The sequence below is a fragment of the Hyalangium sp. genome, from assembly GCF_045802625.1.
GTDB lineage: Bacteria > Myxococcota > Myxococcia > Myxococcales > Myxococcaceae > Hyalangium.
Genome location: NZ_JBJMQP010000001.1, coordinates 1 through 47,354, shown reverse-complemented (window position 1 = coordinate 47,354; position 47,354 = coordinate 1). Strand labels below are relative to the sequence as shown.

At 68.9% G+C, this 47,354-nt stretch carries 43 protein-coding genes; 8 read left to right on the top strand and 35 right to left on the bottom strand.

Annotation, left to right across the window (positions count from 1 at the left end):
- Positions 1 to 208: 208 nt before the first annotated feature.
- Positions 209 to 427 (bottom strand): hypothetical protein, encoded by a 219-nt coding sequence (locus ACJ8AT_RS00215; protein WP_407735466.1) that lies wholly within the window; start codon positions 425 to 427, stop codon positions 209 to 211.
- A gap of 583 nt (positions 428 to 1,010) precedes the next feature.
- Between ACJ8AT_RS00215 and ACJ8AT_RS00210 the strand changes: the two genes are divergently transcribed.
- Positions 1,011 to 2,222 (top strand): hypothetical protein, encoded by a 1,212-nt coding sequence (locus ACJ8AT_RS00210; protein WP_407735465.1) that lies wholly within the window; start codon positions 1,011 to 1,013, stop codon positions 2,220 to 2,222.
- A 125-nt stretch (positions 2,223 to 2,347) separates the two neighbouring features.
- Here the strand turns inward: ACJ8AT_RS00210 and ACJ8AT_RS00205 are convergent, their stop codons facing one another.
- Entirely contained in the window at positions 2,348 to 3,796 is a 1,449-nt protein-coding gene (locus tag ACJ8AT_RS00205) for a serine/threonine protein kinase (protein ID WP_407735464.1), read from the bottom strand.
- Positions 3,797 to 4,042: 246 nt separating this feature from the next.
- On the opposite strand from ACJ8AT_RS00205, the gene ACJ8AT_RS00200 reads away from it, so the two are divergent.
- Complete coding sequence (locus tag ACJ8AT_RS00200; RefSeq protein WP_407735463.1) at positions 4,043 to 4,567, top strand: glycine cleavage system protein R; 525 nt, start codon at positions 4,043 to 4,045, stop codon at positions 4,565 to 4,567.
- Positions 4,568 to 4,583: 16 nt separating this feature from the next.
- Here the strand turns inward: ACJ8AT_RS00200 and ACJ8AT_RS00195 are convergent, their stop codons facing one another.
- The 3 genes from ACJ8AT_RS00195 to ACJ8AT_RS00185 are packed head-to-tail and all read right to left on the bottom strand — an operon-like array spanning position 4,584 to position 7,683.
- Positions 4,584 to 5,663: an Ig domain-containing protein gene (locus ACJ8AT_RS00195; protein ID WP_407735462.1), complete on the bottom strand. Its 1,080-nt coding sequence runs from the start codon at positions 5,661 to 5,663 to the stop codon at positions 4,584 to 4,586.
- Positions 5,660 to 6,403 carry a hypothetical protein gene (locus ACJ8AT_RS00190; protein ID WP_407735470.1) on the bottom strand — a complete coding sequence of 248 codons (744 nt, stop codon included), beginning with the start codon at positions 6,401 to 6,403 and terminating at the stop codon, positions 5,660 to 5,662. Before ACJ8AT_RS00190 ends, ACJ8AT_RS00195 begins: the two co-directional genes overlap by 4 nt.
- A complete protein-coding gene (locus ACJ8AT_RS00185; RefSeq protein ID WP_407735461.1) occupies positions 6,403 to 7,683 on the bottom strand; it encodes a hypothetical protein in 1,281 nt (426 codons plus the stop codon). Before ACJ8AT_RS00185 ends, ACJ8AT_RS00190 begins: the two co-directional genes overlap by 1 nt.
- A gap of 128 nt (positions 7,684 to 7,811) precedes the next feature.
- On the opposite strand from ACJ8AT_RS00185, the gene ACJ8AT_RS00180 reads away from it, so the two are divergent.
- Together ACJ8AT_RS00180 and ACJ8AT_RS00175 are read left to right on the top strand one after the other, a co-directional pair.
- On the top strand, positions 7,812 to 8,471 hold the full coding sequence (locus tag ACJ8AT_RS00180; RefSeq protein WP_407735460.1) for an RNA polymerase sigma factor: 660 nt from the start codon (positions 7,812 to 7,814) through the stop codon (positions 8,469 to 8,471).
- Positions 8,468 to 9,214 carry an anti-sigma factor family protein gene (locus ACJ8AT_RS00175; protein WP_407735459.1) on the top strand — a complete coding sequence of 249 codons (747 nt, stop codon included), beginning with the start codon at positions 8,468 to 8,470 and terminating at the stop codon, positions 9,212 to 9,214. Before ACJ8AT_RS00180 ends, ACJ8AT_RS00175 begins: the two co-directional genes overlap by 4 nt.
- A gap of 33 nt (positions 9,215 to 9,247) precedes the next feature.
- Here ACJ8AT_RS00175 and ACJ8AT_RS00170 read toward each other — a convergent pair whose 3' ends face one another.
- From ACJ8AT_RS00170 to ACJ8AT_RS00160, 3 genes are read right to left on the bottom strand one after another with little or no spacing between them, the layout of a single operon-like run.
- Positions 9,248 to 9,718: a hypothetical protein gene (locus tag ACJ8AT_RS00170; protein ID WP_407735458.1), complete on the bottom strand. Its 471-nt coding sequence runs from the start codon at positions 9,716 to 9,718 to the stop codon at positions 9,248 to 9,250.
- 29 nt (positions 9,719 to 9,747) lie between these two features.
- Positions 9,748 to 10,359, bottom strand: coding sequence for a hypothetical protein (locus ACJ8AT_RS00165; protein WP_407735457.1), 612 nt, complete (start codon positions 10,357 to 10,359; stop codon positions 9,748 to 9,750).
- 11 nt (positions 10,360 to 10,370) lie between these two features.
- Positions 10,371 to 11,858, bottom strand: coding sequence for a hypothetical protein (locus ACJ8AT_RS00160; protein ID WP_407735456.1), 1,488 nt, complete (start codon positions 11,856 to 11,858; stop codon positions 10,371 to 10,373).
- A gap of 1,132 nt (positions 11,859 to 12,990) precedes the next feature.
- Between ACJ8AT_RS00160 and ACJ8AT_RS00155 the strand changes: the two genes are divergently transcribed.
- Positions 12,991 to 13,599 (top strand): hypothetical protein, encoded by a 609-nt coding sequence (locus ACJ8AT_RS00155; protein ID WP_407735455.1) that lies wholly within the window; start codon positions 12,991 to 12,993, stop codon positions 13,597 to 13,599.
- Here ACJ8AT_RS00155 and ACJ8AT_RS00150 read toward each other — a convergent pair.
- The 20 genes from ACJ8AT_RS00150 to ACJ8AT_RS00055 form a co-directional block, all read right to left on the bottom strand.
- Positions 13,587 to 14,570: a hydrolase gene (locus tag ACJ8AT_RS00150; RefSeq protein WP_407735454.1), complete on the bottom strand. Its 984-nt coding sequence runs from the start codon at positions 14,568 to 14,570 to the stop codon at positions 13,587 to 13,589. The genes ACJ8AT_RS00155 and ACJ8AT_RS00150 overlap by 13 nt on opposite strands.
- 75 nt (positions 14,571 to 14,645) lie before the next feature.
- Positions 14,646 to 14,939 carry a YkgJ family cysteine cluster protein gene (locus ACJ8AT_RS00145; RefSeq protein WP_407735453.1) on the bottom strand — a complete coding sequence of 98 codons (294 nt, stop codon included), beginning with the start codon at positions 14,937 to 14,939 and terminating at the stop codon, positions 14,646 to 14,648.
- Positions 14,940 to 14,972: 33 nt separating this feature from the next.
- Positions 14,973 to 16,124 (bottom strand): hypothetical protein, encoded by a 1,152-nt coding sequence (locus ACJ8AT_RS00140; protein ID WP_407735452.1) that lies wholly within the window; start codon positions 16,122 to 16,124, stop codon positions 14,973 to 14,975.
- Positions 16,125 to 16,210: 86 nt separating this feature from the next.
- Positions 16,211 to 16,666 carry a cytochrome C oxidase subunit IV family protein gene (locus ACJ8AT_RS00135; RefSeq protein ID WP_407735451.1) on the bottom strand — a complete coding sequence of 152 codons (456 nt, stop codon included), beginning with the start codon at positions 16,664 to 16,666 and terminating at the stop codon, positions 16,211 to 16,213.
- Between the two features lie 18 nt (positions 16,667 to 16,684).
- Entirely contained in the window at positions 16,685 to 17,350 is a 666-nt protein-coding gene (locus tag ACJ8AT_RS00130; protein WP_407735450.1) for a cytochrome c oxidase subunit 3 family protein, read from the bottom strand.
- Complete coding sequence (locus ACJ8AT_RS00125) at positions 17,340 to 19,028, bottom strand: cbb3-type cytochrome c oxidase subunit I (protein WP_407735449.1); 1,689 nt, start codon at positions 19,026 to 19,028, stop codon at positions 17,340 to 17,342. Before ACJ8AT_RS00125 ends, ACJ8AT_RS00130 begins: the two co-directional genes overlap by 11 nt.
- Positions 19,009 to 20,058 carry a cytochrome c oxidase subunit II gene (gene coxB, locus ACJ8AT_RS00120; RefSeq protein WP_407735448.1) on the bottom strand — a complete coding sequence of 350 codons (1,050 nt, stop codon included), beginning with the start codon at positions 20,056 to 20,058 and terminating at the stop codon, positions 19,009 to 19,011. The genes ACJ8AT_RS00125 and coxB overlap by 20 nt, the downstream gene beginning before the upstream one ends.
- The gene (locus ACJ8AT_RS00115) at positions 20,055 to 20,930 is read right to left on the bottom strand and encodes an SCO family protein (RefSeq protein WP_407735469.1); all 876 of its coding nucleotides are present in this window, start codon (positions 20,928 to 20,930) and stop codon (positions 20,055 to 20,057) included. Before ACJ8AT_RS00115 ends, coxB begins: the two co-directional genes overlap by 4 nt.
- Positions 20,931 to 20,946: 16 nt before the next feature.
- Positions 20,947 to 21,555: a hypothetical protein gene (locus ACJ8AT_RS00110; RefSeq protein ID WP_407735447.1), complete on the bottom strand. Its 609-nt coding sequence runs from the start codon at positions 21,553 to 21,555 to the stop codon at positions 20,947 to 20,949.
- A complete protein-coding gene (locus ACJ8AT_RS00105) occupies positions 21,552 to 22,748 on the bottom strand; it encodes a hypothetical protein (protein ID WP_407735446.1) in 1,197 nt (398 codons plus the stop codon). Before ACJ8AT_RS00105 ends, ACJ8AT_RS00110 begins: the two co-directional genes overlap by 4 nt.
- Positions 22,745 to 23,308, bottom strand: coding sequence for a c-type cytochrome (locus tag ACJ8AT_RS00100; protein ID WP_407735445.1), 564 nt, complete (start codon positions 23,306 to 23,308; stop codon positions 22,745 to 22,747). Before ACJ8AT_RS00100 ends, ACJ8AT_RS00105 begins: the two co-directional genes overlap by 4 nt.
- Entirely contained in the window at positions 23,305 to 23,850 is a 546-nt protein-coding gene (locus ACJ8AT_RS00095) for a DUF3341 domain-containing protein (protein WP_407735444.1), read from the bottom strand. Before ACJ8AT_RS00095 ends, ACJ8AT_RS00100 begins: the two co-directional genes overlap by 4 nt.
- Positions 23,851 to 23,854: 4 nt before the next feature.
- Positions 23,855 to 25,300, bottom strand: a complete 1,446-nt coding sequence (gene nrfD, locus ACJ8AT_RS00090) for an NrfD/PsrC family molybdoenzyme membrane anchor subunit (protein WP_407735443.1) — start codon at positions 25,298 to 25,300, stop codon at positions 23,855 to 23,857.
- Between the two features lie 2 nt (positions 25,301 to 25,302).
- The gene (locus ACJ8AT_RS00085; protein WP_407735468.1) at positions 25,303 to 28,599 is read right to left on the bottom strand and encodes a TAT-variant-translocated molybdopterin oxidoreductase; all 3,297 of its coding nucleotides are present in this window, start codon (positions 28,597 to 28,599) and stop codon (positions 25,303 to 25,305) included.
- A complete protein-coding gene (locus tag ACJ8AT_RS00080; protein ID WP_407735442.1) occupies positions 28,596 to 29,258 on the bottom strand; it encodes a cytochrome c3 family protein in 663 nt (220 codons plus the stop codon). The genes ACJ8AT_RS00085 and ACJ8AT_RS00080 overlap by 4 nt, the downstream gene beginning before the upstream one ends.
- Positions 29,259 to 29,731: 473 nt before the next feature.
- A complete protein-coding gene (locus ACJ8AT_RS00075) occupies positions 29,732 to 30,097 on the bottom strand; it encodes an HNH endonuclease (RefSeq protein WP_407735441.1) in 366 nt (121 codons plus the stop codon).
- The gene (gene pdeM, locus ACJ8AT_RS00070; protein ID WP_407735440.1) at positions 30,094 to 30,753 is read right to left on the bottom strand and encodes a ligase-associated DNA damage response endonuclease PdeM; all 660 of its coding nucleotides are present in this window, start codon (positions 30,751 to 30,753) and stop codon (positions 30,094 to 30,096) included. The genes ACJ8AT_RS00075 and pdeM overlap by 4 nt, the downstream gene beginning before the upstream one ends.
- A complete protein-coding gene (locus ACJ8AT_RS00065) occupies positions 30,723 to 33,242 on the bottom strand; it encodes a ligase-associated DNA damage response DEXH box helicase (protein ID WP_407735439.1) in 2,520 nt (839 codons plus the stop codon). Before ACJ8AT_RS00065 ends, pdeM begins: the two co-directional genes overlap by 31 nt.
- Entirely contained in the window at positions 33,229 to 34,824 is a 1,596-nt protein-coding gene (locus ACJ8AT_RS00060; RefSeq protein WP_407735438.1) for an ATP-dependent DNA ligase, read from the bottom strand. Before ACJ8AT_RS00060 ends, ACJ8AT_RS00065 begins: the two co-directional genes overlap by 14 nt.
- Before the next feature lies 1 nt (position 34,825).
- Complete coding sequence (locus ACJ8AT_RS00055; RefSeq protein WP_407735437.1) at positions 34,826 to 35,848, bottom strand: ligase-associated DNA damage response exonuclease; 1,023 nt, start codon at positions 35,846 to 35,848, stop codon at positions 34,826 to 34,828.
- Between the two features lie 186 nt (positions 35,849 to 36,034).
- Here ACJ8AT_RS00055 and ACJ8AT_RS00050 point away from each other — a divergent pair, with 186 nt between their 5' ends.
- From ACJ8AT_RS00050 to ACJ8AT_RS00040, 3 genes are all read left to right on the top strand, one after another.
- Complete coding sequence (locus tag ACJ8AT_RS00050) at positions 36,035 to 36,886, top strand: SH3 domain-containing protein (protein ID WP_407735436.1); 852 nt, start codon at positions 36,035 to 36,037, stop codon at positions 36,884 to 36,886.
- 177 nt (positions 36,887 to 37,063) lie between these two features.
- Positions 37,064 to 38,557 carry an anthranilate synthase component I family protein gene (locus ACJ8AT_RS00045; protein WP_407735467.1) on the top strand — a complete coding sequence of 498 codons (1,494 nt, stop codon included), beginning with the start codon at positions 37,064 to 37,066 and terminating at the stop codon, positions 38,555 to 38,557.
- Complete coding sequence (locus ACJ8AT_RS00040) at positions 38,554 to 39,117, top strand: anthranilate synthase component II (RefSeq protein ID WP_407735435.1); 564 nt, start codon at positions 38,554 to 38,556, stop codon at positions 39,115 to 39,117. The genes ACJ8AT_RS00045 and ACJ8AT_RS00040 overlap by 4 nt, the downstream gene beginning before the upstream one ends.
- 1 nt (position 39,118) lies before the next feature.
- On the opposite strand, the gene ACJ8AT_RS00035 is transcribed toward ACJ8AT_RS00040, so the two are convergent.
- From ACJ8AT_RS00035 to ACJ8AT_RS00005, 7 genes are all read right to left on the bottom strand, one after another.
- Positions 39,119 to 40,165 (bottom strand): hypothetical protein, encoded by a 1,047-nt coding sequence (locus ACJ8AT_RS00035; RefSeq protein WP_407735434.1) that lies wholly within the window; start codon positions 40,163 to 40,165, stop codon positions 39,119 to 39,121.
- On the bottom strand, positions 40,162 to 41,844 hold the full coding sequence (locus tag ACJ8AT_RS00030; protein ID WP_407735433.1) for a DEAD/DEAH box helicase: 1,683 nt from the start codon (positions 41,842 to 41,844) through the stop codon (positions 40,162 to 40,164). The genes ACJ8AT_RS00035 and ACJ8AT_RS00030 overlap by 4 nt, the downstream gene beginning before the upstream one ends.
- A gap of 591 nt (positions 41,845 to 42,435) precedes the next feature.
- Entirely contained in the window at positions 42,436 to 43,158 is a 723-nt protein-coding gene (locus ACJ8AT_RS00025; protein WP_407735432.1) for an immunity 52 family protein, read from the bottom strand.
- 14 nt (positions 43,159 to 43,172) lie between these two features.
- Entirely contained in the window at positions 43,173 to 44,531 is a 1,359-nt protein-coding gene (locus ACJ8AT_RS00020; RefSeq protein ID WP_407735431.1) for a Tox-REase-5 domain-containing protein, read from the bottom strand.
- A 371-nt stretch (positions 44,532 to 44,902) separates the two neighbouring features.
- The gene (locus tag ACJ8AT_RS00015; RefSeq protein WP_407735430.1) at positions 44,903 to 46,024 is read right to left on the bottom strand and encodes a serine/threonine protein kinase; all 1,122 of its coding nucleotides are present in this window, start codon (positions 46,022 to 46,024) and stop codon (positions 44,903 to 44,905) included.
- A 354-nt stretch (positions 46,025 to 46,378) separates the two neighbouring features.
- A complete protein-coding gene (locus ACJ8AT_RS00010) occupies positions 46,379 to 46,969 on the bottom strand; it encodes a histidine phosphatase family protein (RefSeq protein WP_407735429.1) in 591 nt (196 codons plus the stop codon).
- A gap of 9 nt (positions 46,970 to 46,978) precedes the next feature.
- Positions 46,979 to 47,354 (bottom strand): tryptophan synthase subunit alpha (locus tag ACJ8AT_RS00005; RefSeq protein ID WP_407735428.1); only part of this gene is annotated, 376 nt, incomplete at its 5' end.

Sequence of the window (47,354 nt, the reverse complement as noted above, 5' to 3'; positions counted from 1 at the left end):
GTGGACCACTCCCAGCGTCGCCAGCGTCAGCGACAGCACTCGCTTGGCGTGCAAATCCTCCCCGAACAACCCCTCCAGGAAGGTACGAACCTGCTCCTCGTTGATGGCCGATGACCTCACCGGTCAAGTAGTGGCCGCTACACCCTACTTATTGCATCAGACGGCCCAGTCAACGCTTGCCTGCCTGCTCGCAAAATGAGGGGATGCCTCAGGGATGGACCTGCACCCAGCCGTCCACGTTGCGGAAGACGCCGCCAACCCAGTTGCCGATGAGCAGCGTGGGGTAGGGAGTCTTGAACTTGCGCAGGCCGAGCTCCACCAGCGCCGCGTCGGAGGCCAGCGGGTTCTCGGAGGCAATGCCGTTGCGGCCCTCCGCGTCCGGTGTGCCGCAGCCCAGCGCGGCCAGAGAGAGGACCGTTACCGCCACACGAAAGAGATGTCTGGGTATCATGCGCGTTCGCCGTAGCCTGTCATGCACCCGCGGTCCCCCGGGTTCCCAGGGGCAGCCCAAGGATGCGAATTACAGGCCAGGGTAGGAATTGCTAAAGTCAGACGCAAGGAGACCAAGTCTGGGAATGAGCATGCGGCCGAGCGGGCGGTGACCGCTCTGGATGGCGATGACGGGCTCCACGCGCGGCGCGCCGGGCCGGTAGCCATAGGCGCGGTTGTCACGAGCCAAAGGCCCTCAAGAGGGGTGTGGGAAAAATCCGCAGATTTCTTTGCATCGATTTTCCCCACCTCACCGTCAGCGCTGCGGACATCTCTCCCAGCATCGTCTCCAACCTGCAGAACACAGGCGGCCAGTGGCGGGCTGTCATCACGGGCCTGACCTCCTCCACCGACCACCCTCTCTCCGCAGTAGAGTCTCGATGATGAAGGTCCACCGAGGTCTGGCCCTGTTGACACTCCTGCTCGGGCTCTCGAGCTGCCAGGATGAGAGCCCGTGCACGGTCCCGCTCGGGACTGGGAGCTGCGCACGCGAAAGGGCATGCGTCGTCTCTTTTTCTGGCATGGAGACCGCGGGGTTCCTGCTCGCCGGTGAGCGGGCTCACGTGTCCTTCCTGCGCCCCCCGAGCCCCCCGTGTCCACCGGAGGAACTGGTCGAGCCTATCTCCGCCACGTCGGAGGCCTACGGTCCGCAGGGGGGAGAGCTCCCCAGCGAGGTGGTGTTCAGCGGGCCGGACGCGTCCCCCGTCTTGGGGTTTTCCCTGGAGCAGCCGGGGCACTACCACTTCGCCACCTTCTTCTCGCCGGTGGGCGGCGTCTTCCAGTCGGACCTCCACGCCGCCAGGGACCGCTCTGACCAGCCGCCCCTCTCCCGGCTGCCGTCCTATTGCCCCTCCCTCGAGCGCACCACGCAAGGCGCCTGGGTTTGCTACTCGAAGGTCTTTCGGGGGGACACCCAGGAGGCGTTCTTCTACAACACCCATACTGCCGTCGCCGGAGACACGGTGTGGGTGGTGAGCGACACGGAGGTGCGGCGCTTCGTGGACACGGGCACCCAGCTCACGCTGACCGATTCCTTGAGCGACCCAGACCTCCACGCCGAGTTCCTCCTGCCGTCTCCGGATGAGCTGCTGGTGGTGCGAGTGGGCGGCCTCGTGCGCTACACCCGTGACCAGGGCCTGGTGCGGAGCGTGACCCCGACGCCCTGGAACGGCACGGAGGTCGGTTTCCAGGCTCCTCCCGCGATTCTCCTGCGCGATGGGGATCGGTTGATGTTCGTCTCCCGATTGAAGATCGGGGCGATCCCGCCCCTCGCAGAGGAGGCGTGCCCGTACCGGCTCACCGCTCGGGGGACCGAGCGCACACAAGACGCCTGCCAGACGTTGCCGGGCCAGGTGGTCGGCTTCGAGCCGGACGTGCTGTGGCTGGCGGAGACCGGCCCGTCGCCCACCTCCCAGCTCCTCCACCGTCACGTGTTCAAAGGAGGCCGGCTCGTCGAGGAGGGCGCGCTGAACCTGGACAGCGCGGTCGAGTTCGTTCCACAAAATCTCCGGCTCTCCAACGCCGTGCCCGTGCTCCGCACCCCCCGTCTCCCCGGCAACTCCCCGGACACACTCTACGCCGTGGTGGCCTGGGAGCCCGAGCGGCAGGAACTCCTGCTCGACGCGCTGAACCCGGGGATCACCCTGCCTCGCGCCTCGCGCTCCTTCTATTGGGGGCTCGTCTCACCGGGCGGGCCGGAGGAGTCCTCGAGGATCTACCCGCGACCACCGTAGGCAAGCTCATCAAGGCGAAGCCGTGGCAGGAGGAGACGGTGCGCGGCATGCTCCATCCAGAACGGGGCGGCCCAACTCGCACCCGGCAATCGAAGCCGCCGATTCATGTCAGTCCCCGCGCAGACTCACGGGGGAGTCGTGGGGCTGGAGCTGGGTTGGCGTCCGTGGGGTAGGACCGGCATGTAACACTTGTTCTTGAACATGCTGCCCATGGAACCGCCGAGCTTCAGCGCCTCGCAGGTCTCTCGGTCCAAAGACATCTCGACCCAGCAGCCTCCGTTGAGGGCCACCTCCTTCTTATGAGGGCAGCGCCCCTGGGAGTCGGGCCGGAGCTGATCCGGAAGTGGCTCGGGCGGTGTCTCCTCCGCCAGGCCTTGGGGCTCGTGGAGTGAAGCAGGGGCCTGCGTGGAGGTGGACGTGGCGACCTCGCCGAGCCCCGTCGTCCCCATCTTCGAGCGTCTCGCTGTCGCCAGCTCCGCGTGCGCGACGGAGGGCGTGTCCACGGTCCGCCAAGTCCCCACCCACCACGCTCCCACGGTCAGGGCCACGGCCGCCGCCGCCAGCGCGAGCAGCAGCCGCCCCCTTGGCGTGCTCCGCTTGGGCCCCGCTGCAACCTCGGCGGTTCCCTTCGGCGGTCGCGCCGAGCTGCTCCTGCGGACGGAGCGCGGAGCAGGGGAGTCCTCCCGCGGGAGCGGTGTGAGCGGCTCCAGGGCCTCGGCCAGTTGTGCCGCGCTGCCGCGCTCCTGTGGGCGTACCGACAGCAGGCGCAGGATGCAGGCGCGCAGTCGCGGCTCGATGCGCTTGTCTCGCAGCACCGCCGCCGGAGCCGTCACGGCGTCCACGTGCCAGTCTCCATGCTCATCCCTGCGAGGCGCTGACAGCTTGGGGTACTCGCCGGTGACGAGCCGGCACGCGGTGAGGCCCAGGGCGAACAGGTCATCCGTGGCCTGGGCGCGGTGCTGGAGCGAGCGGTCCCGGTTGAACTCCAGGCACCAGGACTCCGGAGCCCGGTAGGCAGGGGTGCCCGGGTGCAGGGCGGACGGAGTCAGCGTGGCGGCGCCCGGGTAGTAGCAGGCGCCAAAGTCCATGAGCAGGGCGCGCCCGTCGGAGTAGCGCACCAGGATGTTGTCGCCTTTTATGTCGCGGTGGACGGCACCCAGGGCGTGGATCTCCTGGAGTGCGCGAGCGAGCTGAGCCAGGACTGCTGCCACCTGAGGGGAGAAGGGAGGGTAGAGGGACTGCTCGTAGAGGGACTTACCATCGACCCAGTCCTGGACGAGGAAGGGATGGAGCTTGCCGCCGGGCCCCTGCCACGTGCCTGAGTCCCAGAGGCGGGGGATGCTGGGGTGGCGCAGGCGCGAGAGCAGCGCGGCCTCGCGAGCAAAGCGGGGGTTGTCCGCGGACACCGCCAGCTTGAGTGCGACGGCGGGAGCGTGCTGCAGGCCCACGGGGACGGCGCGGTAGACGGCGCCATGGGAGCCCTGACCCGCCCAGGCCACCACGCGCCAGCGCCCCACGACAGTGCCGCCAGGAAGCAAGGCGGGGTCCAGCTCCGGGACAGAGGGGCTCTGCATGGGTGGGGCCTCGTGAGGAGCAACCCGACGGGTCGATCTCCATCGCCGGAGACTACTTCGAGGACGACCCGGACAAGATTCGCTACGACTGGAAGGCGGTCGTCGATCCGAACGGGAAGGTCATCCTGGACGAGATTTCGCCCTGGCGCGGCCCCTCGCTTCCCGGAACGTCCGCTGCCGACAGATCGGAGCCCCTCCGCGCTCGATGCGCGTTCGCGCCCTGGCCAGGTTGGTATGGTCCCGGCCATGCCTCAGCTCATCATCACCGCCGTTGGTCCCGATCGCCCTGGGCTCGTCGCCGAGCTCACCCGTCACGTGTATGACGTCGGCGCCAGCCTCGCCGACAGCCGCATGGTCAATCTGAGCGGCCACTTCGCCCTGCTGGCCCTCATCGTGGGCCCCGCCGAATCGCTCGCCTCGCTCCGGAGCAAGCTCGAGAACGAAGGCCCCGGGCTGGGGCTGCGCCTCGAGATGTATGATGCGGCCGCCGCCGGCTCCCGCGCCCCCGGCAGCATCCCCTACCGGCTCAAGGTCTACAGCAATGATCAGCTCGGCATCGCCGCCCGCGTGACCGGGCTCCTCCGTCAGCACTCCGTCAATGTCGAGGAGCTGGAGACGCGGATCGAGTCCGCGCCCTTCGCGGGGACTCCGCTCTTCGTGCTCGAGGGCGTCGTCACCCTTCCGCAGGGCACGAGCGCTCGCAAGATGCGTGAGGCGTTGGCGGCTCTGGGCGAGCAGATCGGCTGCGACATCGATCTCGACGCCATCTGAGGCAGGGCTCGCGGCCTCAGTAGACCGTCAGCGTGAAGGACTTCTCCGCGGTGCCCAACAGGCCGTCGGTGACGCTGACCGTGAAGGTCCAGCTCCCCGAGGCATTGGGGGTGCCCGAGAGCGTCGCCGTGTCCGTGTGGAAGCCAATCCCGTCGGGCAGCGAGCCCGCCTTGAGCGTCCAGGTGACGTTGGAGTTGGACGAGATCCTCAGGACGTACTGGTACGGAGTTCCCACTCGCGCGTCGGGGACGGACTGGTTGGAGATCGTCAGGCCCAACGGTGAGCTGACAACCCCGAGCGCCAGCGGCCGCACCGCCGTCTGGGGCTGCGCGTCGTCCGAGTCCGTCACCTGGACCCGGAAGCTGTAGGTCCCCGTGGCGGACGGCGTGCCCGTCACGCTCCCGTCCTGCAGCAGCGTGAGGTCTCCAGGGAATCCCCCGTCCAGGAGCTTGAAGCTGTAGGGCGGTTTGCCTCCGGTGGCGGAGAGGCGCTCGGAATAGAACTTGTTCGGGTAGCCATCCACCAGCGTTCCCGGCCCGGCGACCCGGAGCTGGGGGCGCACTCGCAAGTCATACGCGGCGCTCCGGGTGGCGGGCGGCGTGTCCGAGTCGGAGACCTCCACGGCGACACGAAAGCTGCCGGGCGTGGGCGGAGTTCCCGAGAGGATGCCGCCGTCCAGCGTGAGCCACTCGGGAAGGGTTTCCGTGGCGCGGAAGCCGTAGGGCGCAGTGCCGCCATCCGCCTCCAGCGCCATCGTGTAGGGCAGCGCCTCGACCGCTGGCGCGAGGGTCTCCGTCACCAGGGTAAGGGGGGGCCCCGCGTCCGGGCCCGCGTCGAGGCCCGCATCCGTGCCGCCGTCCTCGTCGGGCCCGGCGTCAGGGGAGGGCTCGGGAGGGGACTCCACAGGGCAGGGGCCTTGAGCGCCGCAATCGGGCAAGCAACGGTGCGCCTCCGCGAGGCACGTGTAGCCCAGGGGGCAGGTGTCATCCTCGGCGCAGGGCTCGAAGCGTGAGAGGTCCGGCTGGAAGCGGCAGGAGGCAACCAGCCCCAGCGCGCACAGCAGGCCCAGGCCCACGGTGGCCAGACGCGCGCTCATGGCAGCTCCCAGACGAAGAGGACGGCTCCTCCGGCTCCCAGCACGGCGCCTGCTCCCAGCAGCCCATTGGCCAGGTGGCTCTGGCGCTCTCCCTGGCGCAGCCCGTCCGAGAAGCAGCGGCGGAAGTCCTCTCCCTCGCCCTGGCAACCCCCGGTGCCTTGAGAGAAGCGCTTCTCCGTGGAGTGCGCCGCCAGGCCGAAGCCCGCTCCCACCGCCAGCGCGGCCACCCCCGTGCCCATGAGCACCATCGGCAGGGGATGCAGCGTCTTCTTCGATTCCCGTCGGGGATGCCGCGCCTCCCAGAGGGAGCCGAAGGCCTTCCTCGCGGCCTCCTCCGCTTCCGCGTCCAGCGTGGGGACCTGGAAGGTGGTCCGGGTCTCCTGCCCATCCGCTCCCAGCAGCGCCAGCGACACGGTGCGCTCCCCGCCCAGCCCCAGCGCCCGCCCGTGGACGAGCCACTGGGCGCCGAACGCCTTCACCTGCGACGCTCGGCAGGTGGGCTCCGAGCACTCCTCCTGCTTTCCGGCGCGTGCGCGCAGCCGCTCCACCGTGTCCTTGCGCGGCTCCAGGCACACGCCCGGAGTCCTCGCCAGGGCTCGCCGCACAGCCTCCTCCGTGCTCCGAGCCTCCGGGCGCGTCAGGGCCACCGAGTCGAAAGGCAGCAGCACCAGGCGCTCGCCTTCACAGGCGGCCTGGGGAGTCGCGCCGAGGCTCAGCATCAGCGCCAGAGGCAGGAGCATCACGGGGAGAGATCAGGCCCGTCATCCATGGCGACGGGCGTCTGCCCCTGGCTCGCCACGTAGCCGCTGTAGAAGCTGGGGCCGAACGGCACGCTGAAGAGCTTGTCCCGGAAGGCCTCCTCCACGGAGCCGCGGCTGGCCACCGCCGAGCTGCTCCACGAGAGGCTGCCCCCATCCACCACCGCGCCCGCGCGAGGCACCGTCAGCCGGGCCTCCCGTCCCTCCGAGCGCAGGTAGTAGCTGCGGTCCGGTGGCAGGGCCAACACCATCGGGCGCTGGCTCTCCTTGTGGAAGTCGGCCACGCGCACGCCTCGGGTGTCCTCCACCCACATCCGCCCGCCCAGCCCCTCCGGCACCAGCAGGTAGCCCATGGCGGCGTGGCGGCTCAGGTCCGTCAGCGGCGCGCTCCGGTCCAGCGCGGGCGGACGCGCGAAGATGTCCAGCCGGCCGCGCACGTCCTCCACGCCCTGGCTGGCGGCGGCGATGAAGGCGGTGAGCTCCGAGTACTCCACGCGCCCGTCCCCGTTCACGTCCGCCGCGCCCGCCAGCGCCGAGCGCACCTGGTGGCTGAAGACGCCCGCGGAGATGGCGCTCCACTCGTGGCTCTCCTGGGCGCTCGAGGTGGACAGCACCACGCCCACCTGGGGGAACTTGTCCAGCTCGCGCGAGGCCAGGAGCTGCGCCACCGCCACCTTCTGCGCCGGGCCGACGGGCAGCGCGCCCCGGGAGTTGACGAAGAAGTACGAGTCACACGCGTCCACGATGAGGTGGATGAAGCTCGCGGGGCTGGGGCTGAGGACCTGCGTATAGAGGTCCGTCCGGGTGAAGGGGCCATCGAGCAGGCTCACCGAGCCCTCGCCCGCCGCCCCGCGCTGCCCGTGGCCGGTGAAGATGAAGTAGAGCACCGGCACCTTCCCGGCCGCCTTGTCCTCCTTCATCCGCGCGGAGAGGCGCGCCAGGGACTCCTTCACGGCGGCGCGGGTGGGGGGCTGGGTGTGCGCGGCCAGCCCGGGGTGGCGCGCCTGCGTCTCCGCGTCGAGCACGCTCAGCAGCACCGTCTCCCGGGCCTGGGGCGCGAACAGCTCGTAGTAGCGCGCCCCGTCATCGTCCGCGTAGCGCAGCGGCGCCTGCTTTGGGTCCAGGCCGGCGTTGTTGGCGATGATGAGGGCGTAGGAGACGCGCTCGGGCTCTGCCGCCCGGGCGGGCCGGGCCAGGACGAGCCCCCCCACCAGCAGGGGGAGCCAGAGCGTGAGGCGGGAGGGTGCGCGGTTCGAGGGCATGGCGGACACGGTGCTCAAAGCGCAAAAAGTGCCTCGTAGAGTGCCATTTTGCCCCAAGGCGATCCACCCGGCCCGGCTCTCGACAAGTGAGAGTGACGGCGGCTGAACGCCGCTGCTATGTGGCGGGAATGGCGTGGGAGTGGGATCAGGAGCGATTGCGGCGCTTCCGGGACGGCGCACCGGAGGTGTTGGGAGAGGTGTATCGCGCGCACGCCGAGCCCCTGGCCCGAGCGCTGCGGGCGCTCGCCTTCCGTGGGCGGGGGTTTGCCCACCTTCAAGGGGCGCTCGAGGTGGAGAACACCGTGCTGGAGACGTTCGCGCGAGCCTTCGAGCCTCGCACCCGGCTGGCGTACGACGGGGTGCGGCCCTATGCCCAGTTCCTGATGGGCATCGCGCGCAACGTGGTGCTCGAGCAGTCGCGCTCGCGCGAGGTGGTGGCGGGGCTGGGGCCGCAGGACGAGGGCTCCACGATGGACTGGGAATCCGGCGTCACCTCGGGCGGCCAGGAGAGCCTGGAGCAGCAGCTCGAGGACCAGGAGGTCGAGGCGCTGCTGCAGGACTTCAAGCAAGGGCTGTCGCCGCAGGAGCGCGAGCTGTTCGAGCTGCGCTTCACCGAGGGCCTGGCGCAGGAGAGCGCGGCCGAGCGGGTGGGCCTCACGCGCATCCAGGTCCGGCGGCGCGAGAAGGGGCTCAAGCAGCGGCTGCTCGAGTACCTGCAGTCGCGGGGCTATCTGCAGAACATCCAGGCGAAGGGCTGGGGTTTTCTCAAGGGGAGGGGCGAGGCATGACGTGCAAGAACGATGAGGCCCGGGCCGCGCTGAAGGCGCTGTTCCTTGGAGAGCTGAAGGCGGAGGGCCACCAGCGGCTGCGCGAGCACGCGGCCACGTGCGCCGAGTGCCGTGAGCAGTACGAGCGGCTCTCGCGGGTGGAGTCCTCGCTGGAGAAGCGGGTGCTGCCGAAGGAGCGCGAGGCGCTGCTCGAGGCCCAGCTCATGGCTCGGGTGCAGGCCAAGGCCCGCGCCGACGCGCCCGAGCGGCGCTCCTTCTGGGAGTGGTGGAAGGTGGCGCTCCCGGCCGTCGCGGTGGCCGCGGTGGCCATGGTCGTGGTGCTCCCGCGCGTCGGCGGGCAGAAGCCGGCCGGCAGCGAGTGGCAGGCGCGCAAGGGCTCGGCCGAGACGGCCTATGGTGTGCGCGCCTTCTGCGTGTCTTCTGAAGGGAAGGTGCAGGGCGAGGCGTTGCCGGGCGGCAAGCTGGCGTGCCCCGAGGGCGCGTCGGTGCAGTTCAGCTACACGGCTCCGGAGGGCGCGCGGCTGTCGGTGGCGGCGAAGTCTCCCTCGGGGGAGGTGCTCCAGTTCTTCCCTCGCGAGGGCGAGGCCGCGCCGGTGACGCCGGGCGTGGACGTGCCGCTCTCGTACAGCACGCCGGTGCAGGGCGGCTGGCTCTCGGCCCCGTTGGAGGTGCACGCCCGCTTCACCGATGAGCAGGGCCGGATGGTGGGCGACACGCAGGTGGTGCTCACCCCGTCGAAGTGAGCACCGCTGTCCGGCTCATGGCCGAGGCCTTCCTCAGTGCAGGAACGAGCGGTCCGCGGACGGCTCCTGGGACTCGGCGACCTTGAGCGCCACGAGCCGTGTCAGCCGGCCTCTGTCCACGAGGGTCCCCTGCGTGGGGATGCTCAGGCCTGTCGCCGTCCAGGTGGGCATGAAGAGGATGGGCTCGGCCGTGCCGTTGTAACCGAGCTGCACCAGCTGCTCCGCATCAAACGTCTGGCAGCGCTTCTCGCAGCAGGTGAAGGACTCGCGGACGCGGTAGAGGCCCTCGGCGAGCAGCGGCTCGAGGTGCTCGGCCCACGATGGATCTGGAAGGGTGGTGCCGCGGGTGTGCCAGCGCGCGCGGTTGGCGCTCCAGCCGCTCGGCAGGTAGAGGCCGGGGCCCGGGTCGCCGTGGTTGTGGAAGTAGACGAGGCGTCCCTCGGGGATGCTGGTGCCGAGAGCGCGCCGGGTCCGGTACAGCCCGCAGGGGGGGAGGCTGGGCATGGGCTCGTGTTCTAATAAAGCGGGCGGGCTCAGTAATACACGCCGTCCAACTTTTCGATGAGGGCCTTGAGGGCTTCTGGCGTGGTGCCGCAGAACTTCGCGAGGTCACGGGCCGAGTACGAGAGGGCTTGAGTATCAGGTGGAGTCTGCGCGAGTACTCTCCCGATAATGGGCCCGTCGGTTCCCGGCCACGGAACAGCCCCGAGTTCGAGTGCTCTGCGCCCAGCATCAAGCAGCGTGAAGTATGGCCAGCGAGGGAGACTGAGTGTGCGGACATCGCATTGAAGGAAGCGGCATCCTTGCAAGTGCGCCTCAGTGAAATCGCAATCCTCGATGCTTGCCTCGGTTGGCTTGTCGGACCAACTACCGAAATCGTTGCCGATGAAGCGCCCCTTGAACCGGCATCCTTTCAAGTGGGCAGAGGACCACTGGAAGTTCTTCAGGCGCGCCCTGACCTCGATGGTGCACTCCATGATTCGTGTGTCGTTGACGTGAAGCCTTTGGGCGGGCACGCCCAAGACGAGGGTGCAACGCCGAAGGGTCAGGTTGCGCCCAAGAAAGTAGAGCGAGTCTCGAGCACTGAGTTCCAACCGTTCTTTCTCGATGACTCGGTTTTCATAGATGACGTTGTTCAGCCACATTCAGGCGATCCTCAGAACGTGATCAGACGGAAGAGCACCTCCGCCATCCGCCTTCCGTGCAATTCCATGTTTGAATTCGTCCCGGCGAGCACTTCGTACTGGAGCCCCGTTGTAGGATCAAACACATCGACACCCGTCCCGCTCCACCGGAGGTGCCTGAACTGGTCCCGCAACATCTTCTCCACCCATTGCCCGCGAAACCTGCGCTCCATGAGCCGTGCATCAAGGAACTTACCTTGGCCAACCGCCCTCTCAATGGCCGCCACCTGCTCCGGTGACAACTGAGTGCGGCTCCATTCCCGCGCTACCCGCTGGGCCGCTGCCTGAAGTGCATCCCCCACTGGATCCTTGGCCGGAATCTCATGGATGGACCTGTCGGCGGGCAGGTGCCAGCGCTGGCCGTTGATGAAGACCTGCCGGTTGCCTCCCTGATGGCGGATGATGACCGTGACACCCTCACGCTCCGTCGCAGCTTCCTCCGCTGCCGCGGCAGCTTGGCTCCCGGTCTGGCGCACCATGAGGGTGAAGGTCTCGTTCTCGGCGGCGGCCACCACCTCTACCTCTCCAGCCCCCGCGAGACTCAAGCCCTGCGCCTCGGCCCAGGCCGCCGCTGGCGCGAAGCCCGGCAGCTTCGGTAGCTGCTCGGTGAACTTCGCTGTGCCCCCCGTCACCACCGCCGTCACCACCATCACCAGCACATTCGCCGTGTTTTCTCCCAGCAACTTGCTGAATCGGGCGCTGGCCTCCTCGACCTGCTCAAAGGAGGTGGCCCGATCCACCTCGTGCACCAGCCGGCCCCAGCCGTCCATCAGCCCCCACAGCGTGTGCACCGGCAGCCACGCCAGCAGCGCCAGCGTCAAACTTGCCGCCACCAGCTTGGACACGGGCTCGGGCAGCAGCCAGAGCGTGAAGTAGATGCAGCACGTCCACACAATCATCCCGATCAACGCCTGTGGGGACACCATGCCTTTGAGCGCCACGCGCGTCTGCTTGAGCACGTCCTTCAACGCCAGCGCCAGCCCCAGGGTGCGCACGTCCTCCCGGGTGAGGGTGGGACCATCCTCCAGCAGCCCCAGGCAGTCGCCTCCGCCGTACTCCTGCTGGCACAGGCCCAGGTACTTGCGCTTCAGCTCCGCCGCCGAGCTCGCCTCCAGAGGGCTGCCGTCCTCCAGTGGCATCAGCCTCACCACTCGCCCGCGCTCCGCCTCCGCCAACAGGTCGGCTTGCAGTGAGCCCTCCATCAACCAACGTGCTGTCTCCGCAGGCTGTGCTGGCGGGCGGAACTCTCGCGCCAACACCCTCATGGCGCGCTGGAAGTCCTTCGTGTCCACCTCCACCGGCTCGGAGCGCCCACTCTCCGCGGTGAGCATGTGGAATTCGTAGCGCACCGCCGCCAGCTCCGCCTCGGCCGGGTCGGTCTCCGGATACAGCGCCCGAGGAGTGCCCGCGCAGGCTGTCAGGTAGATCAACAGCACCGCTCCGAGTTGTCGCAGCCGCATGGAACACCTCCCGAGTGAGCAGGAGCCCAGGCTACGAAAGCCTCCAAGTCGGAACGATGACGCACCAGGTTCTTCGGGCCATCGTGCGGGCGGGAGTGGGCGTGCCGGTACCGACCAGTCGGGAGCGGACGTGCCAGTACCGACCAGTCGGGAGCGGGCGTGCCGGTACCGACCAGTCGGGAGCGGGGGCCTGGCGGTCCTGAACGTTCAGGAGCCTACCCACCGGTACTGACCGGTCAGGAGCGGGCCTGCTGGTACCGGCTCGTGAGTTTCAGGTAGTGCCGTAAAGGGCCATGAGTGGGCGGCAATTTCCGGATGGGTTTCAGTGCCTCAGTAACAGGACGGAACTTTTTTCAGTGCCCCGGTCCCCCCTCCCCCCTGCACTGAAGGGCAATACGAGCCAAAGCCTTGAGATCACGAGGGAATGGGGTCCGAAAAGGCTTCGGCATGCCGGATGCTAAGGACAAAGGCGTGGGCAGGACGGGGCGGTCAGCGGTGCAGGGGTCGGGGTCGGGCGGGACGGGGTTGGGTGGGCAGGACGGGTGGTCGGGGGCGGGCAGGGCGGGCGGAGCAGGACGGGGCAGGTGGTGGGGCAGGGTGGCGGGAGCGGTGAGGTCGGGCAGTACGGGTCGGTACGGGGCAGCACGGGCGGGATGGTGGTCGGGGTCAGGGCAGTAAGGGCGGGGCAGGACGGCGGGGTCGGTGCAGTACGGGGCAGTAAGGGTGGGGCAGGACGGCGGGGTCGGTGCAGTACGGGGCAGTACGGGCGGGGCAGGACGGCGGGGTCAGTGCAGTACGGGGCAGTACGGGGCAGTACGGGGCAGCACGGCGGTACGGGGCAGTACGGGGTCGGGTAGGGCGGGGAGTGGGTAGGGCGGTACGCAGTGGGGTCGGGCGGCGGGTCGGGCGAGTTGGGCGGGTCGGGCGGGTCGGAGAGCGGTATCGCGTTGGGCGGGTAGGGCGGGCAGGGCGAGGACGGGCGGGACGGCACGGCGGAGCACCTCGTAGGCACACGCCGGTTGGGACGGCTCGGGAGTGGTGGGAAGTGGAGGGGGAGGAGAGCCGGTACCCGGCGGGTGGGGGCACTCGCCGGGACCGGCTGCCCTAGCGTGTGATGGGGGAGAGGACGGGAATGGGGGCAGGGCGCGCGCTGGTGGTTGCGGGACTTGTGCTCGGCGGGCTGACAGCGCGGGCCGAGGCACCGGAGCTCCATGCCAAGACGCGCGAGACCGAGCAGTTGGCCCCGTTCGGGTTGCTGCTCGATGCGGGGATTCCAGACGGAGCGGGGCTGTCGGCGGCACTCCGGGCGTCGAGGTCCGTTCGGCTGGAGGTGGGCGCTACGCACAACGGCATCCGCCTGGGCGCCCGAGCGGGCATCACGCTGCTGCCGATGCAGGGCTGGTACACCCCGTCCTTGTCGCTCGAGGTGGGGCACGCCCTCGCGGGAGACTCGCGGACGGTGGCGCGCAGGATGGCGGATCTTTCCCAGCCGCCACTCTTCTCCATGGAGCGCGTGGGCTTCACCTACGCCAGCACGCATGCGGGCTTCGAGGTCGGTGAGCCCGGGCGCTACACCTTCTTCGTGCGCGGCGGCCTGAGCTGGATCGAGCTCGAGGTGCCGGACGTGGAGGATCTCGGAGAGCCGTTCATCAACAGCCTTGGCAAGACGGGCGCCAGGGGCGGACGCTTCAACTACATGATGCCGTCCGCCAAGCTCGGGCTGATCCTCTACTTCGGCTGAGCGGCCCTCACGGCGTCGAAGAACGCGAGGATCTGCGCATCGCCCCAGAAGCGCGGCGAGTGCACCCGGCCGGAGACGAAGCCCACGTGGCCTCCGCGCTCCGTCAGGACGAGGGTCAGGTTCGGGTTGTTCGCCGCCTCGGGCGGGATGACCGGAGCCACCAGCATCGGATCATCGCTGGCGCTCAAGAGCAGCGTGGGCCGCTGGATGGCATGGAGCCTCGGCCCCGCGGACGCCTCTTGGTAGTAGTGGGCCGCGTCCCGGAAGCCATGCAGCGGCGCGGTGACGGCATCATCGAAGGCGCGGATGGAGCGCGCGGCCTCCATGGCCTTTCCGTCGAACGCGTTGGGGAAGCGCCGCAGCTTCTCCCGAGCCTTCTGCTTGAGCGAGCGCAGGAAGCGCTCGCGGTACAGGCGCTGGAAGGGCCCGGGGCCATCGAGCCTGTAGCAGCACGAGTCGAGATCGTACGGCGCGCTCATCACCGCAGCGGCCTGAACGGGCGAGTTCGCTCCGGTCTCCTCCAGCAGCCGGCAGAGGACATTGCCGCCCAGCGAGAAGCCCACCGCGTACAGGGGACCGGTGAGCCGGGAGAGCAGGTGCTTCATCACCGTGAGCGAATCCCCGAACTCGCCCGAGTGGTACGAGCGCGCCAGGCGGTTGGGCTCGCCGCTGCACGAGCGGAAGTTGATCGCGGTGGCGCCCCAGCCCCGCTCGGAGGCTCCACGGAGGATGGCGACGACGTAGCCCGCCTGGGACGAGCCCTCCAGCCCATGGAGCACCACCACATGCGGAGCCCCGGCGGCTCCATCGAAGGTGTCCAGGTCGACGAAGTCACCGTCGGGCAGCTCGAAGCGCTCGCGGCGCACCGTCGGGGCCCGGGTGGGGCGCACGATCGAGGCGAAGATCGTCTGCGCGTGAGGCGAGCCCAGCCCTGTGGCGGGAGCAAAGGAGTCGGTCGGTTGGAAAAGCACGCCGCCCGCGATAGCGCCCGCGACGCGGGGAGACAAGACCCTGGCAGGTCGGCAGGTCCGAGCCTGCCCACGGGCTTACGGTTCGCCGCGGGCCCGGCGCATGGAGGCACAGCCCTTCTGACGCGTGGCCTCGGCCTCGGCGGTCAGCCCGAAGAGGGCCAGGTACTTCTGTACGCGCTCCTCGAGGGTGGGGGCCTCGATGAGGCGGCACACCTCGTCCGGCTCGTAGCTGCGGCAGACCTGCGGCCTGCGGTCATACACCGAGCACAGGTTGTCCACGGTGAGGTGCGGGCAGCGCATCCCCAGCGGCTTGTCCAGCGCGGCGATGTCCGGCGCCACGCAGCAGGCGCCACAGCGGGTGCACTCCATGGGCTCGGCTCCAGAAACCGTGGGCGTTGCGGTTCAACGCGGGACGATCTGCTTCACTTCCCCGCCGTTGCTCACGGTGAGGGACACCTGCTGGCCCTTCTTCCAGCCGAGGTACTCCTGCTCCGTCTTCGGCTCGAAGGTGGTGTTCTTCTTCCCGCCGTCATACGCGATGTGGAGGGTGTACTTCTCCTCGCGGCGCAGGCGGTCCTCGGGGCTCACGCTCAGGTCCGGCCAGCGCGGAGGCTCGCCGTCTCCGCCCGAGGCCTCGCGGTGCGTCACCTCCTTCCACTGGTAGCTGTCGTACGTGCACTTCGGGGCGTAGACGGGCTCGTCGCGGTAGTGCGTCTCGTTGCGGCAGTCCTCGTAGGACTCGTCGCAGTACTTGGTGACGTCCTCGCAGACCTCCTCCTTGAAGCCATTGCCCTTGTTGCGCGTGTGGCACTTCTCCTCCGTGCCGCAGGCCGTCTTCCGGTGCTTCGTCGAGCAGACCCGCTCCGTGCCGTCAGCCACCTTGCGCGTGGTGCGCTGGCGCGGGACACAGCCGCGGATGTTCTGCACGCCCGCCACCTCGCCCGCGCCGTTGACCGGCATTCGCGAGGACTGGGCGTGCAGCTCGTCCGCCCAGCCCTCCAGCGTGACGGGCGTGAAGCGCTCCTGGTACACGGTGCGCTTCCAGTCGGTGCTCACCACCTGGCCCGTGGTCTCGTGCGTCATCGACGACCAGATGCCGTAGACGATCGAGCTGCCACAGCAGAACACCAGCAGGCCGCCCAGCACCATGCCCACCTTGAAGAGGGCCCCTCGCTTCTTCGGAGCGGCCGGCGCGGGCTGCTCGGGCGGGAGGCCCGGATCCGCCTCCTCCTGGAGGGCCTTGGCATCCGTGCCCCGCTCGGCCCGGCAGTTCTTGCAGATCTCCTGATCTCCTCGGTTGGAGGCGCCGCAATAGGCGCAGAACCAGTCCGCGCCCGCGTTGGCCAGCTCCAGCGCCTTCTCGTCCGTCACGCCCTCGCGCAGGGACTTGCCCGTGGCCGCATCCGTGTCGCCGAAGTCGAACTCGGACTCCTGGCCCGTGAGCTCGCGCGGGTTGTTGCAGTGGGGGCACTTCTTGTGCCGGGCGAGGATGCCCTTCGTGCCACACGAGGAACAGTCCCACATGCCCTCGATGATCCGGGTGCGCTTGGCCATGGCCGCATCCTAACCCCGCAAACGCCACGCGGCGCCGGGGAGAGCCCTCGGCGCCGCGCGGAGACTTCCAAGCCAGGACGGGAGGACTACTCCTGGTTCTCCTTCGGCACCGAGTGCGAGCCGGGGGCCGCATGGTTGGCGCCGTGCGGAACACCGTGCGTGGGCGCGGTGCCCTCGAGGAAGTTCAGGTCCGGCAGATCGCTCAGGTGCGAGCCGGCCGGGTTGGCGGGACGGAAGCGCGTGGCGAAGTCGGCCATGGGCATGGCCAGCATCATCAGCACGAACAGGATCGACACGCCCATGACGAGGCGGTTGGCGCCCTTGTGGTCCTTCAGGTGCATGAAGATCAGCAGCACCATGAAGCCCTTCGTGGTGGCGATGGCCAGCGCCAGCGGCAGCGCCCAGCTGATGTGCATGCGGCCCGTCAGCACCGTCACCACCGTGAGGATGATCAGCGCCACCCACACAATCCAGTACGGGGCGGCGCTGTGGTGCTCCGCCATGTTTCGCTCTTCCTGATGTGACTCGTTGGCCACGGACATGATTCGGAGCTCCTGGAACTAGATGAGGTACAGCAGCGGGAAGAGGAAGATCCACACCAGGTCCACCAGGTGCCAGTACATGCTGCCCAGCTCGACCGCGGTGTAGTTGTGGGGACCGAAGTTCTTCTGACGCAGCGCCTTCACCGTCAGCCACACCAGCACGCTCATGCCGACGATGACGTGGAAGGCGTGCAGGCCCGTGGCCAGGAAGTACACCGTGAAGTACAGCGGCGCGCCGGGCAGCTGCACCTCCTCGAAGTGGTAGTACTTCCCAGGCAGCGCGCCCTCGGCGAACTTGTGGCTGTACTCGACGCCCTTGATGACGAGGAACGCGCAGGCCATGGCGATGGTGAGCATGAACATCAGCGCCACCAGGCCGTTGCGGCCCGCCTTCGCGTAGTGCACCGCGAGCGCCGCCGTCAGCGACGAGGTGATGAGCACCACCGTGTTCGTCGCGCCCAGCCACAGGTCCAGGTGCCGGCTGGCCGCCGCGAACGCCTCGGGGAACAGGAAGCGGTAGCAGCCGTAGCAGACGAACAGGCCCGCGAAGAGCAGGATCTCCGTGGAGAGGAACAGCCACATGCCCAGGCGGGCGGCGTGGTTCTGCACCTCGAGCGAGGCGAAGTGCTCCGCCAGCTTGGGAACCGAGGGCGAGGCGCCCGCGGTGTGAGCGTTAGACTGCATCGGGCACCTCGGCCTTCTTCGGATCCACGTACAGGTGCGGCTCCTCGGGGTAGGTCGGCTGCGGGCCCACGAAGTTGTGGGTCGGCGGCGGAGACTCCGCCAGCCACTCGTAGCCCTTGCTCAGCCACGGGTTCTTCCCGGAGGCCGGCCCATACGCCAGCGAGTACGTGAGGTAGATGGCGATGATGATGAAGCCGAACGCCAGCAGCGACGCGCCCGCCGTGGAGGCCACGTTCAGCATCTGGAAGCGCTCCGGGTACTCGAAGTAGCGCCGCGGCATGCCCGAGTTGCCCAGGAGGAACTGCGGGATGAACGTCGCGTTGAAGCCCAGGATGATGAACGCCGCGGACACCAGGCCCCAGCCCTCGGGGTACGTCTTCCCGAACATCTTCGGGAACCAGTAGTGCAGCGAGGCCAGGAAGGCCATCACCGTGGAGGCCACCATGATGAAGTGGAAGTGGGCCACCACGAAGTAGGTGTCGTGCCAGTGCACGTCCAGTGACGTGGTCGCCACCGCGATGCCCGTCATCCCGCCGAACACGGTGAAGAACAGGAAGCCGCAGAAGTAGGCGAACGGCGTCTTGAAGTCCACCGCGCCCTTGTAGACGGTGCCCACCCAGTTGAAGACCTTGATGGCGGTGAACACGCCCACCAGCATGGTGAGCACGCCGAACACGCCCGCGTCGAAGGTCGACTGCCCCGACACGAACATGTGGTGGCCCCACACGAAGAAGCCCACGAAGGCGATGCCGAGGCTCGAGTACGCCACCGCGCGGTAGCCGAAGATGTTCTTCCGGCTGAAGGTGGCGACGATCTCGCTCATCACGCCGAAGGACGGCAGCACCATGATGTACACGGCCGGGTGGCTGTAGAACCAGAACAGGTGCTGGAAGAGCACCGGATCTCCGCCGCGCGCCGGATCAAACAGGCCGAAGTGGAAGAACTGCTCGCCGGTGACGACGGCCAGCAGCAGGCCAATGACCGGCGTGGCCAGCACCTGGATGCAGCTGGTGGCGTAGATGGCCCACACGAACAGCGGCAGCTTGAACCAGGTGATGCCCGGCGCGCGCATGGTGTGCACGGTGACGATGAAGTTGAGGCCCGTGGCGATGGAGCTGAAGCCGATGATGAACGCGCCGAAGAGCACCGGCGCCACCGTCGTCGTCGTGTGCGTGCTGTAGGGCGTGTAGAACGTCCAGCCGGTGTCCAGGCCGCCGTTGAGCATGCCCCACAGCGCCAGGAACGCGCCCGACAGGTAGATGTAGAAGCTGGCCAGGTTCAGCCGCGGGAAGGCCACGTCCTTGGCCCCCAGCATCAGCGGCAGCATGAAGTTGCCGAACACCGCCGGGATGGCCGGGATCATGAAGAGGAAGATCATGATCAGGCCGTGGAGCGTGAACGTACGGTTGTACGTCATCGCGTCCATGATGGTCGGACCCGGGGTGAGCATCTCGATGCGGATGGCCATCGCGAAGATCCCGCCCACCAGGAAGAAGAGCAGGATCCACACCAGGAACATGATGGCGATGCGCTTGTGGTCCACCGTCAGCAGCCACGACTTGATCGTGGTGCCGTCCACCAGATAGCTGGGGTGGGCATGGTGCGCGCCATGTGCGTCGTGGGCGTCGTGCGAGGGCAGGACGCCGTCTGCGGTCGTGCTACTGCTGGATGGGTTCATAGGCAGGTCCCTGGGAAGCGCCCTCGCGCACGTTCGGCGTGCGCAGCGACTTGATGAACTCGACGATGGCGGCCGTCTCGGGCCCCTGGAGCTTGCCCTGGAAGGTCGGCATCACGTTCTTGTAGCCGGCCACCAGGTGCGCCCCGGGGTCCATCATCGACTGGGTGATGTAGGCCTCGTCCACGCGGATGGACTGTCCGTCCGACAGCTTCTCCATCCGGTCATACAGGCCCAGGAAGGAGGGGCCAATGTGCGGCGCCCCATCAAGGGTGTGGCACTTGAGGCAGCCCTGGGTGCCCACCAGCTTCTGGCCCTCCTCGGCCATGCGCGCCACCGGCGGCACCAGCGAGGTGTCCGCCAGCGCGTCCTGGCGGCCCGCCAGCCTTCCGCGCTGCTGGTCCTTGAGCCAGTTCTCGAAGTCCGCCGGCGCCAGCACCACCACCTCCGCCAGCATCTTCGAGTGGGACAGGCCGCAGTACTCGGCGCACAGCACCTGGTAGGTGCCGGGCTTGGTGGCCTCGAACCAGGCCTGCGTGTAGCGGCCCGGCAGCGCGTCCATCTTGATGCGGAACGCGGGCACGTAGAAGGAGTGCAGCACGTCACGCGAGGTGATGAGCAGGCGCACCGGGCGGCCCGAGGGCACGTGCAGCACGTTCACCCCGTTGGGGCCCTCCGGGTACGAGAACTTCCACATCCACTGCTTGCCCATCACGTACACGTCATACGTGTCCTTGGGAGGCGTGGTGTAGAAGACGAAGTCCCGGAAGCCGATGCCGAACCAGGCCAGGAAGAACACCAGCGGCACCGAGACGATGAGGAACTCGGTGACCAGGTTGGGCACCACGTACTCGGTGGCCTGGTTGGGCACGCGCCGCCGGTAGCGGAAGAACATGAAGATCGCCGCGAGGCCCACGGCCACCGACGACACCATCGTCACGCCCACGACGAAGTAGTGGAGGTGGTCGACTCGCTCCGCGAACGTCGACGCGCGCTCCGGAAGGAAGAGGATTTTGTCAGCGAAGTTGCTCATGCCGCAGCGCCTTTCTTCAGCTCGCGCCTCCAGAAGTAGATCAGCATCGTCGAGAGCGCGGTCAGCACCAGCAGCGCTCCCACCCGGATGAACCCGAACACGTAAAAGCCGTACCGGCGCATCGCGCCGTCATACTTGAAACAGGACAGCACCACCCGGTCGAAGCTGGTGCCCACCCGGCCGCCCGCGGCCTCGAGCAGCGCCAGCTTCACGTCCTGGGTGGGGAAGCTGGTGCCGTAGAGGTAGCGGGAGACGCTGGCCTCGGGGGTGATGACCTGCACCACGGCGGGGTGGGCGAACTGCTTGCTCGCCTCGTCGTAGCGGTACTTGTAGCCCACCGCCTCGGTGAGCTTGTGGATGTTGTCCTCGGTGCCGGTGAGGAAGTGCCAGGCGGCCGTCTCCGGCTTTCCCATGGCCTGCAGGTGGCGGCGCTTGCGCTCCAGGCTCTGCGCCGGCGTGTCCTTGGGATCAATGCTCACCGTGATGGCCTCGTAGTCCTTACCGAGCTCCAGGCCCAGCTCGCGCATGGCGCTCACCTGGCCGTTGATGACCAGGTTACAGAGCATGGGGCACTCGTAATACACCAGCGTCAGCAGGGTGGGTTTGTCCTTGGGCAACACGTCGCCCAGGCGGACCTCGCGGCCCTGCTCGTCCGTGAAGCGGGCCTCCAGCGGCAGCGGCTCGCCGAGGTGCTCCTCCACGTCCACGCCCTGCACCTGCGGAGGCTGCTGCGCGTCGATGATGTCCCGCGGCGTCTTGCCTCCTCCAGGGAGGGCGAAGGCCGGCAGCGCGGCGCCGAGCACGAGCGCGGCGACGGCGAGCCCCAGGCGCCAGGTGGCGCGCGAGGAGGGCAGGGTGGAGAGGGAGGACATCGACATCGAACGAGACCTAGTGCTGCGCGGGGGTGGGAGCAGGAGTGGCAGGGGCCGGAGTGGCCGGAGTCTTCGCGGGGGCCGGAGTGGGAGCCTTGCCCTCGGCAGGGGGGGGAGCCGGAGCCTTGCCCTCGGTGCCAGCCGGAGCCTTCCCCTGGGGAGCCGCCGGAGTCTTCCCCGGAGCCGGAGTCTTGCCCGGCTCGGGAGCCGGGGGCGGGGGCGGCGGAGGAGGACGCTGGGCATCGGCGATGACGCGGTCCATGGCCTGGTCGATGGGCATGTGGGCGGCGACGCCCGGCTGTTCGCCCCAGCCATTCTTCAGGGCCTCGTGCTGTTCGCCCAGCTTCTCGAGGGCGTGGTTGTCCTGCTCGAACACGCGCTGGTTGACGATGCCAATCTCGTACTGGCCCAGGGCGGCCGGCTTGGGCGGCGGGCCGTCCGGCTGCAGCTCCTGCTCGGTGTGGACCTGGACACGCCAGGCCCACACGGCGCCCACCGCGAAGATGAGGAGGCCCACGACGCCCACGCGGATGACCTTGCCGAGGACCAGGTGGTCCTCCTCGGACGACACCCCGTGCGCGCCGACGATGACGCGAGACTCCTGTTCGACCTGGGTCTTCTTCATGGCTGCACGTACCTCAGGGACTCAGCGATGTACGGATCCTTCACCGGCACCGTGTACTTGCCGCGGGCGCGCATGAGGGCAAAGCCCACGGCGACGCCGCCCACGCCCACGAAGGCGAAGGGGAGCGTCCACGGGAAGGTGGGGTGCTCCTCGTTGTAGGCCGGGAAGATGAGCCAGTACAGGTCCACCGCGTGAACCAGGAGCAGGTACACGGCCACCACGGCCAGCTTGCGCGGCTGCAGCTTGAGGTTGCGCGACAGCAGGATGCCGAAGGGAATCAGGAACTGGATGAAGAACAGGGCGATGGACACCGGCCGCCAGCCACCGAAGATGCGCACGTGGTACCACGCCGCCTCTTCCGGGAGGTTGGCGATCCAGATGAGCAGGAACTGGGAGAAGGCGATGTAGGCCCAGAAGGCCACGAAGGCCAGCATCAGCTTGCCCAGGTTATGGTAGTGCGCCGTCGTCACCAGGTTGCCGTAGAGATCCTTGCCCCCCTGGGCGTTCACCGTCGCGAGCGTCAGCACGCAGAAGGCCGCCAGGAAGCTGCCGGCGAAGTAATAGACGCCATAGATGGTCGACTGCCAGAGCGGCGTGAGGCTCATCAGCCAGTCGAACGAAGCAAAAGTGATCGTCAGGGCAAGAAAAGGTAGCGAGCCCGGGGACAGGAACCGCTGCTTCACGGTGAGCATCAGCTCGCCCGTCTCGTCCTGGCGGGTGCTCCAGCCAATCAGGCGCTGGCTGACGAGGATCCACACCACGAAGTAGATGACCTGGCGGACCACGAAGAACTCCACATTGAGGTAGCCGTGCTTGCTCTCGATGTGGTGGCGCTCGAGCTCGTTCAGGTTCGCGGCGAGCTCGGAGCCGGGCGCCCAGGGGTACAGGTGCTTGAAGAAGGGGATGAGCCCCAGGATGAGCACGGCGAAGATGGGCACCGCGCCCGCCATGGTCTCCATCGCCCGGCGCAGCACCGTCATCCACTTGGCCTTGGCCGTGTGGAAGACGGCCACCATGATGATGGAGGCCACGGAGATGCCCACCCAGTAGGTGAAGGCGAACAGGTAGCTGTGAGCCGTGGCGCGCATGTCCATGAAGGCGCCCACCGCTGTCAGCACGAGCCCGAGGATGCCGATGCCGAAGGCCGGCACCATCAGCTTGGGCGTTCCGTTGTAACGCTCCACGGAATTCATCGGTTCTCCTGAGGAACAGGCTGGGTCCCCGCGGCGGCGCCGCGAGCGGCCTGGAGGGCCCGCACGTAGGCCACCACGGCCCAGCGCTCCTGGGTGTTCAGCTCGCCGCTGAAGGACGGCATCACACCGTAGCCCTCGGTGATGGCGTTGAAGAAGTGTCCGGCAGGACGGTTGGACAGCTCGAGCAGGGACGGGGGCAGCCGCAGGCCCATGTTCTCCGCGACGATGCTGTTACCATCACCGAGCACGCCGTGGCACTGCGCGCAGACGATGGAGTACTTCTTCTGCCCCATCTGCAGCAGGGCCTTGTCCACCTGCACCGGGATGGCGGCCACCGGCTGGCCGTTGACGCGGCCCGTGCTGAGGCCGGGGTTGCCCACCGCCTTCTCGCGCGGAATGGTGCCCTCGGGCGGCGTGCGCATGGCGCGCCCGTCGGCCCAGAACTCCGAGCTCTCGTAGTACTCGTACTTGGCCTGGTTCTCCATGCGCTGGAAGAACTCGGACGGGACGTCGCAGCCGGTCAGGGCCAGGAGCCCCAGGGCGGGGATGAGCCTCCTCATTCCTTCTCTCCCGTGACAACCGTCACCTGGGTCGCGCCCAGGGACTGGAGCTTGCTCTGCACATCCTGCATGTCCACACCCTCGAGCTTCGGCACGCTCAGCCAGTAGCCGTGCGTGGAGGCGGTGCGGAACCCCTCATGCTCGAAGATCGGGTGGTACGGCTGCGGCAGCCGGCTCAGCCCGAGGATTCCGAAGAAGATGCCGAAGGCCGTCAACAGCACCGCCAGCTCGAAGGTGATGGGGATCCACGCCGGCACGCTCATCAGCGGACGGCCACCCACGTTGATGGGGTAGTCGATGCCGTTCATCCACGCCTGCATCAACACCGCGGTGGCCACGCCGGTGATGGCGCCGCACAGGGCGATGAGGGGCACCTTGGAGGGAGGCAGGCCCAGCGCCTCGGACCCGCCGTGCAGCGGGTACGGGGAGTAGGTGTCCATGCCCTGAAAGCCCTTCAGGCGCATCTCGTTGGTGGCCTTCACGAGATCATCCGGGGTGGGGAACTCGGCCAGCACCCAGCTATCGAGAACCGGAGTTTCCATGGCGCTAGTGCGCTCCGTGGGTGAGAGTGCCAGCGGCGGCGGTCTCCACGCCGTGGCTGTGCGCGTGGTGGGCGGCGTGCTTGAGCTCGAGCTGCAGCTCCTTCACTTCGCTGATGGCCACCGCGGGCACGAACTTGAGGAACAGCATGAAGAGGGTGCCGAACAGGCCCAGCGTGCCCACGTAGATGGTCCAGTCCACCCAGGTGGGCACGTAGATGTCCCACGAGGAGGGCAGGAAGTCCTGGTGCAGCGAGGTGACGATGATGATGAAGCGCTCGCACCACATGCCGATGTTCACCAGGATGGCGGCCACCCACATGATGGGGATGCTGGTGCGGGCCTTCTTGAACCAGTAGATGTTCGGCGTGACGACGTTGCAGAACATCATCAGCCAGTACACGCCGGCGTACGGGCCGCGCGCGCGGTTCACGTAGAAGGTCCAGATCTCGAACTGGCTCTGCGAGTACCACGCCACGAAGTGCTCCATCATGTACCCGTAGGACACGATGAGGCCCGTGGCGAGGATGACCTTGTTCATGTTCTCCAGGTGCCGGTCCGTAATCACGTCGCGGAGGCCCATGTACTTGCGGGCCGGGACGATGAGGGTGACCACCATGGCGAAGCCGGAGAACACGGCGCCGGCGACGAAGTAGGGCGGGAACACCGTGGTGTGCCAGCCGGGGATGAGCGACACGGCGAAGTCGAAGGACACGATCGTGTGCACCGAGAGCACCAGCGGGGTGGAGATGCCCGCCAGGATCAGGTAGCCGATCTTGTAGTTGTGCCAGTGCCGCCCGGAGCCGCGCCAGCCGAGGCTGAAGATGCCGTACACAATCCGCTGCATCCGCGTCTTGGACGAGTCACGCAGCGCGGCCAGGTCCGGAATCAGGCCCACGTACCAGAAGAGGATGGACACCGTGAGGTACGTGGAGATGGCGAACACGTCCCACACCAGCGGCGAGCGGAACTGCGGCCAGGCGCCCAGGGTGCTGGGGTAGGGAATCAGCCAGAAGGCGAACCAGGGGCGGCCGGTGTGCAGCAGCGGGAAGAGGCCCGCGCACATGACGGCGAACAGCGTCATCGCCTCGGCGAAGCGGTTGATGCTGGTGCGCCACTTCTGCTGGAAGAGCAGGAGGATGGCGGAGATGAGCGTTCCGGCGTGGCCGATACCGACCCACCACACGAAGTTGATGATGTCGAACGCCCAGCCCACCGGCTGGTTGTTGCCCCACACACCGATGCCGTTGGCCAGCGTGTAGGTGACACCCAGCACCAGGCCGCCCAGGGCGGTGAGCGTGATGCCGAACAGCATCAGCCAGCCCTTGCCGGGCTTCTGCCAGACGTAGTCCAGCAGCGTGTCATTGAGGGACTTGTCGTCGTGGTGCGGCGCGACGAGGTGCCGTGGCTCGAGGGGATCGAGCGCGACGTCTGCGGCGGCGGTCTCGGCCATGGTCAGTGCTCTCCTTCATGCGCCTTGGGCGCTTGAGCCAGGGCGGGATTCGGGTTGCGCAGCCGTACGAGGTGGACGGTGCGGGGCTGGGTGCCCAGCTCGTACAGCAGCCGGTAGTGGCGTTCGTCGTTGTGCAGCTTGGTGACGCGGGCCTGCGGATCGTTCAGCGAGCCGAAGCTGATGGCCTGCGTGGGGCAGGCCTGCTGGCAGGCCGTCTGCATCTCGCCCTGCTTGCCGGCGCCCGCGCTCTGCTCGAAGGTCATCTTCCGGCGCTCGATGCGGGAGTTGATGCGGTTGCGCTCGATGCGCTGCACGCAGTAGGTGCACTTCTCCATGACGCCGCGGTTGCGCACCGTGACGTCCGGGTTCATCATCATCTTCTCGACGGGCGTGCGGCTGGTGAGCGCCAGGCCCTGCGTGTAGTGCAGGTAGTTGAAGCGGCGCACCTTGTAGGGGCAGTTGTTGGAGCAGTACCGCGTGCCGACGCAGCGGTTGTACACCATGTCGTTGAGGCCCTCGTCCGAGTGGACGGTGGCGTTCACCGGGCAGACGTACTCGCAGGGCGCCTTCTCGCAGTGCACGCACATCAGCGGCTGCATCACCATCTGCGGCTCGGAGTCCGGGCTGGCCTTGCTGTCGTAGCCGCCCTCGTAGATGCCGGGGCCGGTGAAGTACCGGTCGATGCGCAGCCACTGCATCTCACGGCTCTTGATCACCTGCTCCTTGCCCACCACCGGGATGTTGTTCTCCGACTGGCAGGCCACCACGCAGGCCGAGCAGCCCGTGCAGCGCGCCAGATCGATGGCCATGCCCCACTTGTACTCGTTCTCGTTGTACGTGTAGGGCATCAGGTTGTTGGCGATGTTGCCCGGGGCGTCCAGGTTCTCGTCCCCCTCGCCGCGGGTGCGGGCCAGGGCGGCCTTGACGTGGTGGTCGCTCTTGTCGCGCCACTCGTCCAGGGTGAAGTCCAGCGCCACGGGGCGGCCGGCGGTGCTCCAGTGCTGCTGGGTGGAGACGAGCCGGTACGTCTCGCGCGTCTTGGTGACGGTGGCGCCGGTGTCGAACCAGGGCGCGTTCATGGTGCGCACCAGGTTGGCGTTGTAGCCACGGCCCTGCGCGTTCGTCTCGTGCAGGCCGGTGCGGCCGTAGCCCAGCGGCAGCGTCACCGCGCCGTCCGCGTGGCCCGGCATCACCCACACCGCGCCCTGCACCTTGCGGCCGCCGTGGTTGATCTCGACCACGTCCCCGCGCTCAACGCCCAGCTCCTCGGCCGTCTTCGGGCTGATGAGCACCGGGTTGTCCCACACCAGCTTGGTGATGGGGTCCGGCAGCTCCTGCAGCCAGGGGATGTTGGCGAAGCGCCCGTCGAAGACCTTGTAGTCCGCGACGAAGTTGATCTCGTACTGGCCGGCGCCCGCGGCGGCCGGGGCCTTGAGCGCGTTGAACAGCGCGGCGGCGGCCTCCAGGTTGCCCGTGGTGTCCACCGGGGTGGCCGTGGAGCCGGGGACGATGCCCACGGAGACCAGCTGCTCCCAGTGCGAGTCGAAGTCCGCGATGCTGGCGGACTGGCCGCGCCAGAAGTCACGCAGCAGCTGGTAGGCCGGGCGGAGGGGCTCGTCCAGGAAGAGCGCCAGCAGCTCGGACTCGGGCATGCCGTTGAAGAGCGGCTGCACGAGCGGCTGGGCGATGGACACCGTGCCGTCATGCGAGCGGCCATCGCTCCACGTCTCGAGCTGGTGCGCCGCGGGGATGAACCAGTCCGCCAGGGCGGAGGTCTCGTCCTCGAAGAGCGAGGTGTAGACGACGTTCAGCCTGGCGCGGTTGGGGGCCTTCGGATCCAGCGCCTCCATCAGCCCCGCGTCCGCCGGCAGCGCGTAGACGGGGTTCCACGCGGTGATGACGAGCGTGTCCACCTTGCCGGCGGTGATGTCGGCCACCAGCTCGCGGATGCCGGCCATACCGTGGTGCTCGGCGGTGGCGGGCACGTAGCGCACCGTCTTGCCCACGTTGCCCAGCGCCACGTTGAGGGCGTGAGCCAGGGCGTGCACCGCGGCGGGCTGGCGCTCACCGGCGACCACCACGCTGCGGCCCGCGGCGCCCCGGAGGTCGGCGGCGACGGCGGCGATCCACTTCTCGGCGTGGCTCACGGGAGCGGACTTGGAGGCCGCGGCGGCGGCGAGCCCGGCGGCCGGGCCACCAATGGCCTGGGCCACGGCGGAGGCCACCCCCAGGATGTCCGAGGAGCGCACGCGCAGGCGGTGGTCCGCCATGCCGCCGGTGATGGAGTAGCGCGCCTCCGCCACATAGAGGCGGTTGATGGCGCCCATCTTCGGATCGCGCCGGTGGGCGAACTGGCGCGCGTAGGTGAGGTGATCCGGACGGCTGTCCAGGAAGTCCCCATCCAGCGAGAGGATGACGTCCGCCTGGCTGAAGTCGTACACCGGGGTGTGCGGCGCGCCGAGCATCGCCCGGGTGGCCTCGTGGGCCGAGTCCTGGGCGACGGAGGTGTAGCTGTAGAAGCGCGCGTTGGGCAGCTTCTGCTGGAGCCGGCCGCGCAGGTAGCCCATCAGCGGCGAGTCCAGCGGCTCGGTGAGGAAGCGCAGCCGGGCGCCCCCGTCGGCCGCGGCCGACTTGGACACCTGGGCGGAGATCTCCTCGTTCAGCGTGCGCGTGGAGCGCGGGCTCTTGCCCTGGCGCAGCACGCGGGCGCGCTGCGGATCGTACAGGGACATCAAGAACGCCTGCTCGAAGACGCCGGAGGCACCCTGGTTCACCGGGTGCTGCGGGTTGCCCTCGACCTTGACGGGGCGGCCCTCGCGGGCGGTGATGAGCAGGCCGGAGGTGTGCCCGGCGAACGTCATCCCGGACGCGTAGTGCAGCGGGTTGCCGGGGACGAGCTCGGGCGGCGTCTTGGTGAAGGGCACCATCCGCTCGTCCGGCGGGCGGGTGCTGCAGGCGGAGGCGCCGGCCAGCGCCAGCGAGGCGCCGATGAGCTGCATGAACTCACGGCGGGCCACGCCGGTGGGGGGCAGGTCCGCGCCCTCGGGGAACTCGGGGCCCACCGCCTCCAGGTACTCGGGCTTGCCGAGCCGCTCCTCGAGGCTGCGCCAGTACGTCTTGCCGTAGCCGTTCTCCGAACCCCCGCCCGCGGCGGCGGCGTGGTCCAGCGCGGCGCCGACCTCGTCGTGCTCGTGGGGATGATCATGCTCCTGGGCGGCGGCGGCCTGAGCCGGCACGACCGGGAGCGCGAAGGAGGAGGGGGTGCCCTGCGACGGAGCGCTGTCGTTCTTCGGGTTCATCGGTGGCATGTGGAGCAGCTCGTCCGCGAGTGAACGTCGTAGTCCTTGGCCAGCTTCTCCCCGAGGGCGGCGGCCTCCTGGGGATTGGCGGGCGGGGTCCAGGTCATGCTGGTGATGAATTCGAGCGGCCGCAGGTTGGGCTTGGGGTCCCGGTGGCAGTTGATGCACCAGCCCATGGTGAGCGGCTGCTTCTGCTCGATGGCGGCCATCTCGTCCACGCGGCCGTGGCAGGTGAAGCAGCCGACGCCCTTGTTCACGTGGATGGAGTGGTTGAAGTAGACGAAGTCCGGCAGGTTGTGCACGCGGACCCAGGGGATGGCCTGGTCGGTGAAGAAGGCCTCGCGCACCTGGGCCAGGTACGGGCTCTTGTTCCACACCTGCGCGTGGCAGGCCATGCACACCGTGGTGGAGGGGATGCCCGCCGAGGGCGACTTCTCCACGGAGAAGTGGCAGAAGCGGCAGTCGATCTGCTCGTCACCCACGTGGTGGCGGTGGTCGAACTCGATCGGCTGCGCGTACGGGCGCTCCATGTTGGTGCCGTACGGCGAGCGCATGTACGCCATCAGGCCACCGATGGCGATTGCAGGCACGGCGAGAAGGCCCGCAGCGGACAGCCGCGAGACCGTGTTCGTCCAGCGAGGGAAGAGAGGGCCGCTCATACCAGGACCAGGGGCAAGCAGGAGACTGCAGTGGAACGCGACAGGGAGGGAGAGGCGCCATGCCGGCGAAGGACCGCGTGGGACGGGGCCCATACGGGCCTGAGCTCGTCCGAGATGTCAGGGCGACGCTTGGAGCGCACGCAAGGCATGGCAATCACGATCAAAGTCGAGGAACAGAATCCAGAAGAGATGCCGCGGGCGGGTCCCTCCTCCTGCTCCCGTCCCAACGCGGCGCGCGACCATCGACCATCGACCCCGGACTGTCAACCTTCTTTCGTTTGCGCGCCGGACCCACGGGGTAGCGCAGATACCACAGTGGTCTAGAAGAGGTGCGGCGGCCTGAGCCGCGGTGATGACGTTCTCTTCTGGCAAGCGGAAGGGACGGTTGAACAGGCGAGGATCACGCGCCTCGCGATGGGCCCGAGGACAGGCTGGAAGCAGCCGGGGTGATGCGGCCCATCAGGGCGCGGCGCTCAGTCTGGCTCGGGGGCGTCCGGATCCCTCCAGCGCTCGCGGCGGCGCTGCTGCAGGCGGGTGACGAGCTCCTGGGCGCGCGCATCCTTGAGATAGCGCGGATCGTGTCGGCTGCCCTTGCCCTGGTTGCAGCGGGCGCACGCCAGCCCGAGGTTCTCCAGCGCATCGGTGCCGCCGTGGACGCGGGGGATGATGTGCTCGATGGTGGCGCGGGAGATGGGATCGCCGCTCAGGTCCACCATGAGGAAGGCGTTGCAGTGCAAGCACTTTCCAAGCCAGACCTCGCGGCCGCGGAAGTCGGCGCGCTCGAAGGTGGAGTCGGTGGCGATGATGTCCAGGACACGGCGGCGCTTGGAGGCACTCATGGGCGCGACACCTCGACCACGGCTTCATCGGCGATGACGAAGATGCGCTCGCCCGCGCGCCGGGTCATGTCCAGGCCCCCGGTGAAGGCGCTGAAGGCAGGCAGTATGCCGACCGAGGCGCTGAGGTGGAAGCAGGGCAGCCGCAGGCGGTCGGCTCCCAAGGACAGCCGGACCACCGGGTGCAGGTGCCCGGCCCAACTGTAGCGGCCTGTGGCGGGCTCGGGGTGGTGGGCGAAGCGGAAGGGCCCCTCGTCGGTGTGCTCCTCGTGGACGTCCATGCGCCACTCGGGGGGCAGGTGCTTGAGGTGCCTATCGTGGTTGCCGCGCACCAGCACCATCTCCACGTCATGGCCATCGCGCCAGGTGGCGATGCGCTCGCGGACGGCGGGGGTGAGGCCTCGGCGCGAGTGGATGAGATCTCCCACGAGCAGCAGCCGCCGGGCGCCCGTGCTCCGCAGCGCGCGGGAGAGGCGCTCCAGATCGTCCTCGAGGACGCCGGTGGGCAGGGGGATACCGTGCTGCTGGAAGCTCTCGGGCTTGCCCCAGTGCAGGTCCGCCACCGCGAGCAGCCCGGCCTCGGGCCAGTAGAGCGCGCGCTCGGGGAGCAGCTCCACTTCCGTGCCGCTCACGCGGACCTGGCATCTTCGCGTTGCCATCGCTCCTTGAGGCGCTCCACCCGCTCCAACAGGGACTCATTGGAGAGGCTCGCGCTGATGCGCTCGACGACGAGCGGGAAGGCCAGCGGCGTGGGCCGCCGGACGGGGACGAGCTCCAGGACGGAGCGCTCCAGGCGCTCCAGCGTGCCGGCGAGCCGGTTCTGCTCGAAGTGCTGCTCCAGCACCTCGCGCCGCGCCTGGACGAGCAGCAGGTTGTCCGGGTCGTATTTAAGGAAGACGTCGTAGAGCAACGAGGCGCTGGCCTGGACCTGGCGCGTGGACTTGCGGGCCCCCGGCAACGCAGGGAGCACGAGCCCCGCCACCCGCGCGATGTCCCGGAACTGGCGCCGCGCCAGCTCGCTCAGGTTGACGCTCTCCAGGATGTCCTCCACCAGCCGCTCCCGAGTGAAGAGCGCGGGGCGGAGGGCCTCCTCGAAGGGGAAGTCCTCCGGGGTGAGGAACTCGATGCCGTAGTCGTTCACCGAGAGGCTGAAGGTGGCCTTGCGCAGCCGGGTGAAGCGCAGCGCCAGCAGCGCGGCCAGGCCCTCGTGAACCAGCCGGCCCTCGAAGGGATAGAGGAAGAGGTGGTGCCCTTCGCGGGTCTCACACGTCTCGGCGAGGCAGCTCCCGGCGGCGGGGATGCGCGACAGGCGGCTCTGCGCATCGAGCACGGGCCAGGCGGCGGCCAGCTCCTCCGCGGACACATCTCCATGCCGAGCCGCGTGCAGGGTGCGGCGCATGGCGGCGGCCAGGGAGCCGGACAGGGGCAACCGGCTGCCATACCAGCGGGGCGTCTGCGAGGCCTTGCCCTTGGCGGGCTTCACGTAGGCCGTCATGTCCTTGAGGCGGGAGAACTCCAGCTTCTTTCCCGCGAAGAGGAAGGTGTCTCCGGGGCGCAGGCGGCTCACGTAGGACTCCTCCACGGAGCCAATCCGCCCTCCGCTCCAGTAGCGGAGCTGGACCGTGGCGTCCGAGGAGATGGTGCCGATGTTGAGCTTGTGCAGCCGGCCGATGCGCGCGTCCGTGACGATGAAGCGGCCCTCGTGCTCCACGACGCGGCGGAACTCGGGGTAGGCGCGCAGGGTGGGGCTGCCCTCGCGCACGAGCGCCAGCGTCCACTCGAACTCCTCGTCGGTGAGCTCCTGGTAGCTGGTGGCCTCGCGCACCTCCGCGCGAAGGGCCTCGCGGGTGAAGCCTCCGCCCATGGCACAGGTGACGAGGTGCTGCGCGAGCACGTCCAGGGGCTTGCGCAGCGGGAGGCGGGGCTCCACCTCGCCGCGCTGGAGGGCCTCACGGGCGGCGGCCATCTCCACCAATTCCAGCGCGTGCGTGGGGACGAAGAGCAGGTGGGCCGTCTCTCCCGGGCGGTGGCCGCTGCGTCCCGCGCGTTGGAGCGAGCGGGCGATGCCCTTGGGGCTGCCCACCTGCACCACGCGCTCCACGGGGCCAAAGTCCACGCCGAGATCCAAGGAGGAGGTGCACACCACGATGCGGACGCTGCCGTCCTTCAAGCCTCGCTCCACCCGCTCGCGCTCCTCGCGATCGATGGAGCCGTGGTGCAGGGCCATCAACCCTTCCCACTCGGGGCGGGCGAAGCGAAGGCCCTCGTACCAGCGCTCGGCCTGGGAGCGGGTGTTGGTGAAGAGCAGGGTGGTGCGAGCCGGATCAAGCCAGGCGCCCACCTTCTCCAGCATCGAGAAGCCCAGGTGTCCGGACCAGGGGAAGCTGTCCACGCTGTCCGGCAGCAGCGTGCTCACCTCGATGGGGCGCTCGATGTCGGCGCTCAGGAGCGTGGGCGTGGCGTGGGTGCCCACCACGGCCTGTGCGGCCGCATCCAGGTTGGCGAGCGTGGCGGACAGCGCCCAGGTGTGAACGCCCGGCGCGAAGCGGCGCAGGCGCGCGAGGGCCAGCTCCATCTGCGTGCCGCGCTTGGTGCTGAGCAGCTCGTGCCACTCGTCGACGATGATGGAGCGCAGACCGGCGAACAGCTCCAAGGCGCGCTCGTTGGCGAGCAGCAGCGAGAGGGACTCGGGCGTGGTGATGAGGACCTCGGGCAGCCGGTCGCGCTGGCGCTGGCGCACGGAGGAGGAGGTATCTCCGGTGCGGCTCTCCACGGTGATGTCCGCGCCCAGCACCTCCAGCGGAGCGTTAAGGGCCAGCTCGACGTCTCGGGACACGGCGCGCAGCGGCGTCACATAGAGGATCTGCAAGCCCTTGCGGCCGTCCTCGGCCACCTCGGCGAGCGGTCCTATATAGGCGGCATAGGTCTTCCCCGCGCCGGTGGGGACATGGATGAGCCCGCTCTCTCCGCGCGCATACGCGGCCCAGGCGTGCTCCTGGAAGGGATAGGGCGTCCACCCACGCTCCTGGAACCACGCGCGGAGCCGCTCGAGCGCGGGGCGGGTGTCCTTCTCCACGGGGGCGGTGCGGGCCGCGGGCTTCTTTGTTCGCGCCGGGCGCCGGATGCCCTTCTTCTTAATGCTGGGCATGGAGCAGCTCCTTGAGGTTCGCGAGCGAGTCCGCGTCCTGGGGCTTCTTGTCCAGGCGCCAGCGGGCGATGCGAGGGAAGCGCAGCGCGATGCCGGACTTGTGGCGGGGCGAGGCGGCGATGCCCTCGAAGTGCAGCTCGAAGACCTGCTCGGGAGCTACCGAGCGCACCGGGCCGAACTTCTCGCGCGTGTGGTCGCGGATCCACCGGTCCAGCTGGGCGATCTCCTGATCCGTCAGCCCCGAGTACGCCTTGGCCACGGGCAGCAACTCCTGGCCGTTCCACACGGCGAAGGTGTAGTCCGTGTAGAGCGAGGAGCGGCGCCCGTGCCCCGGCTGCGCATAGAGCAGCACCGCGTCCACGGTGAACGGATCGATCTTCCACTTCCACCAGTCGCCGCGCTTGCGGCCGTGCTGGTACGTGGACTCGAGGCGCTTGATCATGAAGCCCTCGACGTTGCGCTCGCGAGACTCGTGGCGCAGCTCCGCCAGCGCCCCCCACGAGTCCGTCTCCACCGCGGGCGACACGGTGAAGCGCGGCTTGTCCCTCAGCAGGGCCTCCAGCCGCCAGCGGCGCTCGCGCAGGGGCAGGTGGCGCAGGTCTTCTCCCCGCTCCTCCAGCAAGTCATAGGCGATGAACGAGGCGGGGGCCTCCGCGAGCACCTTCGCCGTCAGCTTCTGCCGGCCGATGCGCCGCTGCAGCCGGCTGAAGGGCAGGGGACGCCCGTTCTCGTAGGCGAGCACCTCTCCATCCAGCACCGTCCCATCCGGGAGCGCCTCGGCGGCCTCGGAGATCTCCGGGAAGCGCTCGGTGATGAGCTCCTCGCCGCGGCTCCACAGATACACGTTGCCCTGGCGGCGGATGAGCTGGCCGCGGATGCCGTCCCACTTCCACTCGATGAGCCAGTCTTTCGGCGCACCCAGCGTCTCCACCGGCTGCTCCAGCGGCGAGGCCAGATAGAACGGGTACGGCCGCGACACATCACTGTCCGACACCTCCGGCGACAGGAGCTGCTCGAAGAAGGCTCGCGAAGGCGCCCACGTCCCCATCAGCCGATGGGAGATGGTGGCCGGAGGCAGCTCCGCCACCTGCGCGATGGCGCGCACCACCAGCGTGTCCGAGACGCCCACGCGCAGCTCTCCGGTGAGCATCTTGTTGAGCAGGAACAGCTCGCGCCGGGGCAGCACCTTCCACCAGGAGAGCACCTGCTCACGCTGCTCGGCCACGTCCAGGTCCTTCAGAGGCAGCAGCCGCTCCTCCAGCCACCAGGACAGGGGCATCTCCTCGGGCCTGGCGGGGCGCTCGTATTGATCCAGCAGCAGGGCGATGACCTCCGCGAGATCCCCCACGGACGCGTACACCTCGGCGAAGAGCCAGTCGGGGATGCCCGTCAGCTCCTGCGTCCACGGCACCAGCACCTTCGCGGTCAGCAGCCGCTTCAGGCGCCGGCCGGTGAGGAAGTACAGCGCCCAGGCCGCGTCCTGCGGAGGCGCCTCCCGGAAGTAGCGCACCATCGCCTCCACCTTGGCGTTGGTGGAGGTGGTGGCGTCGAGCGCGTCATAGAGATCCGCGAAGCGCCGCATCTCAGTCCTCCGCCTCGCCCTCGAAGGGGGTGGAGAGCGGAGCCGCATCCAGCCCCTTCTCGCGCAGGTAGCGCGCGAGCGGCTCGCTGTAGCCGTGGGTGACGAGCACCCGGCTCGCCTGGGTCTCCTCCACCGTGCGCAGCAGCTCCGGCCAGTCCGCGTGATCCGAGAGCACGAAGCCCCGATCGAACCCGCGCCGCCGCCGGTTGCCGCGCACGCGCATCCACCCCGAGGCGAACGCCGTGGCCGCATCCCCGAAGCGGCGCATCCACGTGGAGCCGCCCGCGCTCGGAGGCGCCAGCACCAGCGCGCCCGCGAACGAGGCCCCCTTCTCCGTCTCGGACACGAGCTGCGTGGGCAGCATCCGCACGCCCGCCTCGTGGTAGCACCCGGCCAGAGCGTTCACGGCGCCATGCACCAGCACGGGCCGGTCCGTGAGCCGGGCCAGCTCCCCGAGGAGGCGCTGCGCCTTGCCCAGCGCGTAGCAGAACAGCACCGAGGCCCGTCCCGCCTCGCGGTTGCCGTCCCACCAGCGGAGGATGTCCTCGGCCACCAGGCGCGGATCATCCCAGCGGTAGATGGGCAGCCCGAAGGTGGCCTCGGTGATGAGGGTGTCGCAGCGCACCACCTCGAACGGCGTGCACGTGGGGTCCGGCGTGCGCTTGTAGTCGCCGGAGACGATCCACACCTCGCCCTGGTGCTCGATGCGGATCTGCGCGCTGCCGAGCACGTGGCCCGCGGGGTGGAAGCTCACGGTGACCTCGCCCACGGTGAGCCGCTCGCCGTACTCCAGCGTGGCCAGCTCCGCCTCCGGCCCGAGCCGCTTGCGCAGCAGCCCCTGCCCCGCCCGAGCCGCCAGATAGCACTGGCTGCCTCCGCGGGCATGGTCGCCGTGGGCGTGGGTGATGAGGGCTCGCTCCACCGGGCGCCAGGGATCGATGTAGAAGCCCCCCGGCGGGCAGAACAAGCCCTGGGGCGTCACCGAGACCAACGGCGGTCTGTCCTGGAGCGGAGTGGCACCCAAAGCCCCTCTCAATTAACGACGCTACAGGTTGGCGGCCACAGCGGGGAGCAGGCAGGTCACCTGCCGCCTCCGGGTCCGAGGAGGCGTCCGTCCTCACAAGTCCTTTGAGTTCCCTAGAGGGGAGGAACTTTTGTAGACCGGGGTCCTGGGAGATAACTCCCTTGTTCTCTCCCCGAGAGTCCCCACATGGCGCCCGCTCTCCTGCTCTCTCTGCTCCTCTCTCAGCCGAAGGTCCTCCTGTACGCCGTCCACGGAGAGGCCAGCGCGCTGACGTCCTACGACGTCTCCACCTGGGAGCCGGGAAGCAAGCTCTTCATCGCGGTGGATCAAGCCAGCCTGCGCGAGGAGCCCAACGAGGAGGCGCGGGTGTTGTCCACGCTCACGCTGGGCGCGCCTGTCACGGTGAAGCAGCGCCTGGGCGAGCGGGTACGGGTGCTCGACCGGGTGGACTACTGGTACCAGGTGGAGGCCAAGGGCGTGGACGGCCGGCCCGTGACGGGCCATGTGTTCGGCAACCTGCTCACGCCGCTGCGCCTCGAGGGTGACTTCGACGGCGACGGGGAGAAGGAGATCGCCACGGTGGCGATGACGGCGGACTTCCAGATCCGGGTGCGGGTGATGGAGCCGAAGCTGCCGCCCACCCAGCGCGTGGCGAACCTGGACCTGCGGCCCGGGGGGCAGGGGCCGGGCGGCTCGGCCCAGGTCTCCTTCGTGGATGCCAAGAAGGCGGGCGTCCCGCTGCTGCTGGTGGAGTCCACTCCCGAGGGCAGCAACAGCAACTTCAAGACCTACGTCAGCTACCTGGTGCCCAACCACAAGCGGGCGGCGCTAGGCACCGTAGTGGAATCCCTGTCACTGGGAGAGCTCTCGGATCCGCCCATCCAGGTCCGCCACGCCGTCTCGTTCGACCGGAGGAAGAAGCGGCTCATCTCCGTGGAGACCAACAAGGGCGAACTGAAGAGCGGCAAGACCGTGAAGCTCCGCCACGTCTATCAGTGGAAGGACGGCGTCTACTCCGAGGAGCACAAGGCGCGGTAGCACTCGGCTGGCACGCCGCAGCGCACCTACACCCTGAAGAAACAGGGGGATGGAGCGGCGTTGCCGGAGGCTGAGCGTCCGTCGGCATGAGCCTCGGGCCGTGGGGTTGGGGCGCTTTTCACGGGAGCCCCAGGTGGAGGAAACTTGGCCTCGGTCCCCCGAGGAGAAGTCATGACAATGAACGCACAGGAGCGGAGGGCGGCGTACCGCCAGCACGCCGAGAAGGGCGAGGCTGTCCCCGTCTCGGTCGAGATTCCCGCGGATCTCGACACCCCGCTGTCGGCGTACCTCAAGCTGGGGCCAAGCTCCCGGGGCTTCATCCTCGAGTCCTGCTACGGAGGCGAGCGCTTCGGCCGCTACAGCTACGTGGGCGCCGCGCCCACGGGCCGTGTCCAGTTGGATCGCAACGGAGCCACGCTGTGGCGCGGCGAGCGCGAGGAGCGCCGGGACGGCAAGCCGCTGGAGGTGCTGCGCGCGCTCTGGCGAGAGCATGCCGTGGCGGCCCTTCCGGGAGAGGCGCCCTTCCTGGGCGGGCTGGTGGGGTACCTCGGATACAACTGCGTCTCGTGGTTCGAGCGCCACGTGCCGGATCGGCACCCGAGTGACGTGTCCTTCCCGGACTCCGAGTGGCTGCTGTGCGAGGAGTTCGTCACGCACGACTCGCGCGCCCAGTCGCTCAATCCCACGGTGATCGCCCGGCCGGCGCTGCACGGGAGCGTCTCGGCGGCGCTGAAGGACGCGGAGGAGCGCGCCGAGGCCATGGCCGAGCGCCTGCGCAAGCCCCTGCCGCCCGAGGCCTATGCGCCCGCCACGAAGATGCGCGGCGAGCCCGAGCCGATCGTCCACTGGGATCGGGTGGGCTACGAGGCCGCGGTGGAGCGCGTGAAGGAGTACATCCGCGCGGGCGACTGCATGCAGGTGGTGCTGGCGCGGCGCTTCGAGTCGCGCGGCGCGCCGCCTCCGCTCAGCCTCTATCGGGCGCTGCGGCGGGTGAACCCCTCGCCCTACCTGTTCCTGGTGGAGCTGGGCGAGGCGCGAGCGCTGGTGGGGGCCTCGCCGGAGCTGCTCGTGCAGGTGCGGGATGGGGACGTGGTGGTGCGGCCCATTGCCGGCACTCGCCGCCGGGGCGCCACCGAGGCCGAGGACCAGGCGCTGGAGAAGGAGCTGCTCGCGGACGAGAAGGAGCGCGCCGAGCATGTGATGTTGGTGGACCTGGGCCGCAACGACGTGGGGCGGGTGGCGGCTCCGGGCTCGGTGCGAGTCGAGGAGCTGATGGTCGTCGAGCGCTACAGCCACGTGATGCACATCGTCTCGCAGGTGCGCGGCAAGCTGGGCGAGGGGTACGACGCGCTGGACGCGCTGGCGCACACGTTCCCGGCGGGCACGGTGTCCGGAGCGCCGAAGATCCGGGCGATGCAGATCATTGAAGAGCTGGAACCCCTGCGGCGTGGGCCCTACGCGGGCGCGGTGGGCTACCTGTCCTTCTGCGGCACGCTGGACGTGGCCATCGCGCTGCGGACGTTCGCTGTGGATGGAGACCGCACCCTGTGGACGGCGGGAGCGGGGCTGGTGGCGGACTCGGTGCCGAGCCTGGAGGCGGATGAGACAGAGGCCAAGGCCCGGGCGCTCGGCGCCGCGCTGAAGCTGGCTCGCGAGGGAGGTGGGCGATGATCCTCGTCATCGACAACTACGATTCGTTCACGTTCAACCTCGTGCAGCTGCTGTTCACGCTGGGCGCCGAGGTGAAGGTGGCGCGCAACGACGAGATCGACGTGGCGGGGGTGCTCGCTTCAGGGGCCTCGCACGTGGTGGTGTCTCCGGGGCCGTGCACGCCGTACGAGGCGGGCGTGAGCATGGCGGCCATCCGCGAGGCGCGCGTGCCCGTGTTCGGCGTGTGCCTGGGGCACCAGTCCATCGGCGCTGTGTTTGGCGGCAAGGTGATCCGCGCGCCCGCGCCGATTCACGGCAAGACGAGTCCGGTGCGGCACAGCGGGACGGGGCTCTTCACGAGGGCATCGCAGGGCTTCCAGGCCGGGCGCTACCACTCGCTGGTGGTGGAGGCGTCCACGCTGCCGGCGGAGCTGGAGGCGACGGCGTGGACTCCGGATGGGCTCATCATGGGATTGAGGCACCGCGAGCGCCCGGTGGTGGGCGTGCAGTTCCATCCCGAGAGCGTGCTCACTCCGGAGGGGCCGACGCTGGTGAAGAACTTCCTGGAGGGGCGGTACTGACTCAGTGAGGGCCTGCGGGGCATTCCCAGCGACCCTCCGCCCGAGGGACACATCGCGCGCAGATGACATGGAGCCTCTCGTCGCAGAGGGCGGGCAGCGGCGCGTCCAACCCACAGGCCTCACACGCCGGCCCCAGCAGGTGCTGCGTCGCGAAGTCGTACTCGAGCCTCACCGTGCGCTCCGCCTTGCGCCGCCGCGTCCTCAGCGCCAGCCCAGCCACTGGGGCCTCCACCCACACCGCCGCGGCGAGCGCCACCGCCAGGCGCACCTGGCCCCGCTCGCTCAGCTCCTGGAGCTTGGCGGCACGCTCGCGATCAATCGCCGCGGCCTTGAGGGCCCGATCCTCGGGCGTCACCTTGGCGCGCAGCGAGCGCTTGTTCAGCTCCGCGCGCAGCCCTTGGAAGTACTCCTCCACCCGCCGCAGATCGCGCTCCTGGCGCCGGGCAAAGCCCTCGAGGTACCCGCGCGCCTGGATCCTCGCCAGCGCCTCGCCACGCATCAGCGCGGCGCGCACCGCCTCCGCGAGCTCCTCTCCCGCGGGTGGAGCCGCGGCAGGGTGGAGGCTCCCACTGGCCCGAGCCGCCTCCCAGAAGCCCGGCACACTCACCCGCTGGCTCAGGGAGACAGTCTCCTCGACGAGCCCGTCCCGCCGGTCATCCGCGAGCAGCGAATAGCGCGCGGAGGCCACCAGCCGGGCCGCCGCCTCCACGCGCACCTCCTCCAGCGTGTACACCGCATTTCGCAGCGAGAAGCGCTCCGCGGCCTTCCGAGCCATGGCCTCACGAGGCGCGGCATAGGGCTCGAGCACGAGCGCCGCCCAGGGCACCTCCCGGGTGGCTGCCTGGAGGATCCGCTCCAGCACCGGCGAGCCGTAGCCCACCCACACGCTCCCGGGGGCGGGCTGCTCGCTATAGCGCGCGTGCTCAGGCAGGCCCAGGGCGGTGATCAGCTCGGTGGGCTGGAGGATCTCCACCCCCTCCGCCCACGGCTCCACCACCGCGCCCTGGTGCGCGCACCAGGCCTCCACGAAAGACTGGGGCGTGTTCACGTCTCGAAGTCCTCCGCGAACAGCTCTGCGTCCAGCGCCTTGATCTGCTCGTAGCCCTTGCGCGCCTGGGCCAGCGACTCCGCCAGGGCCTCGAACTGCTGCTGGAGCGCGGCCTCGTCCCGCGTGGAGGCGTAGATTTCGAACACGCGCTCGTCGAACTCCTTGTCGCCCTGGACCCGGCCGAGGATGAGATCCACCTCTCCCACCACCAGCTCGAACAGGTGGATGCGGCGATCCAGCACGTCCAGGATGCGCTCCTCGGCGCTATGAGCGTTGCAGAGCGAGAAGATGTGGACTTCGTGCTGCTGGCCAATGCGGTGCAGCCGGCCGATGCGCTGCTCGATCTTCATCGGGTTCCACGGCAGATCGAAGTTGATCAGGACGTGGGCGAACTGGAGGTTGCGCCCCTCGCCGCCCACCTCGGTGGCCAGCAGCACGCGGGCCTCCTCCCGGAAGGACTGGACGGCCTGATCCTTTTCGGGCCCGCTCAGGCCCCCGTGGAAGGTGACGAAGGGGATGCCGCGGGCTGAGAGCGCCTGCGCGAGCGCCGCGAGCGTGGACTTGAACCGGCTGAAGACGACGGCCTTGTCAGGGAGCTGGGTGAGCAGCTCCAGCAGGCGCTCGGTCTTGCGCGAGGGCGCCGCCGCGGCCTGCTGCGCCAACTCCACCAGATGGGGCAGGGCCAGCGGGGCGTCCTCCTCGGGGGCGTGCGCCTCGGACCCGGACCCCTCTTCCAGAGGGGAGCGCCGCAGGGAGGACAAGGCGGCATGAGGGCTGGAGCCGGCCGCTTCCATGAGGAAGCGCAGCGCGCGGCGCGAGGAGGCGGGCGCTTGGGCGCGCTGGCGGACCTCCTTGAGAATGGCCTCGTACAGAGCCCGCTCGGCGGGCGTGGGCTCGACGATGAGCGTGCGCGCGAACCGCGGCGGCAGGGCCACCGAGAGGCCAGCCCGGGCGCGGGTGTTGCGCACCATCACCTCGGCGAGCAGGGCGCGCAGCCGCTCGCGGTTGCGGGGGTGGAGCGGATCTCCCGCGGAGACAAAGCGCTTCTTGAACTCCGCCGGGGTGGAGAGCTGGCCCGGCTTGAGCAGGGTGATGAGGTTGTAGAGCTCTTCCAGGCCGGTCTCCACGGGGGTGGCGGTGAGCAGCAGGAGGAAGCGGCTCTGGAGCTGGTTGATGAGGCGCCAGCCCGCGGTCTGGCGGTTCTTCACATGGTGGGCCTCGTCCACGACGACGAGATCCCACGGCGCGGCGCTGGCGAAGCGCGCATGGCGCTCGAGCTTGGCCAGATGGAGCGAGGCGACGAGTACGCCCTCCGCGCCCCAGGCGGCGGAGGGATCCCGGGAGCGGAAGGCGGGCGCGTCCGTGGAGCGGGCGGGGAGCTGGAACTTCTCGCGCAGCTCCTCGGTCCACTGGCCCACCAGAGCGCTGGGCACGAGGATGAGGACGCGGCGGGCCATGCCCCGCAGCAGCATCTCCTGGACGAGCATGCTGGCTTCAATGGTCTTGCCCAGGCCCACCTCGTCCGCGAGCAGGGCCCGTCCCCGCAGCAGCCGCAGCACCTTGAGGACAGTCTCCACCTGGTAGTCCAGGCGCTGCACTCCCCGCAGCAGGGGCAGGCACAGCAGCTCGTCGAACTGCTCGGCGAGCCGCAGGCGCCAGGCAGCGACGCACAGCTCCACGTCTAGCAGGGAGGTAGGAGCAGCGCTGAGCGCTGGCTGCCCGAGTGCCTCTCGGTCGGGTGCCTGTCCTCCCGCTTCGCGAGGTTGTACCCCTGCTCCCGCGCCAGCCTGCATGTCTCCACCCTGTCCGCAGCCTACCTACTGCGTTGCCCACCTGTGAGGTGACCCACCAAGTCATAAGGCGGGGGCGCGGATCTGGCAATGGGTTTTCGGGGCCCGGCTCACCTCGAAGAACCGTTCGAGCAGGCACGCTCCTCGTATGGGAGGCGGCGGGACTCGAACCCGCGCCGGGCGGTGCGAAACCTCTAGCAGAATCGCGCCCTTACCTCGTAACCGCCTGGAATGACTTGGAGTCGTTATCCCGCCGCGTCCCGTGTCGCCCCGTCCTGTCCCAGTACGTACCGCAGGCTCCTGCGACATACGTGCAACATGGCGGAGGCCGAACCCTCACGCCCCGCGGGGCACATGAGGCCCTTCCGTCCCGCGGCTCTCGGCAACGACCCGAAGGTGTGTATCTCGGGCCCTTGCGCGGGCTTTGCGCCAGCCCGCCCGAGCCCGCGTCGTGCGAGGGAGCAACCTACGGCCATGCAGTCAACCTGCCGGCCAGGGCTGCAACGGCCGCAGCAGCCCGGCCCGGTCCAGCAGCTCGCGGACGCGAGCGGCCAGCGCGACGTGCTCCAGATTGGAAGCGGTGAACCGCTCGGGAGTGAGGATGACGAGGGTGCCCTTGTCTTCCACAGGTTCTATGCGCACAGGCGCAGGTAGTGGGGGCACCTTGCCTCGCAGCCGCGAGAAGTACATTCCCCAGCCCACGAAAGTGCCTGCGTGTGGGAACCCTTTCACCACCATCTGCCGGTGCGCCTCGGATGTAGCCACTCCCCACTCCGGGTCCCAGGCCAGGGCCATGGCGCGCAGCACCTCGGCCATCACGGGCGCGGTCAGTACCCGCTCCCCAATGAGCCCCTCATCGTAAGGCCTGAGCACACAGGTGGACGGAAGGTGGAGGGAGGAATGACCGCAGTTGCCATCAACGCCGGATGTCTCCTCCAGGCTGTCACCTGTCCATAGGTGGAAGGAGAAGCCATCACCTATCCGATGCTTCTTCTGTGCGAACAGCTTCTGGAAGTTCTCCGCGTCTGTGGTGAACAGGCGTTCGCGTGCTTTCTCGAAGGAACCTGCCGGCTCATACCAGCGGGTCCACGCTGGGTCGCAGCGCCCCAGGAGGTGGAAGAACCGCTCCGCACGTCGCGCGCAAGCCTCGGCGGATTCGGGCCGGTCGAGCCAGTAGGAGCCAGCGTAATACGTCTCTATCATCGGAGGGCTACTCCTCACGGGGTCGGGGGAACATGGACGACCTCAATCGGGAGACCGGCGCCCTCGAACATCTTCCTGAGTGCACCTGCGAACTTCTCCTCGGCGACGATCCATCGGATGGGCGTTCCATTGGCGACTTTGAACTGGCGCTGCGCCTGAGCAAGCAGCTTGTGACGACCCTCGAAGATCTCGAGAAAGTTCAGCTTCTTGTCGACCCATTTCGCGTAGCCGGTGCCCTTGACCTCAAGCAGTACCCCCTGGTCGAAGCCATCGAAGTCCACCTCCTCGTCACCCACCTTGACGCGGTACGCATAGCCCTTGGGTGCCCCTGTTCTCTGGGCTTGATAGGTCCGGGCGCTCTCAGACATGTATTCGTCCGCCTCGACCCATTCACCCGGGCCACCGGAGCTGGGCGGCGCAGCCTGTGCGCCCGCCTTGCCGCCTGAGCTGTCGCGCGCCGCCATGGCCACTGCGTTGGGGGCCAGCGCGATGGTGACACCCTCGGCACTGAGGGCGACCGACTCCACCTGAGCCAGAGCTGGGGCCGTAAAGCGGATGCCCAGCTGCGTCTCGGTCACCACCGCCGCCTGCCCGGCTCCCGGCAACCGCGGCAGCGTCGCCGCCATCCCCGAAGCCGTGTTCCCCAGAGCCACCGTGCCCAGCATGACGAAGGCTCGCGCCGCCTTCTCCCCCATCGTCTCCCCAAACTTCTCTCCGGACGCAGAGATGGCATCGAAGGTGGTGGCCTGATCCACTTCCTTCATCAGCACCAGCCACCCGTCAATCAGCAACCACACCGTATCCCAGCCCAGGTAGGCCATGGCCCCCACCGTCAGCAGCGCGGCGATGCCCTTACTCACAGGCTCGGGCAGTGCGAGCAAGATCGCGTACATAGTCAGGCCGCCCACCACTGTGGCCACCACCGCCTGGGGGTTCACCAGCCGGGCGAGTTCCTCCCTCATGGCGCCCAGCACCTTGCTGTGGGCAATCGCCATGGCCAGCGCGTATTTGGCGTCCCCATCCAGGAAGGGCTTGTCCACCAGCAGGCGCAGGCAATCTCCACCTCCCCAGCCTTGCTCGCACCACAGCAGGTAGCGGCGCTTGAGCTCCTCGTCCTCGGGCAGCAGGCGCAGGTTCCGGGTGCTCCCCGGCTCCGAGGCCATGAGGCGCTGGCTCCTGCTCTCGTACCGATACCAGCCGCTTCGCTCGGGCAGTCCGAAGAGTTGCCGGGCGTGCTCCAGGGGCCGCTCCACTTCAGGCACAGAGGGGGCCTGTCGCGCGACGGCCTGCTTGAACTGCTTTTCGCTCAGCGCCACCGGCTCCACGTCGCGGCGCGGACTGTGGACGAGGGGCGCGCCCTGGCCTGTGTCCAAGCGGACGACGGCCCTCGTTGAGGCGCTGCACCCAGATAGGAATGCGACCAGCAGCAGAACCGCCCAGCGCTGCATATGGAGCCTCCTGGCCATGGCCCCCGCACGCACCGAGAGCACCACCTGAGATTACAGGGGAGCCAAGACAGGCCCGTCAATCACGGGCGTTCGCTCGCCGTTCTCCCCCAGGGTAAAGGGCTCCTCCTGCCACCCCGGCAGCACGGGCAGCTCATGTCCGCCAGGGCCCTCTGCTCCGGCATGCGACGTACGTGCAACAAGAAAGGAGCCAGCATCTAACCATCTGTATCTACGAAGTAGAACAGTGGAGGCGGCGGGAATCGAACCCGCTGGCTTATGTCAGACCCAGATCAGGCTCACGGCGGAGTCGTAGGGCCAGAGTTGGGTTGCCGTCCGTGTAGCGGGGCCGGCATGTAACACTTATTCTTGAACATGTGGCCGCTCAGGGCCGCCTCACAGGTATCGCGATCCAGAGGCATCTCCACCCAGCAGCCTCCGTTGAGAGCCACCTGCTTCTTGTGAGGGCAGCGCCCCTTGGAATCAGGCCGGACCTGTTCCGGAAGTGGCTCGGGCAGCGTGTCCTGCGCCAGCCCCTCGGGCTCGTGGAGTGAAGCAGCCGCCGCCGTGGAGGTGGCTGCCTCGCCGAGCCCCGTCGCCTCTGCCTTCGACTGGCCCGCTGGCGCAGCCTCGGTGTGCCCGAGGTGGGGCGTGTCCACGGTCCGTCGAGTCCCCACCCACCACGCGCCCACAGCCACGGTCACCGCCGCCAGGAGGAGCCAAGGCCGCCGCCTTCGCGTGCTCACCCTGGGCCCAGGTGCGGCCACAGCCGTCTCCTCCGGTGGCCGCGCCAAACTGGGTACCTGGCTGGAGCGCGGAGCAGGGGCGTCCCCGGGCCGGGGCGCCGCGAGTTGCTCCAGGGTTTCGGCCAGCTCTGCCGCGGTGCCGCGCTCCACCGGGCGCACCGAGAGCAGGCGCAGGATGCAGGCACGCAGCCGTGGGTTGATTCGCTTGTCCCGCAGCGCGGCCGGAGCGGTCACCGCGTCCACGTGCCAGCGGCCGTGCTCATCCCGGCGAGGCGCTGAGAGCTGAGGGTATTCACCGGAGACGAGCCGGCAGGCGGTGAGGCCCAGGGCGAACAGATCATCCGCGGCCTGGGCGCGGAACTGCTGCGAGCGGTCGCGGTTGAGCTCGTGGCCCCAGGACTCCGGAGCGCGGTAGAGGGGAGTGCCCGGGTGCGTGGCAGGCGGAGTGAGCGTCGACGCGCCCGGGTAGTGGCAGGAGCCCAAGTCCATGAGCAGGGCCCGCCCATCCGAGTAGCGCACCAGAATGTTGTCGCCTTTGACATCCCGGTGGATGGCGCCCAGTGCATGGATCTCCTGGAGTGCGCGAGCGAGCTGAGCGAGCACCCCCGCCACGTGAGGGGAGAAGGAAGGGAAGAGGGACTGGTCATAGAGGGGTTTGCCGTCCACCCACTCCATGCCACGACGGTGCCGCCGGGGAGCAGGGCAGGATCCAGATCCGGGACAGGCAGGCTCTTCATGGGTGGGGTCTCCTGGGGAGGAGAGAGAACTCCCTTCAGCCCGAGCAGCCTACTCCACGCGTAGGAGGAGGGTGCCGCTGCCAAGAGGGAGGGCTTCGATTGGTCCCCCGGGTTCCGACGTGTTGCCCTTCCCACGAGCACCTTCCCGGAGGCGCAGCAGTTGGGGCCGCTCGAGCTGTTCTTTCCTGGCGCGGGGCCCTCGCGAGACAACCTCGTGGAATTGCTCCGCGCGAAGCCCGCTGCCCACTGAGAGCCGCCAACTCCCTCGCGCTCAGGGGCTACCCGGCCTGACTCACACTCCCAGGTGGGTGGTGTTGTTCCACCTCACGACGATGGGCTGGTCTCCATCCCATCCGAGCACGCTGATGGACGCGGTGCCCAGCGCGAACAGCCGCCCCTCCGACGGTGGCAGCCCCAGCCAGCGCGCCGCGAGCACTCGCAGCATGTGGCCGTGGGAGAACACGAGCACGTTGCCTTTCACCGCCCGGACTTCCTGGATCACCCGGTCCGCTCGGGCGCCGATCTGCTCCAGGGTCTCTCCCCCGGGCACGCCGTCCTTCCAGAGCTTCCAGTCGGGAGCCTCGGCGCGGATCTCCTTGGAGGTCTTCCCCTCGTAATCCCCGTAGTCCCACTCCATCAGGTCCGGATTCGGCTTGGCGATGACGCCGTGCCCGGAGAGGGCGCACGTCTCGCTCGCGCGGCTCAGGGGGCTGGTCCACACCGCGGCGAAGCTCCACTCCCTCAGGGGCGCCTCCAGGGCTCGGCCCATCCGCCGCCCGTCCTCGAGCAGCGGAATGTCCGTGCGCCCCGTGTGCTGGCCACTCCGGCTCCAGGACGTCTCACCGTGACGAACGAGGACGATCTGCGGAGAGAGTGGCTTCATGGTTCGCCCTCAGCGCTTCAGGCCGCGTTTGATCTCCACGCAGAGCTGGCGCACCGCCGGAGGGCCGTCCGTGTGAGCCGCGCGCACCAGGGCGCTGCCCACCACCACGCCATCCGCGTGAGCGCCGATGGCTCGGGCCTGCTCCGCCGTGGAGATGCCAAAGCCCGCCACCACAGGCACCGGCGAGGCTTTCCGCACCAGCTCCAGGCGGGCGGACAGATCCTTCGGCAGCTCCGCGCGCATGCCCGTCACTCCCGCCACCGAGACGCAGTACACGAAGCCCCGAGCATCCTTGGCGATGGCCTCCGCTCGCGCCGGGGGCGTGGTGGGCGCGCACAGCGGGATGAGATCGATCCCCGCCGCGTCGAAGGTGCGCCGCAGGTCC

What these genes read in the sequence shown, in the direction of transcription:
- ACJ8AT_RS00100 (WP_407735445.1), bottom strand. Translation starts at nt 23,308, where the DNA reads ATGAGGAGGCTCATCCCCGCCCTGGGGCTCCTGGCCCTGACCGGCTGC.
- ACJ8AT_RS00105 (WP_407735446.1), bottom strand. Translation starts at nt 22,748, where the DNA reads ATGAATTCCGTGGAGCGTTACAACGGAACGCCCAAGCTGATGGTGCCG.
- ACJ8AT_RS00160 (WP_407735456.1), bottom strand. Translation starts at nt 11,858, where the DNA reads ATGCGGCTGCGACAACTCGGAGCGGTGCTGTTGATCTACCTGACAGCC.
- ACJ8AT_RS00050 (WP_407735436.1), top strand. Translation starts at nt 36,035, where the DNA reads ATGGCGCCCGCTCTCCTGCTCTCTCTGCTCCTCTCTCAGCCGAAGGTC.
- ACJ8AT_RS00200 (WP_407735463.1), top strand. Translation starts at nt 4,043, where the DNA reads ATGCCTCAGCTCATCATCACCGCCGTTGGTCCCGATCGCCCTGGGCTC.
- ACJ8AT_RS00135 (WP_407735451.1), bottom strand. Translation starts at nt 16,666, where the DNA reads ATGTCCGTGGCCAACGAGTCACATCAGGAAGAGCGAAACATGGCGGAG.
- pdeM (WP_407735440.1), bottom strand. Translation starts at nt 30,753, where the DNA reads ATGGCAACGCGAAGATGCCAGGTCCGCGTGAGCGGCACGGAAGTGGAG.
- ACJ8AT_RS00210 (WP_407735465.1), top strand. Translation starts at nt 1,011, where the DNA reads ATGGAGACCGCGGGGTTCCTGCTCGCCGGTGAGCGGGCTCACGTGTCC.
- ACJ8AT_RS00175 (WP_407735459.1), top strand. Translation starts at nt 8,468, where the DNA reads ATGACGTGCAAGAACGATGAGGCCCGGGCCGCGCTGAAGGCGCTGTTC.
- ACJ8AT_RS00165 (WP_407735457.1), bottom strand. Translation starts at nt 10,359, where the DNA reads ATGTGGCTGAACAACGTCATCTATGAAAACCGAGTCATCGAGAAAGAA.
- ACJ8AT_RS00125 (WP_407735449.1), bottom strand. Translation starts at nt 19,028, where the DNA reads ATGAACCCATCCAGCAGTAGCACGACCGCAGACGGCGTCCTGCCCTCG.
- coxB (WP_407735448.1), bottom strand. Translation starts at nt 20,058, where the DNA reads ATGAGCAACTTCGCTGACAAAATCCTCTTCCTTCCGGAGCGCGCGTCG.
- ACJ8AT_RS00065 (WP_407735439.1), bottom strand. Translation starts at nt 33,242, where the DNA reads ATGCCCAGCATTAAGAAGAAGGGCATCCGGCGCCCGGCGCGAACAAAG.
- ACJ8AT_RS00185 (WP_407735461.1), bottom strand. Translation starts at nt 7,683, where the DNA reads ATGCCCTCGAACCGCGCACCCTCCCGCCTCACGCTCTGGCTCCCCCTG.
- ACJ8AT_RS00110 (WP_407735447.1), bottom strand. Translation starts at nt 21,555, where the DNA reads ATGAAGAAGACCCAGGTCGAACAGGAGTCTCGCGTCATCGTCGGCGCG.
- ACJ8AT_RS00205 (WP_407735464.1), bottom strand. Translation starts at nt 3,796, where the DNA reads ATGCAGAGCCCCTCTGTCCCGGAGCTGGACCCCGCCTTGCTTCCTGGC.
- ACJ8AT_RS00155 (WP_407735455.1), top strand. Translation starts at nt 12,991, where the DNA reads ATGGGGGCAGGGCGCGCGCTGGTGGTTGCGGGACTTGTGCTCGGCGGG.
- ACJ8AT_RS00180 (WP_407735460.1), top strand. Translation starts at nt 7,812, where the DNA reads ATGGCGTGGGAGTGGGATCAGGAGCGATTGCGGCGCTTCCGGGACGGC.
- ACJ8AT_RS00130 (WP_407735450.1), bottom strand. Translation starts at nt 17,350, where the DNA reads ATGCAGTCTAACGCTCACACCGCGGGCGCCTCGCCCTCGGTTCCCAAG.
- ACJ8AT_RS00015 (WP_407735430.1), bottom strand. Translation starts at nt 46,024, where the DNA reads ATGGAGTGGGTGGACGGCAAACCCCTCTATGACCAGTCCCTCTTCCCT.
- ACJ8AT_RS00085 (WP_407735468.1), bottom strand. Translation starts at nt 28,599, where the DNA reads ATGAACCCGAAGAACGACAGCGCTCCGTCGCAGGGCACCCCCTCCTCC.
- ACJ8AT_RS00170 (WP_407735458.1), bottom strand. Translation starts at nt 9,718, where the DNA reads ATGCCCAGCCTCCCCCCCTGCGGGCTGTACCGGACCCGGCGCGCTCTC.
- ACJ8AT_RS00075 (WP_407735441.1), bottom strand. Translation starts at nt 30,097, where the DNA reads ATGAGTGCCTCCAAGCGCCGCCGTGTCCTGGACATCATCGCCACCGAC.
- nrfD (WP_407735443.1), bottom strand. Translation starts at nt 25,300, where the DNA reads ATGGCCGAGACCGCCGCCGCAGACGTCGCGCTCGATCCCCTCGAGCCA.
- ACJ8AT_RS00195 (WP_407735462.1), bottom strand. Translation starts at nt 5,663, where the DNA reads ATGAGCGCGCGTCTGGCCACCGTGGGCCTGGGCCTGCTGTGCGCGCTG.
- ACJ8AT_RS00060 (WP_407735438.1), bottom strand. Translation starts at nt 34,824, where the DNA reads ATGCGGCGCTTCGCGGATCTCTATGACGCGCTCGACGCCACCACCTCC.
- ACJ8AT_RS00145 (WP_407735453.1), bottom strand. Translation starts at nt 14,939, where the DNA reads ATGGAGTGCACCCGCTGTGGCGCCTGCTGCGTGGCGCCGGACATCGCC.
- ACJ8AT_RS00095 (WP_407735444.1), bottom strand. Translation starts at nt 23,850, where the DNA reads ATGGAAACTCCGGTTCTCGATAGCTGGGTGCTGGCCGAGTTCCCCACC.
- ACJ8AT_RS00045 (WP_407735467.1), top strand. Translation starts at nt 37,064, where the DNA reads ATGAACGCACAGGAGCGGAGGGCGGCGTACCGCCAGCACGCCGAGAAG.
- ACJ8AT_RS00115 (WP_407735469.1), bottom strand. Translation starts at nt 20,930, where the DNA reads ATGTCCTCCCTCTCCACCCTGCCCTCCTCGCGCGCCACCTGGCGCCTG.
- ACJ8AT_RS00025 (WP_407735432.1), bottom strand. Translation starts at nt 43,158, where the DNA reads ATGATAGAGACGTATTACGCTGGCTCCTACTGGCTCGACCGGCCCGAA.
- ACJ8AT_RS00140 (WP_407735452.1), bottom strand. Translation starts at nt 16,124, where the DNA reads ATGGCCAAGCGCACCCGGATCATCGAGGGCATGTGGGACTGTTCCTCG.
- ACJ8AT_RS00080 (WP_407735442.1), bottom strand. Translation starts at nt 29,258, where the DNA reads ATGAGCGGCCCTCTCTTCCCTCGCTGGACGAACACGGTCTCGCGGCTG.
- ACJ8AT_RS00010 (WP_407735429.1), bottom strand. Translation starts at nt 46,969, where the DNA reads ATGAAGCCACTCTCTCCGCAGATCGTCCTCGTTCGTCACGGTGAGACG.
- ACJ8AT_RS00040 (WP_407735435.1), top strand. Translation starts at nt 38,554, where the DNA reads ATGATCCTCGTCATCGACAACTACGATTCGTTCACGTTCAACCTCGTG.
- ACJ8AT_RS00190 (WP_407735470.1), bottom strand. Translation starts at nt 6,403, where the DNA reads ATGCTCCTGCCTCTGGCGCTGATGCTGAGCCTCGGCGCGACTCCCCAG.